Source organism: Cutibacterium acnes (assembly GCF_003030305.1).
GTDB lineage: Bacteria > Actinomycetota > Actinomycetes > Propionibacteriales > Propionibacteriaceae > Cutibacterium > Cutibacterium acnes.
The window spans coordinates 2,237,841-2,295,383 of sequence record NZ_CP023676.1; the positions used below are offsets into that span (position 1 = coordinate 2,237,841).

General features: G+C 60.8%; 53 protein-coding genes, 2 tRNA genes, 1 pseudogene and 1 riboswitch (2 of these 57 running past the window's edge). Of the genes and pseudogenes, 39 read left to right on the forward strand and 17 right to left on the reverse strand.

The genetic code is table 11. The features are described from left to right. On the forward strand, positions 1-13 hold the final stretch of the coding sequence (locus tag CPA42_RS11255) for a hypothetical protein (RefSeq protein ID WP_002516326.1). It extends 1,286 nt beyond the left edge of the window; 13 of the gene's 1,299 nt are visible here — the last part of the coding sequence; its start codon lies beyond the left edge, outside the window; the stop codon is at positions 11-13. 243 nt (positions 14-256) lie between these two features. Here CPA42_RS11255 and argS read toward each other — a convergent pair whose 3' ends face one another. Further along, positions 257-2,005 carry an arginine--tRNA ligase gene (argS, locus tag CPA42_RS11260; RefSeq protein WP_024513520.1) on the reverse strand — a complete coding sequence of 583 codons (1,749 nt, stop codon included), beginning with the start codon at positions 2,003-2,005 and terminating at the stop codon, positions 257-259. Between the two features lie 56 nt (positions 2,006-2,061). On the opposite strand from argS, the gene CPA42_RS11265 reads away from it, so the two are divergent. Beyond that, positions 2,062-2,883, forward strand: coding sequence for an aldo/keto reductase (locus CPA42_RS11265; protein ID WP_002516180.1), 822 nt, complete (start codon positions 2,062-2,064; stop codon positions 2,881-2,883). A gap of 66 nt (positions 2,884-2,949) precedes the next feature. Here the strand turns inward: CPA42_RS11265 and CPA42_RS11270 are convergent, their stop codons facing one another. Then, entirely contained in the window at positions 2,950-3,576 is a 627-nt protein-coding gene (locus CPA42_RS11270; protein WP_002516318.1) for a SanA/YdcF family protein, read from the reverse strand. 543 nt (positions 3,577-4,119) lie between these two features. Beyond that, the gene (gene pgi, locus CPA42_RS11275; protein ID WP_002516362.1) at positions 4,120-5,802 is read right to left on the reverse strand and encodes a glucose-6-phosphate isomerase; all 1,683 of its coding nucleotides are present in this window, start codon (positions 5,800-5,802) and stop codon (positions 4,120-4,122) included. Between the two features lie 247 nt (positions 5,803-6,049). Here pgi and CPA42_RS11280 point away from each other — a divergent pair, with 247 nt between their 5' ends. Beyond that, positions 6,050-6,967: a hypothetical protein gene (locus CPA42_RS11280; RefSeq protein WP_002522601.1), complete on the forward strand. Its 918-nt coding sequence runs from the start codon at positions 6,050-6,052 to the stop codon at positions 6,965-6,967. A gap of 41 nt (positions 6,968-7,008) precedes the next feature. Here CPA42_RS11280 and CPA42_RS11285 read toward each other — a convergent pair whose 3' ends face one another. After that, positions 7,009-7,674 carry a bifunctional 4-hydroxy-2-oxoglutarate aldolase/2-dehydro-3-deoxy-phosphogluconate aldolase gene (locus CPA42_RS11285; protein WP_002516229.1) on the reverse strand — a complete coding sequence of 222 codons (666 nt, stop codon included), beginning with the start codon at positions 7,672-7,674 and terminating at the stop codon, positions 7,009-7,011. 168 nt (positions 7,675-7,842) lie between these two features. On the opposite strand from CPA42_RS11285, the gene CPA42_RS11290 reads away from it, so the two are divergent. Together CPA42_RS11290 and CPA42_RS11295 are read left to right on the forward strand one after the other, a co-directional pair. Further along, entirely contained in the window at positions 7,843-8,373 is a 531-nt protein-coding gene (locus CPA42_RS11290) for a Dps family protein (protein WP_002516345.1), read from the forward strand. Positions 8,374-8,528: 155 nt separating this feature from the next. Then, positions 8,529-11,120 (forward strand): DEAD/DEAH box helicase, encoded by a 2,592-nt coding sequence (locus tag CPA42_RS11295; RefSeq protein ID WP_002516313.1) that lies wholly within the window; start codon positions 8,529-8,531, stop codon positions 11,118-11,120. Between the two features lie 14 nt (positions 11,121-11,134). On the opposite strand, the gene nrdG is transcribed toward CPA42_RS11295, so the two are convergent. Both nrdG and CPA42_RS11305 read right to left on the reverse strand, forming a co-directional pair. Then, positions 11,135-11,650 (reverse strand): anaerobic ribonucleoside-triphosphate reductase activating protein, encoded by a 516-nt coding sequence (nrdG, locus tag CPA42_RS11300; RefSeq protein ID WP_002516264.1) that lies wholly within the window; start codon positions 11,648-11,650, stop codon positions 11,135-11,137. Further along, positions 11,647-13,989 (reverse strand): anaerobic ribonucleoside triphosphate reductase, encoded by a 2,343-nt coding sequence (locus tag CPA42_RS11305; protein WP_002516369.1) that lies wholly within the window; start codon positions 13,987-13,989, stop codon positions 11,647-11,649. The genes nrdG and CPA42_RS11305 overlap by 4 nt, the downstream gene beginning before the upstream one ends. A 76-nt stretch (positions 13,990-14,065) precedes the next feature. Continuing rightward, a riboswitch (cobalamin riboswitch) is annotated at positions 14,066-14,259 on the reverse strand. Positions 14,260-14,444: 185 nt separating this feature from the next. Here CPA42_RS11305 and CPA42_RS11310 point away from each other — a divergent pair. Further along, a complete protein-coding gene (locus CPA42_RS11310) occupies positions 14,445-14,906 on the forward strand; it encodes a YbhB/YbcL family Raf kinase inhibitor-like protein (protein WP_002516260.1) in 462 nt (153 codons plus the stop codon). A gap of 232 nt (positions 14,907-15,138) precedes the next feature. Next, positions 15,139-16,203 carry a cutinase family protein gene (locus CPA42_RS11315; protein ID WP_002519525.1) on the forward strand — a complete coding sequence of 355 codons (1,065 nt, stop codon included), beginning with the start codon at positions 15,139-15,141 and terminating at the stop codon, positions 16,201-16,203. 5 nt (positions 16,204-16,208) lie between these two features. On the opposite strand, the gene CPA42_RS11320 is transcribed toward CPA42_RS11315, so the two are convergent. Continuing rightward, positions 16,209-16,907, reverse strand: coding sequence for a membrane protein (locus CPA42_RS11320; RefSeq protein WP_002514571.1), 699 nt, complete (start codon positions 16,905-16,907; stop codon positions 16,209-16,211). A gap of 139 nt (positions 16,908-17,046) precedes the next feature. On the opposite strand from CPA42_RS11320, the gene CPA42_RS11325 reads away from it, so the two are divergent. The 7 genes from CPA42_RS11325 (at position 17,047) to CPA42_RS11350 (ending at position 22,862) form a co-directional block, all read left to right on the forward strand. Continuing rightward, positions 17,047-17,129 (forward strand) — tRNA-Leu (locus CPA42_RS11325). Between the two features lie 279 nt (positions 17,130-17,408). Then, positions 17,409-18,002: a hypothetical protein gene (locus CPA42_RS11330; protein ID WP_002519526.1), complete on the forward strand. Its 594-nt coding sequence runs from the start codon at positions 17,409-17,411 to the stop codon at positions 18,000-18,002. Positions 18,003-18,280: 278 nt separating this feature from the next. Further along, positions 18,281-18,451: a hypothetical protein gene (locus CPA42_RS12970; protein ID WP_002516172.1), complete on the forward strand. Its 171-nt coding sequence runs from the start codon at positions 18,281-18,283 to the stop codon at positions 18,449-18,451. 57 nt (positions 18,452-18,508) lie between these two features. Then, complete coding sequence (locus CPA42_RS11335; protein WP_230618329.1) at positions 18,509-19,402, forward strand: alpha/beta hydrolase; 894 nt, start codon at positions 18,509-18,511, stop codon at positions 19,400-19,402. Positions 19,403-19,591: 189 nt separating this feature from the next. Then, positions 19,592-21,085, forward strand: coding sequence for a polysaccharide deacetylase family protein (locus tag CPA42_RS11340; protein ID WP_002516237.1), 1,494 nt, complete (start codon positions 19,592-19,594; stop codon positions 21,083-21,085). After that, entirely contained in the window at positions 21,082-21,942 is an 861-nt protein-coding gene (locus CPA42_RS11345; RefSeq protein WP_002516297.1) for a TIGR03943 family putative permease subunit, read from the forward strand. Before CPA42_RS11340 ends, CPA42_RS11345 begins: the two co-directional genes overlap by 4 nt. After that, positions 21,939-22,862: a permease gene (locus tag CPA42_RS11350; RefSeq protein ID WP_002516276.1), complete on the forward strand. Its 924-nt coding sequence runs from the start codon at positions 21,939-21,941 to the stop codon at positions 22,860-22,862. Before CPA42_RS11345 ends, CPA42_RS11350 begins: the two co-directional genes overlap by 4 nt. 233 nt (positions 22,863-23,095) lie before the next feature. On the opposite strand, the gene CPA42_RS11355 is transcribed toward CPA42_RS11350, so the two are convergent. Beyond that, on the reverse strand, positions 23,096-23,275 hold the full coding sequence (locus CPA42_RS11355; protein WP_002519528.1) for a hypothetical protein: 180 nt from the start codon (positions 23,273-23,275) through the stop codon (positions 23,096-23,098). Between CPA42_RS11355 and CPA42_RS11360 the strand changes: the two genes are divergently transcribed. Further along, positions 23,190-24,575 (forward strand): polysaccharide deacetylase family protein, encoded by a 1,386-nt coding sequence (locus CPA42_RS11360; protein ID WP_023031397.1) that lies wholly within the window; start codon positions 23,190-23,192, stop codon positions 24,573-24,575. The genes CPA42_RS11355 and CPA42_RS11360 overlap by 86 nt on opposite strands. A 34-nt stretch (positions 24,576-24,609) precedes the next feature. Here the strand turns inward: CPA42_RS11360 and murJ are convergent, their stop codons facing one another. Both murJ and CPA42_RS11370 read right to left on the reverse strand, forming a co-directional pair. Next, positions 24,610-26,487: a murein biosynthesis integral membrane protein MurJ gene (murJ, locus tag CPA42_RS11365; RefSeq protein ID WP_002519708.1), complete on the reverse strand. Its 1,878-nt coding sequence runs from the start codon at positions 26,485-26,487 to the stop codon at positions 24,610-24,612. Continuing rightward, positions 26,444-27,718 (reverse strand): aspartate kinase, encoded by a 1,275-nt coding sequence (locus CPA42_RS11370; protein WP_002514581.1) that lies wholly within the window; start codon positions 27,716-27,718, stop codon positions 26,444-26,446. The genes murJ and CPA42_RS11370 overlap by 44 nt, the downstream gene beginning before the upstream one ends. Before the next feature lie 187 nt (positions 27,719-27,905). Between CPA42_RS11370 and CPA42_RS11375 the strand changes: the two genes are divergently transcribed. From CPA42_RS11375 to CPA42_RS11415, 9 genes are all read left to right on the forward strand, one after another. Further along, entirely contained in the window at positions 27,906-30,428 is a 2,523-nt protein-coding gene (locus CPA42_RS11375) for a transglycosylase domain-containing protein (RefSeq protein ID WP_002516311.1), read from the forward strand. A gap of 1 nt (position 30,429) precedes the next feature. Then, positions 30,430-31,344, forward strand: a complete 915-nt coding sequence (locus CPA42_RS11380; RefSeq protein ID WP_002519532.1) for a metallophosphoesterase — start codon at positions 30,430-30,432, stop codon at positions 31,342-31,344. A 79-nt stretch (positions 31,345-31,423) separates the two neighbouring features. Next, a tRNA-Pro gene (locus tag CPA42_RS11385) sits at positions 31,424-31,500 on the forward strand. Positions 31,501-31,711: 211 nt separating this feature from the next. Next, positions 31,712-32,251 (forward strand): type 1 glutamine amidotransferase domain-containing protein, encoded by a 540-nt coding sequence (locus tag CPA42_RS11390; RefSeq protein ID WP_002516283.1) that lies wholly within the window; start codon positions 31,712-31,714, stop codon positions 32,249-32,251. Positions 32,252-32,550: 299 nt separating this feature from the next. Further along, a complete protein-coding gene (locus CPA42_RS11395) occupies positions 32,551-34,218 on the forward strand; it encodes a peptide ABC transporter substrate-binding protein (protein WP_002516197.1) in 1,668 nt (555 codons plus the stop codon). Between the two features lie 72 nt (positions 34,219-34,290). Continuing rightward, positions 34,291-35,214, forward strand: a complete 924-nt coding sequence (locus tag CPA42_RS11400) for an ABC transporter permease (protein WP_002516306.1) — start codon at positions 34,291-34,293, stop codon at positions 35,212-35,214. A gap of 46 nt (positions 35,215-35,260) precedes the next feature. Next, entirely contained in the window at positions 35,261-36,178 is a 918-nt protein-coding gene (locus CPA42_RS11405; protein ID WP_002519534.1) for an ABC transporter permease, read from the forward strand. Between the two features lie 45 nt (positions 36,179-36,223). Further along, on the forward strand, positions 36,224-37,225 hold the full coding sequence (locus CPA42_RS11410) for an ABC transporter ATP-binding protein (RefSeq protein ID WP_002516303.1): 1,002 nt from the start codon (positions 36,224-36,226) through the stop codon (positions 37,223-37,225). Then, positions 37,215-38,276, forward strand: coding sequence for an ABC transporter ATP-binding protein (locus tag CPA42_RS11415; RefSeq protein ID WP_002516371.1), 1,062 nt, complete (start codon positions 37,215-37,217; stop codon positions 38,274-38,276). The genes CPA42_RS11410 and CPA42_RS11415 overlap by 11 nt, the downstream gene beginning before the upstream one ends. A gap of 227 nt (positions 38,277-38,503) precedes the next feature. On the opposite strand, the gene CPA42_RS11420 is transcribed toward CPA42_RS11415, so the two are convergent. Next, positions 38,504-38,749 carry a type B 50S ribosomal protein L31 gene (locus CPA42_RS11420; protein ID WP_002516274.1) on the reverse strand — a complete coding sequence of 82 codons (246 nt, stop codon included), beginning with the start codon at positions 38,747-38,749 and terminating at the stop codon, positions 38,504-38,506. A gap of 96 nt (positions 38,750-38,845) precedes the next feature. Here CPA42_RS11420 and rpmB point away from each other — a divergent pair, with 96 nt between their 5' ends. The 5 genes from rpmB to CPA42_RS11445 all read left to right on the forward strand — a co-directional run bounded on the left by rpmB (position 38,846) and on the right by CPA42_RS11445 (position 40,175). After that, on the forward strand, positions 38,846-39,082 hold the full coding sequence (gene rpmB, locus CPA42_RS11425) for a 50S ribosomal protein L28 (RefSeq protein ID WP_002516344.1): 237 nt from the start codon (positions 38,846-38,848) through the stop codon (positions 39,080-39,082). Next, entirely contained in the window at positions 39,082-39,252 is a 171-nt protein-coding gene (gene rpmG / locus CPA42_RS11430) for a 50S ribosomal protein L33 (protein ID WP_002516218.1), read from the forward strand. Before rpmB ends, rpmG begins: the two co-directional genes overlap by 1 nt. Then, the gene (gene rpsN, locus CPA42_RS11435) at positions 39,252-39,557 is read left to right on the forward strand and encodes a 30S ribosomal protein S14 (RefSeq protein ID WP_002516294.1); all 306 of its coding nucleotides are present in this window, start codon (positions 39,252-39,254) and stop codon (positions 39,555-39,557) included. The genes rpmG and rpsN overlap by 1 nt, the downstream gene beginning before the upstream one ends. A gap of 4 nt (positions 39,558-39,561) precedes the next feature. Continuing rightward, a complete protein-coding gene (gene rpmF / locus CPA42_RS11440; RefSeq protein WP_002514596.1) occupies positions 39,562-39,732 on the forward strand; it encodes a 50S ribosomal protein L32 in 171 nt (56 codons plus the stop codon). Positions 39,733-39,809: 77 nt separating this feature from the next. After that, entirely contained in the window at positions 39,810-40,175 is a 366-nt protein-coding gene (locus CPA42_RS11445; protein WP_002519535.1) for an FKBP-type peptidyl-prolyl cis-trans isomerase, read from the forward strand. 12 nt (positions 40,176-40,187) lie between these two features. On the opposite strand, the gene CPA42_RS11450 is transcribed toward CPA42_RS11445, so the two are convergent. Then, entirely contained in the window at positions 40,188-42,059 is a 1,872-nt protein-coding gene (locus tag CPA42_RS11450) for a glycoside hydrolase family 3 protein (RefSeq protein ID WP_002519712.1), read from the reverse strand. Between the two features lie 236 nt (positions 42,060-42,295). On the opposite strand from CPA42_RS11450, the gene CPA42_RS11460 reads away from it, so the two are divergent. The 7 genes from CPA42_RS11460 to cas2e all read left to right on the forward strand — a co-directional run bounded on the left by CPA42_RS11460 (position 42,296) and on the right by cas2e (position 50,576). Next, positions 42,296-44,323 (forward strand): urocanate hydratase, encoded by a 2,028-nt coding sequence (locus CPA42_RS11460; protein ID WP_002525310.1) that lies wholly within the window; start codon positions 42,296-42,298, stop codon positions 44,321-44,323. Continuing rightward, positions 44,323-45,519: an allantoate amidohydrolase gene (locus CPA42_RS11465; protein ID WP_002516352.1), complete on the forward strand. Its 1,197-nt coding sequence runs from the start codon at positions 44,323-44,325 to the stop codon at positions 45,517-45,519. The genes CPA42_RS11460 and CPA42_RS11465 overlap by 1 nt, the downstream gene beginning before the upstream one ends. Beyond that, positions 45,516-46,856 (forward strand): formimidoylglutamate deiminase, encoded by a 1,341-nt coding sequence (locus tag CPA42_RS11470; RefSeq protein ID WP_002516248.1) that lies wholly within the window; start codon positions 45,516-45,518, stop codon positions 46,854-46,856. Before CPA42_RS11465 ends, CPA42_RS11470 begins: the two co-directional genes overlap by 4 nt. Continuing rightward, the gene (gene hutI / locus CPA42_RS11475) at positions 46,853-48,043 is read left to right on the forward strand and encodes an imidazolonepropionase (protein WP_002516336.1); all 1,191 of its coding nucleotides are present in this window, start codon (positions 46,853-46,855) and stop codon (positions 48,041-48,043) included. Before CPA42_RS11470 ends, hutI begins: the two co-directional genes overlap by 4 nt. Before the next feature lie 129 nt (positions 48,044-48,172). Beyond that, positions 48,173-49,714 carry a histidine ammonia-lyase gene (gene hutH / locus CPA42_RS11480; RefSeq protein WP_002519539.1) on the forward strand — a complete coding sequence of 514 codons (1,542 nt, stop codon included), beginning with the start codon at positions 48,173-48,175 and terminating at the stop codon, positions 49,712-49,714. A gap of 176 nt (positions 49,715-49,890) precedes the next feature. After that, a complete protein-coding gene (locus CPA42_RS11485; RefSeq protein WP_002519540.1) occupies positions 49,891-50,229 on the forward strand; it encodes a hypothetical protein in 339 nt (112 codons plus the stop codon). A gap of 2 nt (positions 50,230-50,231) precedes the next feature. After that, complete coding sequence (gene cas2e / locus CPA42_RS11490; RefSeq protein ID WP_002516265.1) at positions 50,232-50,576, forward strand: type I-E CRISPR-associated endoribonuclease Cas2e; 345 nt, start codon at positions 50,232-50,234, stop codon at positions 50,574-50,576. Between the two features lie 106 nt (positions 50,577-50,682). On the opposite strand, the pseudogene CPA42_RS13315 reads toward cas2e, so the two are convergent. The 3 genes and pseudogenes from CPA42_RS13315 to CPA42_RS11505 form a co-directional block, all read right to left on the reverse strand. Then, a pseudogene (locus CPA42_RS13315) lies at positions 50,683-51,416 on the reverse strand (NAD-dependent protein deacylase). A gap of 2 nt (positions 51,417-51,418) precedes the next feature. Beyond that, positions 51,419-52,138 (reverse strand): hypothetical protein, encoded by a 720-nt coding sequence (locus tag CPA42_RS11500; RefSeq protein ID WP_002516301.1) that lies wholly within the window; start codon positions 52,136-52,138, stop codon positions 51,419-51,421. A gap of 73 nt (positions 52,139-52,211) precedes the next feature. Then, entirely contained in the window at positions 52,212-53,459 is a 1,248-nt protein-coding gene (locus tag CPA42_RS11505) for an alpha/beta fold hydrolase (RefSeq protein WP_002516176.1), read from the reverse strand. A gap of 313 nt (positions 53,460-53,772) precedes the next feature. On the opposite strand from CPA42_RS11505, the gene CPA42_RS11510 reads away from it, so the two are divergent. Beyond that, a complete protein-coding gene (locus tag CPA42_RS11510) occupies positions 53,773-54,804 on the forward strand; it encodes a septal ring lytic transglycosylase RlpA family protein (protein ID WP_002516261.1) in 1,032 nt (343 codons plus the stop codon). A gap of 91 nt (positions 54,805-54,895) precedes the next feature. On the opposite strand, the gene CPA42_RS11515 is transcribed toward CPA42_RS11510, so the two are convergent. After that, positions 54,896-55,711: a hypothetical protein gene (locus tag CPA42_RS11515; RefSeq protein WP_002516219.1), complete on the reverse strand. Its 816-nt coding sequence runs from the start codon at positions 55,709-55,711 to the stop codon at positions 54,896-54,898. A 322-nt stretch (positions 55,712-56,033) separates the two neighbouring features. On the opposite strand from CPA42_RS11515, the gene CPA42_RS11520 reads away from it, so the two are divergent. Together CPA42_RS11520 and CPA42_RS11525 are read left to right on the forward strand one after the other, a co-directional pair. Then, positions 56,034-56,345 (forward strand): type II toxin-antitoxin system VapB family antitoxin, encoded by a 312-nt coding sequence (locus CPA42_RS11520; RefSeq protein WP_002516339.1) that lies wholly within the window; start codon positions 56,034-56,036, stop codon positions 56,343-56,345. Next, positions 56,323-56,886: a LytR C-terminal domain-containing protein gene (locus tag CPA42_RS11525; RefSeq protein WP_002518212.1), complete on the forward strand. Its 564-nt coding sequence runs from the start codon at positions 56,323-56,325 to the stop codon at positions 56,884-56,886. Before CPA42_RS11520 ends, CPA42_RS11525 begins: the two co-directional genes overlap by 23 nt. A gap of 30 nt (positions 56,887-56,916) precedes the next feature. Here CPA42_RS11525 and CPA42_RS11530 read toward each other — a convergent pair whose 3' ends face one another. Next, positions 56,917-57,543 carry the end of a potassium/proton antiporter gene (locus CPA42_RS11530; RefSeq protein WP_002516317.1) on the reverse strand. Its footprint extends 888 nt past the window's final position, so only the last 627 of its 1,515 coding nucleotides appear in the window; the start codon falls outside the window, past its right edge — the gene reads right to left on this strand; its stop codon occupies positions 56,917-56,919.

Consider the following 57,543-nt stretch of genomic DNA (forward strand, 5'->3'; position numbering starts at 1 on the left):
AACGGGATTCTGATCACCATCGGCGATAACCCCTTGGGGTGGTTTATCAGCCAATCACAATGGCCATGGCTCACAGTTCTTGTGGGCCATGGCCATTGTTTTTCAGCCACGAAATCGGCAACCAGGATCTGTAACAAGTAATCCCACCCACCACCTCTGGGTTTTCACCACACCGTGTACGGCACCGATATGGTCAAGATATCGTCGATCCCGGGGGGCAGCTCGGGTAGATCATTCCCGTTCTGGACTCGACGGGTCACATCCGATCTGGGGCATCAATACCCAGCAGGTCAAGGCCTCGGCCAAGCACCCGACGAGTAGCCGCGCACAAGGCCAGACGCGATCCGCGAACCTCGCCGGTACTACGCAACACCGGGCACTGCTCATAAAACACCGAGTAAGCGCCAGCCAATTCGTAGAGGTAAGTGCACAGCTTGTGCGGAGTTAGGTCGGTAGCAACAACCTCGACGATCTCTCCGAACCTCGACAACAACAGGGCCAACTGTTGCTCGGCTGGCTCGTCGAGGACGCTGATGCGACCCCAATCCATCGCATCCAGGTCGGCCTCGGGATCGACGTTCGGGTTGGCCTCAGCGGCCGCTTTGCGCAAGATCTGTGAGACGCGGGCGTGAGCGTACTGCAGATACGGGCCAGTGTCACCGGTGGTCTGCACCATCCGCTCAGCGTCAAAAACATAGTCCTTCTGCAAGCCGTTGGACAGGTCGTCGTATTTAATGGCAGCCAAGGCGATATTCGGAGCCGCGTGCGTCTCGGCCTCGTCGAGCAGATCCGACAACGACACTGTGCCACCCTCACGAGTCTTGAAAGGACGGCCATCAGGGCCAAGCACCATGCCGTAGCCGACGTGCTCGGCCTCGACGTCGTCAGGCAGGAACCCGGCCATTCGGGCCACCTGGAAAAGCACTTCAAAGTGATGGCTCTGGCGCACGTCGGTGACGTAAATAATGCGGTCGGCCTTGAGTTTGCCCACGCGACGACGAATCGCAGCGAGATCGGTGGCGTCATATCCGAAGCCACCGTCCCTCTTACGCACGATCATTGGGGCATCCTGCCCCTCGACGAAAACGCACAGTGCGCCGTTGTCCTCGACGGCCAGGCCGTCAGCCGCGAGCTCGTCCACAACCCGCGGCAGGTCGTCGTTGTAGCTGGACTCGCCGGCCACGTCCTCGTCCGTCAGCAGCACCGACAGACGGGCGTAGGTGGCGTTGAACCCCTCCAGGGAGATGTCAATGAGAGTACGCCAGATCCGCAGAGTCTCGGCGTCCCCACCCTGCAGTTTGACAACGCGACGGCGCGCACGGTCAGCAAACTGCGGGTCAGCATCGAAAGTCTTCTTGGAATCCTGGTAGAGCTGCTCGACACCGGACAGGTCGAAATCGTCGACGTCCATCCGTTTCTCGACGATGTACTCAATGAGCATGCCGAACTGGGTGCCCCAGTCACCGATGTGATTCTGTGGGATAACGGTGTGCCCTTGAGCGCTCAGGACACGGTTGAAGCAGTCGCCGATGATGGTGGAACGTAGGTGACCGACGTGCATCTGCTTGGCGACATTGGGGGCCGAATAGTCGATGACAACTCGCTCGGGTTTCTCAGCCTGGGCGATCCCGGCGTTGGGATCGGTGACGAGATCAGAGGCCACCCGAGCCAGAACGTCGGTACGCAGGCGCAGATTGATGAATCCGGGACCGGCGATCTCGGGGGTTTCGCACAGATCCTCGATATCTAGCTTGGCAACAATATCGGCGGCCACGTCGCGAGGTGGACGTTTCTCCTCCTTGGCCAGGCGCAGGGCGACGTTGGATTGGAAATGTCCGAACTGTGGCTTAGTGGCCGGGCGCAACTGCGGGTCAACTCCGATGGCGGACTCGATGCGGGCAGCAAGCTGAGAGGGAAGAGACGACATGGCGGCATTATCCCACGAGAGGGCCAGCTCGTCACAGTCGGAGGCGCCACAGGCCCCGTAGTGACGTTTTTGGAACAAACACCGCTGCAAAGACGTTTGCCTTAACGATAACGATGTTTCGACAGGGAGGATCTATGAGCGTTCCAACTATCACTCTCAACGACGGAGTTCCCATCCCCCAGCTCGGCTTCGGCACTTGGAAAGTTCCTGCCAACGAGGCCGAGAAGGCCGTCAGCGCCGCCCTGGAGGCAGGTTTCCGCCATATCGACACCGCAGCCATCTACGGCAACGAGGAGGGTGTGGGCCGTGCACTCGCCGACTCCGGTCTGGATCGCAAGGACCTTTTCGTCACCACCAAGCTGTGGAATGACTCCCATCATGCCGACGATGCTCGCAAGGCCATCGAGACCAGTCTGGCCAAGCTGGGCCTCGACCACGTCGACCTCTACCTCATCCATTGGCCAGCCCCGGTCAAGTACGGCGACGCCTACATCGAGGCGTGGAACGCCCTGCAGGACTTCAAGTCAGAGGGCCTGACGCGCTCCATCGGTGTGTCGAATTTCAAGACCGAGCATCTGGACGCCATCGAGGGGGCCGCTCCGAGCGTCGACCAAATCGAGATGCATCCCTCGTTCAACCAGGCGACCTTCCGAGCAGAGCTGGCTGAGCGCGGCATTAACCCGGAGGCCTGGAGCCCGCTGGGCCAGTCGAAGGATCTCGACAATCCCGTCCTCACCGATATTTCCAAGGCGACTGGAAAGACGCCCGCCCAGGTCGTCATTCGCTGGCACCTGCAGATCGGCAACATTGTTTTCCCGAAATCGGTCACCCCGTCGCGCATCGTCGAGAACTTCGATGTGTTCGATTTCGAGCTGTCTGACGAGCAGATCGCCGCAATTGATGGCCTGGATCACGGCAACAGGCTCGGTGGTGACCCTTCTACCGCCGACTTCTGATTCTGCGACAGTGACCGGTCATAGCTTGGCCCCGGCAACGCGGTTGTCGGGGCCAATCGTCTGTCCTTACGAGTTGAGCGCCTTGTGGACGCCATTGTCAGTCTGTCCCAAAGTCGGTTCTCGTCGACTGACGACATCCCAGATCATTTTAAGCCGAGACCCGAATTCGCGACCCCAGCCATACCACCACACGTTGTCGCGAGGCTGGGTGCGATCGGGGACCCCGACAGCGTCAAGCCCGGTCATCCGGCACGTCGCGACGGTACGAATCTCGTGGTAGTCCTGCGTCACCATGATGGCCCGGTCGACCCCGAAGATCCGTCGAGCCCGAACACAGGTGTCGTAGGTGTCGAGACCAGCGACGTCCTCGACGATCCTGGCCGCCGGAACTCCCTTGCTGACGAGGTACGTCTTCATCACCTTGGGCTCGTTGTAGTGAGTCTCTCGGTGGTCCCCCGACACCAAGATGACCTTGGCCTTGCCGCTGCGGTAGAGATCCGCGGCAACGTCGAGGCGTCCTCGCAGATAGGCCGACGGGGTACCCGAGGGCAGGACTTGGGCACCGAGGACAATGGCGACGTCGCGCGGTTCAGTGTCAGCGACGTCGTGAACCTTGCCATATGACAGTGCCCCAGCCAGCGCCCAAGGCCCCAACAGTGCAACAAAGGCAGCAATGCATGTCGACACGACCACAGTGCGAATTGGGTGTCGGCGGCACGAACTCACACTCCCACTGTATAACCCGTGTTTCGGCATCCAGCGACTGCAATGGCATGTGGTAGCACAAAGAGGTCACCACGGCACCACGCCGCCTATCCAAAACTTTGTCGCTATCCCTACCGCTTATCGCCTTTGCGGAGATTAACCACTAGGAGACCAATAATGACCACAAGAATAACGACCGCGACGATCAGGATCGAGATAATCCAAGACTCACTCGACATCAATAATACATCCACGCGCTAGACCTTCCCTTCAGCTAGCAACCCAGCAGTAATTTTCATAAACTATGACAACCCAGCTTGCCCTAGTCTATAAGCTAGGCTGTTGCGTTAAAGTCCTTTACAGAGAGATCCAGAAACCTTGATCCAGAAAACACACCAGCATAACTAGTAATTGTGCCACCAAACCTCACATGAGAAGGAGATAGCCTTTCATAGTGAGCACCAGAAATACTTCCTCCCCGAAATTGAAGGTATGGACGGTATCCCTGCCGCCAAACACCACCCGCAGTGATCACCGACGGTGCTCGCGATACCACGTCACTAGCGAGGCCGTCGACGGATCCTGAGCCTTCAGGGCGTCATCGTCACCGGACACAGCCGGGGCGATCTGCAGCGCAAGCTTTTTACCTAATTCGACACCCCACTGGTCAAAAGAGTCGATACCCCAGACGGCACCCTGCACAAAAGTGATGTGCTCGTAAAGGGCAATGAGCTCACCAAGCACCTTCGGGGATAGTTCGGGAGCCATGATTGACGTCGTCGGACGGTCTCCGGCAAAAACCCGAGCGGGAACAATGGCCTCATCAGTGCCCTCGGCACGCACCTCGTCGGCGGTCTTACCGAACGCCAACGCGGCGGTCTGGGCGAAGAAGTTGCTGAGGAACAGCTCGTGGACGTCGGTACCGCCATCCTTGGTCGGATGGGCTGGATTAGCCACCGCGATGAAATCGGCCGGAATGACGCGAGTGCCTTGGTGGATGAGCTGATAGAAGGCGTGCTGACCGTTGGTGCCTGGCTCACCCCAGAAAATCTCGCCGGTGTCGGTGGTCACTGCTGAACCATCCCAGCGCACCGACTTGCCATTCGACTCCATAGTCAGCTGCTGCAAATAAGCCGGGAAACGGTGCAAATACTGTGAATATGGAAGCACCGCATGGGAATGAGCATCCCAGAAATTGGTGTACCAGACGTTGAGTAGACCCATGAACAACGGCACATTGCGCTCCGGCTCGGCAGTGGCGAAGTGCTCGTCGACGGCGTGAAATCCGGCCAGGAAGTCCTCGAAACTCTTCGGCCCGATCGCGACGGCAAGCGACGTACCGACGGCGGAATCCACCGAGTATCGGCCACCCACCCAGCTCCAGAACCCAAAGGCGTTCACTGGGTCGATGCCGAACTCCTCGACCTTGTCCAAGGCCGTCGAGACGGCGACAAAGTGCTTAGCGACGGCGTCACGTCGAGCCTGCTCGGTGTCGGCAATCGCACCGGCAGCGACCAAGCCGTCAAGCAGCCACGCACGCACGCACCGGGCATTGGTCAGAGTCTCCAAAGTGGTGAAGGTCTTAGAGGCAATGATGACCAGGGTCGTCTCAGGGTCAAGATCGGCGGTCTTGACAGCGGCATCGGTCGGGTCAATGTTGGAGATGAAGCGGCACTCCAGACCGTCCTTGACGTAGGGCTTGAGGGCCTCATAGGCCATCACGGGGCCAAGATCGGAGCCGCCAATGCCCACGTTGATGACAGTGCGAATCGGCTTGCCGGTGACTCCCTTCCACTCACCCGAACGCACCTTATCCGCAAAGGCGTAAATCTTGTCGAGCACCTCGTGAACATCGGCAACGGGATCCTGACCGTCAACATGCAGCTCGTCAGTGCGGGGACGACGCAGCGCGGTATGGAGGACGGCGCGGTCCTCGGTGACGTTGATGTGCTCACCGGCATACATCGCGTCACGACGCTCGGTGACGCGCATCTGCGCAGCCAGTTCGAGGAGAGCGTCACGAATCTCGTCGGTAAGGAGGTTCTTCGATAAATCGACGTGCAAATCCGCGACGTCAAAGGTGTAGCGCTCAGCGCGGTGAGGGTCGGCGTCGAACAAACGGCGCAGTTTATGTGGCCCGTCAGCGAAGCGGGACTTTAGGCCGGAGAGTGTGCCCCATGCGGGGGTGGAGGTAGCGTCGATGGGAGTCTGCATAACCCTAAGCCTAGGAGATGGGGCAGTGCTCGTGCGTCACACCATCACGTCGCTTCGCCTATCATATTCGCGATCGACTAAAGGAGGACGCGTGAGCGCGAAGTATCGTCGGGCTCTGGCACTGACGTCGGTTCTCGTCATCTCGACGTCAATCCTGACCCCGCCGGTATGTCCTACCCCCACGCCTTGGTCGGTTTCAGCTGCCCATGCTGCGCCTCCGGGAGCCACGCCTCCTGGCAACCTGACGATGAACGCGTCCCTCGACCGGTCGGGCACCGTGCAGGTCAAAGGGGCATTACGAACCCACACCAAGCAACCGGTTTCAGGGGCCCTCATCAACCTGGCAGTAGATGGAAAGCCCCTTGCCGTCGGCGTGACACACGACAACGGATCGTGGTCTGGCACCTTCCGGTTGCCTCCCACTATGCAAGCTGGCGCCCACGAGTTGTCCGCCACCTTCGACGGCACCGAAGGGGTCGGGGCAGCCTCAGCAAGCGGCACTTTCTCAATCGCTGCCCAACCCACTGTCCTCACCGCAGCCGTGAAACCGACAACCGCCGCCCCGGGAGCATTACTCAATGTCAACGGGACAGTGACCCTTCCCACTCACCGTCGGGTCACCGACAGCCACGTAGCGATTCTGCTCGGTACTGACGGCCAGGCGGCATTAACGGCCCCCACCGACTCCCAGGGCAATTATCAAGCCGCGTTCCAGGTGCCGCTGGATGCCCCAAACGGCCCACTCACGGTCACGGTCAAATTGGTCGATTCCCGGTATGGAGTTTCGCAACAGGCGGTAACGGTGCAGGTGAAGTCAGCCAGCCCGACTCCTACTCCAACACTCACCCCCTCCCCTACGCCAACCAGCGTGACGCCCACCCCGTCGTCACCCAGCACCCCGGTCGCCACTCATGACAGTGAGGAATCCCCGGACGGCCGGATCCCTAAGACGTCGACTAGCCCTATTCCAACAGCGCGACGTAGCGTCGTGGACGCCTTCGGTGGGCGCAAACCGATTCTCATCCTCGCGGGAGTCATCGGGGTTCTGCTGCTCGGTGTCCTCCTCGGCTCCTTGACCCGCCGCCGCGGCGACAACGTCCATTCCAGCGACGAGGGGGATGGCAACTCCCTCTTCGACGAGTGGGATGGCCCTGACTCGCACTAAAGGCGTCACCCATTGACGCGTCACCCACTGACCACGTGCGATCAGGCGTCCGCGTCTGCAACAACCTGCAAGACCGAACGGCAGCGCTCACGCAGGGCCGAGACGATACCGTCCTCACAAGCATCCCCGACGAGGACGTCGTCAAGACAGACCGCAAGGGCACCTGCGGCTAGCCAGCGTCGCAGCGCATAGGAGCCAACGCCACCGCGCGGAATGAGGGCAGCCCCGGGAGCCATTCGGGTGAGGATATCGCCGTAGCTAGCCGAGCCCATGTCAGCCGGGGCAACTTGGACGGCGTCAGCACCAGCGCCCCAGGCAGCCCGTACCTCGTTAGGGGTCAGAGCGTCGGGGGCGGCGGGGATACCAGCCTGACGCAGAGCATCAAGAACCTCACGGTTTGCGGCCACCGGGAGGGCAAAAGAGACCTTATCGTCAACAAGCCCCTGAACGTCCTCGACAGTCATCACGCCATGGACACCAACGACGGCGCGGCGACGGTAAATCCTCAGCACAGCGCGACGACGCTCAGCATCAGCGACCGGGAGGGCAAAAACGCGCACCTTCTCCTGAATCATCGCTTCAACAGGAGCCATAAGGTCAGCTGCGGGAACGTCAGGAAGTACCGCGATGATCTTTCCCGCCACCACTTCGTCGGGAAAAGTCAGTCGATCATCAGTGCGGCCCAAATCGTCAACCTCTGCGCTCATAAGTCACATCATGCCCTATGAGGGGCATCTAGCCGACACAAAGAGCGACCAGCACTCGGCCGCCCACATTTTTCGTGTCTGGGATGGAATAACACACGTTCGGCCCGTGTTGCCCTATATGTACGCCGGTGGTCGGCTCTTGGCCACCCCGAACGAAGGAGATGTTGCATGGCTAACACCGTAAATGTTCCGAATCCTGCTGGACAGACGACTACTAAGCTCGAAAACGCTGAATCCGGTTTCAAGGCCTCCGAAACCCTTGCCGCGAACCTTCAAAAGGTTCTCGTTGACTTCATCGCCTTGGAGTTGGTCGGCAAACATGCCCACTGGAATATCGTCGGCCCCAACTTCCGTGACCTCCACCTCAACCTCGACGAGGTCGTCGAAATTGCCCGTGAGGGCGCTGACGAGATCGCTGAGCGTATGCGTGCCCTTCACGCCTCCCCAGACGGTCGTCCCGCAGTCGTAGCTGCGAGCACCACCCTGCCGGAATCCCCTCAGGGCGAGGTGCTGACCCACGACGCCATCAAGGTCGTCACCGCTTCAATCGAGTCCGTGACCGGCACTATGCGTGAGGTCCACGATCAGGTTGACGAAGAGGACCCCACCTCCGCTGACATCCTGCACGGCCTCATCCAGCAGCTTGAACAGCAGGCATGGTTCATCAGCGCTGAAACTCGCACTCCAACTGCTCACTGATTCACCAGTTCAGACGCAACCCATCGTTCACCATGCTGTGGGTCCCGAGATTATCTCGGGATCCACAGTGCGTATTCACCGACCGCCACACTCGTCGGAGGCCGCCACTACATTGGGCACAGCCCCTTCTGAATCGTCCGCCCCAAGGAGACACCGTGCGACTGGCCGAAGCCCTTGACGACATGGTTGACGGTCGTGCCCCCGTCACTACCGACCGCGGGGAACGTCAACCGGGCTGGGACTCTCCCGGTGCCCGCCCCCTCGACGCCGACATGGCGCTAGACCACATCGAGCGCGCCGTCGCCGCCGACGGCATCTCGATGTACGAGCACCAAGAAGAGGCAATACTGGAAATCCTGGCGGGGAATCACGTCATTGTCACTACCCCGACCGGATCCGGGAAATCCCTCATCGCTACCGCCGCCCACTTCGCGTGCGTCGCAGCCGGCGGGCGCTCCTACTACACCGCCCCCATCAAGGCTCTCGTCAGCGAGAAATTCTTCAGCCTGTGCGAGATCTTCGGAGCCGCCAACGTCGGCATGGTCACCGGGGATGCCTCGGTCAACGCAGACGCCCCCATCATCTGCTGCACCGCCGAGATCCTCGCTAACATCGCTCTGCGCGAGGGCCATCACGCCAGCATCGACCAGGTCGTCATGGATGAGTTCCACTTCGTCGGCGACCCCGACCGCGGCTGGGCCTGGCAAGTGCCACTGTCCGAGCTTCCCCAGGCCCAACAGATCATCATGAGCGCCACTCTCGGTGACGTCTCCGACCTCTCCGTCGGCCTGACGACCGCCACCGGGCGCCCCACCAGCGTCATCACCGGGGTCGTCCGCCCCGTCCCGCTGGAGTACTCGTGGTCTATGAAACCCGACCACGAAGCCATCGAGGAACTCGTGGCCGATCAGAAAGCCCCGGTTTACATCGTCCACCCCTCCCAGAAACAGGCCGTAGAACGTGCCCAATCCATGACGTCAATGAAGTTGGTGAGCACCGAAGAGCGACACGCCATCGCCGCTGAGATCGCCGGTTTCCGCTTCGCGAAGGGGTTCGGATCGACGGTGCGCAAGTTCATCACCGCCGGGATCGGCATCCACCATGCCGGAATGCTGCCGAAATACCGCCGCCTCATCGAAACTCTCGCCCAGCAGGGCAAACTCAAGGTCATCTGCGGCACCGACACCCTCGGCGTCGGGATCAACGTGCCAATTCGAACCGTCATGTTCACATCCCTGACGAAATTTGACGGCCGACGCACCCGCGTCCTCAAGTCCCGCGAGTTTCACCAGATCGCCGGGAGAGCTGGACGTGCCGGATTCGACACCGTCGGCTACGTCGTCGCGCAGGCACCCGAGCACGTCATCGCCAACCACAAAGCCCTTGCCAAGGCCGGTGACGACCCCAAGAAACGTCGCAAAGTACAGCGTCACAAGCCACCGGAAGGATTCGTCAACTACTCCGAGGAAAACTTCACTAAGCTCATCGAATCCACCCCGGAGACCCTCCATGCTCGCATGAGAATCACCGAGGCGATGCTGCTCAACCTGTTGCAGCGTGACGAGGACACCGCCCGGGCCGTCCAGCACCTTGTCGAGGCCGCCACCCCGGCCGTCGCTGAACGACGTCGTCTCTACCGCCGAGCAGTCCAAATTGGGCTGTCTTTGTTGCGCTCCGAGGTTGTCCATCGCCTCGAGGTACCCACACCTGGGGGCCGCCGATTTGCCATGAACGAGGCGCTGCAGGACGACTTTGCTCTCAACCAACCACTTTCGGCCTTCGCCAGCGAGGCCGTTGCGACCCTCGACCCGGATTCCCCCAGCCACGCCCTTGACGTCGTCAGTGTTATCGAGGCCACCCTCGATAATCCGATGACCGTCCTCATCGCCCAACAGCACGCCGCCCGCGGTGAGGCCATCGCGCACATGAAAGAGGACGGCTACGACTACGAGGACCGGATGGCCGCCGTCGAGGAGATCGAGTGGCCCCGCCCCCTTGAAGACACTCTGAACGCCCTGTTCGATATTTTCGCCCCGAGCCACCCGTGGGTCCCCGCCGACGCCCTGCAACCCAAGTCGGTGGTACGCGACATGTACGAACGCGCCATGACCTTTGGCGAGTTCTGTGCCCACTACAAGGTGCAACGCAGTGAGGGGCTCGTGCTGCGCTATCTCACCGACGCCTACCGGGCGCTGCGCCAGACAGTGCCCGAGTCCGAGCGCACCGACGAACTGAGTGACGTCATTTCGTGGCTCGGCGAGGTTGTCCGCTCCACCGATTCCTCCCTCATCGACGAATGGGAGGACCTCACCCATCCCCTCGACGAGGAACCCGAGGAGGTCCGCCCGGCGCGGACGTTCACGTCCAACCAACGAGCCTTCACCGTCATGGTGCGCAATGCGATGTTCCGCAAGGTGATCCTGGCTGCCGACGACGACTTCGAAGCTTTGGGAGCCCTCGAACCCGAACGGTCGGCCATGACGACCACCGCTTGGGAGGACACTCTGGGCACCTACTGGGACGAGCACGACGAGATCAACGATGGGCCTGACGCCCGCGCTCCCGGTCTGTTCATGATCGAAAACGAATCGAGACGACGCGACAGCCGGATATGGCTAGTTCGTCAGATCATCGACGACCCAGCCGGTAACCACGACTGGTCAATCACCGCGACCGTTGACCTTGACGAGTGCGACGAGGCCGACGACCTAGTGCTGCGTACCAGAGCGTTCGCCCGGCTGGACTGACGTTCGTCACCAAGTCACCGTAGGTTCCCCGCCCGGTCCGCCCATTCCACTGCCCGTCCACCTCGCAAGGTGGCAGGCATGTCGATCACTCGCTGATTACTGCTCCCCCGCCACGGCAGGGTGAGGGTGCGGTGGACCAGCTGGAAGGGACCGTCAACCAAGACGTCAATCTGGCCCAGCATGTCGGCCAATTCAGCATCACGACGTGCCTGTCTCATCAACGCCTCGACGGTGTACCCGGACCATGACCACACGTCCCACCCCATCTCATGAGCGGCGCGGGCCAACCTTGCACATGCACGAGGTTGACGGCTCGCCTCTCCCCCCGACAAGGTCAGCCCACTGGCCAACACCGACGAGTTCATAGCGGCGATGACCTCCTCAACGTCGACCTCCTGACCACCGCAGGGATCCCACGTCGCCGGGTTATGGCACCCAGGACACTGCAGCGGACACCCTTGGGTAAAGACCGTGAAACGGATGCCGGGGCCGTCAACGATCGACTCCGGCTCGATCCCAGCGATCCTCACCCGTGCTTAACGCGGTCTCTGACTTCGGCGCGCTTGGCGTCGTTGAAACGATCCAAAGTGCCCACCAGATATCCAGTGATGCGACGGATCCGGTCGAAGGGGCCCGATTCTTCAGCCCGACCGCATCCGGGACACTCGTCGTCGATAATTCCGGTGTAGCCGCACTGTGGATCCCGGTCGACGGGATGGTTGATAGAGCCGTATCCGATGCCACTGGCTGCCATGTGTCGCACGATCGCTGCGAAGGCGTCAACATTGCGGGCTGGATCCCCCGACAACTCCACGTAGGAAATATGGCCACCATTGGTGAAGGCGTGGTAGGGAGCCTCGATGGCGATCTTGTCTGCGGCACCGATGTGGTACCAGACCGGCACGTGGAAGCTGTTCGTGTAGTACTCGCGGTCGGTCACTCCCGGGATCGACCCGTAGCGCTGCCGATCCATTCGGACGAACCGCCCCGACAGTCCCTCAGCCGGGGTGGCCAGGGCCGAGAAGTTCAGGCCGGTGCGCTCGGCAGCCTCGTCCATACGTTCCCGCAGGTGACCAACGATCCGCAGGCCAAGCTGTTGCGCTTCTTCCGACTCACCGTGGTGGACTCCGATCAACGCCGTAAGCGTCTCGGCAAGCCCGATGAACCCCACCGAAAGAGTCCCGTGTTTCAGCACCTCGGCGACGGAGTCATCGGCACGCAGCTCCTCAGAGTCGATCCATACCCCTTGGCCCATGAGGAAGGGAAAATTGCGCACCAGCTTGTGAGATTGGATCTTGAGACGGTCGAGGAGCTGGTCAATGACCAGATCAATCATCCGGTCGTACGAAGCGAAGAAGGCATCGACGTCGTGATGGGCTTCGATGGCCAATCTGGGCAGGTTGATCGACGTGAACGACAGGTTTCCACGTCCCCAGGTCTGGGCCCGGGACGGGTCATGCACGTTCGACATCACCCGAGTGCGGCAACCCATGTACGCGATTTCCGTCTCGGGGTGGCCAGGCCGGTAGAACTCGGCGTTGAAGGGGGCATCCTGGAAGGAGAAGTTCGGGAACAGCCGCTTGGCGCTCACCCGGCACGCCAGCCGGAACAGGTCGTAGTTGGGATCGCCCGGGTTGAGGTTGACCCCTTTCTGTACCCGGAAGATCTGGATCGGGAAGATCGCGGTCTCCCCGCCACCCAGCCCCGCCTCGGTGGCCTCCAACAGGCAGCGCATTACCATCCGCGCCTCCGGGCGTGTGTCGGTACCGTAGTTGATCGACGAGAATGGCGTCTGCGCTCCGGCCCGCGAGTTCATGGTGTTGAGGTTGGCGATGAGGGCCTCCATCGCCTGGTAGGTCTGGCGTCGGGTCTCTTCGAGGGCCTGACGACGAATCCGCTCGGCAAGGCGATCAGTGTCGCGGACGAGTCCAGCAAACAGCCGCCCGACCTGCTCGCGCTCGGCAGCAAGACCAGTCTCGTCAGGTTCCAACGTCCATTCCGAGGCCGCTTCCCGCACCTCGTCAACCTTGTCCTCGTCGCCCCCAAGAACCTCAAAGATTCGTGCCAGACCGGTCTGGGCGGCGCGCCTAAAGGTCTTGGCGACACCCGGTGCCATGTCACGATCAAAATTTGGCACGGCCTGACCACCGTGCTGGTCATTCTGGTTGGACTGGATGGCAATGCAAGCCAAGGCTGCGTATGACCCGATGGACTGCGGGGCACGCAGCACACCGTGGCCGGTGGAGAACCCGTGCTCGAACAAGTCGGTGAGGTTAATCTGGCAGCAGGTAGTTGTCAGAGTAAGAAAATCGAGGTCGTGGATATGGATGTCACCGTCACGGTGGGCGGCGGCGTGGGCAGGGTCGAGTACCTCCAGCAAGTTGAACTGTTTGGCTGACTCGGTGCCATAGCGCAGCATCGACCCCATAGCGGAGTTGCCGTCAACGTTGGCGTTCTCCCGCTTGGCATCAGCCTCCTCTGCGGACGCGAAAGTGATCTCGCGCAGGGTGCGCATCAATGCTGACTGCTGGTCACGGGCGACGGTGCGGCGCTGTCGGTACAGGATGTATGCCTTGGCGACGTCGTCATGCCCCTGGTCCATGAGCGTCTTCTCGACGAGATCCTGGATGGTCTCAACGTCCGGGGTCTCCTCGCCCATCTCGCTCAGCCGAGACATGACCTCCAAGGCAACCTCAGATGCATGCAACTCGGAGGTACCCATCCCGCATGCCACGAAAGCCTTACGGACAGCCTCGACGATCTTCGTCGAGTCGAAGCGGATCACCCTGCCGTCACGTTTGCGAATGGACGTCGGTACTGCGCGTTGCTGACTAATGGTCTGGTCGTCTGGTTGAACGATCGTCGACATGCTCACTCCTCGAAGCAGCGCACAGGTGGAGCATGGATAGCCCCGGGTCGTCCCGCGCGCCCGTTGTCGTACCGGGTCGTTGACCCGGGTACTGGCAGGTATTCGGACTTCAGGGCCCTCCGTCGTTAGACGGGTTCCTACCGAGCGACGCTTCCCAGCCAGCTGGCCAGTGCGTGATGTCGCCGTCGTTCCCTGTTACCGCTGCGGGGCAGTTCCGGTTTCCCACCGGATTCCCTCTTGCCTCCCATCACCGCCACACGAAGGGTTATCCCCTACATCTGGTGCCTGACGATGGGAACCAGCACAAGATAAAGGGTATACGCATTGGTGGCACACCTGCACGCGACCCCCCGAGTTGCCACGAAACAGCGCAGAGTCTGGCCTTACAAACCGGTTTTCCATCCTTGTAGCGGCGGCTGGCATGATGGACACACGCTCAGGGAAAGGACACTCCCATGAAGATCACCAGCACATCCATCACCGAGGGTCAGCCAATCGAACTGGCCTACGCCCACGCCGACGCGGGCGGCAAGAACATCAGCCCCCAGCTCAGTTGGACACCCGGCCCAGAGGGCACCAAGTCGTACGCCATCACCATCTACGACCCTGACGCCCCCACCGGATCAGGTTTCTGGCACTGGATTCTCGCCGATATCCCGGCCGACGTCACCTCTCTTGGCGAGGGCGGCCCGCTGCCCGCTGGGGGACGGGAGTGGACCAACGATTACCAGGAGGAGGGCTACTCCGGCGCCTGTCCGCCTCCCGGCCCCGCTCACCGTTACATCCACACTGTCCATGCCATGCCGACTGAACACCTCGACATCCCCGACGAGGCGGCAAACGTCCAAGTGCGCTTCGCCATCCACACCACCGAGTTGGACTCGGCGTCAATCACCGGAACCTTCCAGCAGTCCTGAGCCATCCTGTACCGATGAGGCAGGTGTCGCGGGTGTCCGCGGCACCTGCTTGACTGACATCGTGAAGGTTCGGCAGGCACTTCTCATCGTCCTTGTCCTTTTCGGCCTGGTTTCGGTGCCCCTTTCTGCCAGCGCCGCACCGCCAAGCCCTACTCCGACGACCACCAGTACCGCGTACGTCAGTGAGACCCCGACCTCACGGCCATCGGTTGACGGGGGCCCGGGAGCGGGTATGGGCTGGGATTCGACCCCGGTGTCCTCCGACATGGCCGCGAGAATGGACTGTGCTTCGGTCATGTTTGTAGGCGTGCGAGGGTCGGGGGAGACCCCGCCGTACGGCGACACGATTACGTCAATCCGTGACGCCCTAGCGCAAAAGTGGCGAGGCAAGGGGACCGTTCGTCAGGTGTACCTGAACTACCCGGCCGCTGACCCCCACACCTTGCAGAACACCCCGATGAGCTCTCTGCTCTTCGACTCCACGATGCCATCAACCGAATATTTCGATTCAGCAGCTCTGGGAGCCAAAAAACTCATCGCCTTGCTTAATACCGAGAAAAAGCAGTGCCCTAAGGAATGGGTGGTTCTCGCTGGTTTTTCCCAGGGGTCACAAGCCATCACGCAGGCCCTTGCTCAGACCGACACCCCACAGCGTCTAGCAGGTGCCATCCTGGTCGGAAACCCCGACCATTACCCCGGCCAGAACGTCCAGGAGGTCAGTGGAGACGCCGACCAGTCAGCAATTGGTATGGCCGCCATCCTCTACTACCTACGTGAGCGCGCGAATGCCACCCCGGGCGCTAATCGTGACGCCCAGATGCGGGCCATCATCGAAGCCACGCTTAGTCTGAGCCAAAACTCCATCAACCAGAAAGCCCTCGATGCCGACATGTCGAAGGCCGGAGCTGCAATTCCAGCGGAGGCATACCCGGAAACGTATTCGGTGTGCATGAAGGGTGATCCGGTCTGCGATACCGCACCGGCCCTCACACGCATCCTCACCTTGCAGTCGACTTGGCAGGACGAACTCAATCAAGGCCGTCCGATTCACATGGGCTACACCCGCACAGTCATGGAAGGGGCGTTGGACCGCATTGCTCAGCGTACTAACGCCATCGGTGCCGCCGAGGCAAAGGGGACTCCCCTGCCTCACGGGTCGACGGTGGCGGTGACGACTCGCGACTGGGGACCGCTTCAGATCGGCGTGGCTGTGGGTGCAGGTGTTGCTGGGCTAGGGGCGGGCTGGCTCTTGGGACGTGCCGGTCGACGTCGTCAGCGTCGCCGCCGTTGGCACTAAACGGGTTAAATCTCGAAGAACCACTGCCCCGTGGCCACAACGCCAATGACATCGGCCAGCAGAAGAATACCGAAGGCTGCCAGAAGAGCTGAGATACCGCGGCGGACTGCCACCGCGTGACTTTCTCGAATACCCGTCACCATGCTGGCGACACGATCTGGTCCGCCAATGAGATACGCGATCACCAGGACAATCAGCAGACTATGGCTACAGGCGACCCAAATTAGCGATTCGACGACAGCCCAGCTCTGATGCGGAAGATGAGCAGCGTGTACCAGCATCGCCCAGAACGCTGGGTCGATGAGGGACGACAGTCCTACGAGAAGACCGCTGACAGCCAGAGCTCGAGGCGCCGTCGAGCGTGGCGCTGCAGAAGTATCCCCCCCGAAATCCTTCGTCGGCGCACCCGGACGCGATCGCCACGCCGCCCAGGCAACAAACACCACACCAAGGACGGTCACGAGGCACACCCACACCACGTGGGGGACGTGGAACCCATGGACGCCCAACCGAGTAAGCAGCGCTCCCAGACCAAGCACCCCGGCAATCCCAAAACCAGCGGAGGTCCCTACCGAGGTGACGAGGAGAGTCACGACCCCGCGCCGCCTGACCCCGAGCCCGAGTGCTGCCAACAGCACCAGGGACCCCAACGGATCGAATCCGGCGATACCGAGGGCGAAAGCCGCAGCGAGGAAAGACAGCACAGGGAAAGGCTACTCGGTAGCCATTTTTCGAATGGCATGAACTGCCCCCGCGTCGCGCAACAGAGAAGCTCCCTCAATTTCACTTCCATGCCATCTTCGTGCTACCATCTTTGGGTTGGGTTTGCCAGGTGAGCCCGATGCGCGAGTGGCGGAATGGCAGACGCGCTGGCTTCAGGTGCCAGTGTCCCTTGGGACGTGGAGGTTCAACTCCTCTCTCGCGCACAACGAATAAGAAGCCTCGGATCGAAGTCCGGTTCGAGGTTTTATTACGCTTGTATTTCATCACACGTGTAGTGCACTCGCTCCCGCATTCGTCAGCTGAGGGGGCTCTCGAGGCGTTTTAATCGGCTTTTTTGCCCACCATGGTGGCCGTTCGGCTTCCGTTAACAGACGAAAGTGCACCAACCTCGCTACGAAGTGGACCTGAGAGAACCCTTATTCCTACTTTATGTGGTGTCCGCCGGACAAAGCCGGCGCGAGCACCTCATCGGGTGCCGACTCATGGACAAGAGAGGACACACCATGATCAAGAACCGCCTCGTCGCCGCTGGAGCAGCAGCTGCCCTCGCAACTGGTACCGCCCTCATGGCTGTGCCGGCCCACGCTGCCACTCCGGCCCCTGCCCCCACCCCTGCCCCCTCTGCTCCTGCCAAGCCGGGCATCAACGTCTCGAAGCTGCCGATCCACATCGATTTCGACTGCCTCAAGAAAAATGCCCAGGAGCGTCACCAGATCGAGCTCAAGATCGCCAAGATCCTCGTCAAGGACGGCACCGCCAAGTCCAAGGCTGTGGCCGTTGATTCCGCCAAGGAGATCATCGATACCGTTCTCAAGGACCCGAGCCTGCTGGCCAAACCGGGTGCCCTCGTGACCAAGATCGTCAAGATCATTACCGACAATGCTCTCAAGGCTTTCGGCGACACCACCGCCCTCGGCGATCTCAAGCAGCTCGCTCAGGACATCGTCAACAACCTTAAGGCCGCCAAGGCTTGCTTCGTCATTAACATCCCGGGGCAGCCCCCGAAGATCCAGCATGTCGGCCATCTCGGCGACCTCCAGTCCGCCGCTTGGCTTCCGGCCAGCCAGGTCCGCTGAGTATCGCTAACTCTCACGGTAACGCCATAAACCGAGCGACCATGTGACTCATGTTGCCCGACATGAATGGGGCTGCGGGTTTTCCCGCAGCCCTTTGTCACGTCCCCGCTTCACATGCGTAGGTGCAGCACTTATGTGCACATGACACTGACTGACATGCACGTCTAACCAAGTTCGTATGCGTACACGTCCCCAAGCCATCAGATGAGCCTCCATTCATCTAGTGTCAAGGCTACGGCCATTAAGGCACAAACATCACATGCAAAGGAGCGTGGGACATGACCTTCACCAAGAAGCTGAGCGCACTGGCCATTGCGGGCACTATGGCTATTACCGGAGCCTCTATAGCGACAGTTCCGGCTGTGGCTGCTGACAAAGCTCCAGCCCCGGCCACTGCCACCGTCCAGTCGAAACTCATCACCGGGTACACCACCAGCACTGATCAGTAGGGCACCAAGCTCTTCTTCCGCAAGAACATCGTCCCCAACGCTAAGGGTGCCGTCGTCATCGTCCACGGCGCAGCTGAACACTCCGGCCGCTATGACTACCTGGCTAAGCGTCTCAACGACGCCGGCTACTCAACCTACCGCTTCGATCACCGCGGGCATGGTCGTAGCGCGCGCCCATACGTCGACAACGCCATCCCACGTGGCCACATCGACGATTGGAGCAACCTCGTCAACGACGTGCACCAGTTCGTGCAAATCGCCCACCAGGAAAACGCCGGCAAAAAGGTGTTCCTCTTCGGGCACTCCATGGGTAGTTTCGCCGTCCAATCCTACGGCGCTAAGTACCCGGGAACCGTTGCCGGCATCGTGAGCAACGGTGGTGGCATTGCCGTCAACCCATGGGGCCGCGACACCGAAGGGCCGGAGAAGGTCACCGCACACGACCTCACCGACGCCGAGAAGAACGCCGCACCCACGATCAGCCAACTCCTGCCGATGGATAAGCTCACCAGCTTTAACGGCATCCTGCTGACCCAAGCGGTGCGCCATCCCAAGGCCATCCACCTGCCCTCGACCGCCGCCGAGGCCTTCATCCAGTTCAAGAACCCGCTGGCGAACGGCGTTTGCACCGACCCGGCCGTCATCGAGGACTACAAGAAGGATCCCCTCAACAACAAGTACATAAGCCTCGGCATGGTCAAGCAGATGGGCGTCGCACAGGTGTACAACACCTTTAACGCTCCATCCTTTAGCGAGCCGACCCTTATCATGCACGGCGCCAACGACGGCATCGTCCCCTCGTACTTCGACGTCAACTGGTACAACGCCATTGGCTCTAAGGACAAGAAGATCATCGAGTGGGAAGGTCTGATGCACGAGACCATCAACGAGCCCGTCAAAGATCAGGTCGACGATACGATCATCAACTGGATTAACGCTCACAACAAGTGAGCACTACTCAATGATGTCCTCATAGCGGCTGAGCCCAGGTATTCCCTGGGCTCAGCCGGTGCCGTTATACGATCACTAGGTAAGTGATAAATCACCATCACGTGGCATTACAGCGCGGCTTGAGCATCGTCACCACGACCCGCTCGTCATTGCTTCGGTGAGCCACACATACGAGGTAAGGTCTCCTCCATGTTGCCGAAACCTAACCTTCCTCTGCGGGTCACAGCCGTCGCACTCACGACCTGCCTAGCGCTCAGCGCCTGCTCCTCCCATAGCGATGTGAAGAACCCCAGCCAGTCCGGCAGTTCCTCCACTGCTGGCGTATCAAACGCCACCTTGGCGAAGATTCCAGCCGCTCAGGCCGGGGCAACGGACATCACCTTCAATGCCGCCCCCGAGAAGGTCAAGGCCATCTTCCCGCGCTTCGCAAAGGCGCGGAACCTCAGCACCGCAGTAGAGGTCGTCAAAGGGCGCATGCTGCGCGATTCCTGGCAGCAAAACGCTTCTGACGTCAACGTCACCTCCCAGATCATTGCCTCCAATGACGCCGCATTGGGCGTGCTGGTGACCAACCAGACCACTATCGCCGGTAAGAAGCAGACGATTCCGGCCACCATCTGGTACTCGACCGCAGCCCAGCAGTCATACTCCTCTCCCGCCCTCGTCAAGCCCGACAAATGGGCTGACCTGACGACAGCGCTGCAGGATGCTGGCAAGGATCAGTCCCTCGACGGCGGAAAAATTGCCGCGGCCGTCAAGGCGAAATCGGCCCCGTATGGCAGCGGCCCCGCCCTCGGTTTTAGCCACAACGGTGACCTCTTGGCCAGCTTTGCCTCGGGAGTCGTCACCGATAAGGCCGTCACCCTCGTCGTTCCCAGCGACAAAACGAAGGGAATGCTCAGCAACTTCGGCACCCAGGCTCAGAAAGCCTCAACAAATCCCGGCACGTTCACTGGAACTACCTCCCAGCCCGTAGATGAGTCCCTCAAAGCCACGGACACGAGTGGTCGCCCACCAACAGCCGTCGGCCCGGACTGTCGGGTACTGCACTGCGTCGCAGTCACCTATGACGATGGCCCCAGCGCCATGACCCCAGAACTTCTCAACACCATCAAGAAGTTCAAGTTGTCGATCACCTTCTTCGAGATGGGCAACAGCATCATGGCCTTCCCAAATACGGCCCAGAAGGTGGCTGCCGCCGGCATGGAGATCGGCAACCACACAGTCACCCACCCGAATCTTCCGGCGAAGACCCCGGATCGCATCCGTCGTGAACTGGAGCACAACTCGCAGCTCATTAAGCAGTTCACCGGGGCCACTCCGCTGTTGTTCCGCCCACCCTATGGCGCTCACAACGACACTGTTGACAAGGTCGCCAAGGACAATGGCATGGCAATCATTCAGTGGCAGATTGACAGCGAAGACTGGAAGAACCGCAACCCTGAGATGACGTATAAGAACGTCATGACCGCGCTGCCGTACACCGCACCTATCGTCCTTGAACACGACATCCAGAAGGCATCAATCGACGCCGCCCCGCAGATCTATAAGGATCTTGAAGCAAAGGGCAAGACCATCGTCAGCGTCAGTGAACTGTCCCTCAACACCGGGGGTTACCAGGCCGGTCACGCTTACTGCAATGGAACGGTCAAGCCACAAAGCGGCTATAACTGCAAAGGATGAGGATCCGACCGGGGGCGCGCACGGCTGTAGAAGGTCTCACTCTGCTGGCCTGTGCTGCGCTGGGGTTCTACCTGCTGCTCAGTGGCCGCGTTCACCTGTTCGTCGGCACCATCATCACGACCCTGCTGTGGGTTGCGTGTCCGGTCCTGACGGTCATGGGCTTGTGGACCCTGGCCCACGCGGTTCGTCACCCGAATACCACAGGGCATCATCGTGCTCGGATCGGACTACTTATCGTTGCCCCTGTCGCCCTGGGATTATTCGTCCCGCTAGAGCCACTAACCCTGCTCGGAGCGGCGAGTTACCGTCCCGCAGTGCGGGGCACCTCGTCATCTCCGGCTCACTCGAGCTCGTGGAATAACGGTTTACCGGCGGCTCCTACGTCGATATCCCCGGTAGCTATCGACCCCAAGACCGGAAAAACCGTCGGCGGATACGACAACGGCGGCGACAACATCGGGTCTGACCGCAACGGCCCTATGGGTCCACCACCGGCCCAATGGCCCGCTCTCAAAGGCAATCCGGCTGAACTCACCATCTACGACTACGTGCAACGGGCTGATGATCCCCGCGGTATCGCCACGCTTAAAGGCAGAAAATTGACGATGATCGGCTTCGTCAGTGCCGCCCCAGAAGACCCAGCTCATGCCTGGGTGCTGGCCCGACTCAAAATGTGGTGCTGCGTGGCCGACGCACTGCCGTTCATGACGACGATGGTGGGAGCCTCGTCTCGTCCCACCGGCGGTTCGTGGATCCGCGTCACCGGCACGTACCTGCCTAGTTCCCCCAACGGCGACACTCGCTTCAGGGTGGAACGCATCGACCAGATCCCGGTACCGGAGAACCCGTATATATGAGCGAGCTGCCTCCCCAGGTAAATGCCTGGCTCGTGATCTTCATCGGTATCTGGCTACAGGCCGTACCCTTCCTGCTCTTGGGAACGATCATCTCATCGACCCTAACAGCCTTCCTCAAACCGCAAGCTCTGGCCCGTTTCCTGCCACGTCAAACTGCCTTGGCCGTAGTGGTCGCGGGGCTTGCCGGCATCGCCCTTCCCGCCTGCGAGTGCGCCTCGGTGCCCACCACCAAGTCCTTGGTCAGGGCAGGCGTACCGACAGCCGCAGCCCTCACCTTTATGGTGGCTTCCCCGGCCATCAATCCGGTCGTCATAGCAGCCACCGCGGTTGCCTACACCGTCAATCCTCGGATGGCTGTAGCGCGGTTCATCGCCGGATTGTTGGCCGCCGTCCTCATTGGTTTGGGGTGGATCTGGCTAGGGCGTCCTCTCCGCGGGGTTGATGACGGCTCCCCGGGATCTGCCTGCGAGGAGGCCTGCGGACTACATGACCACCAACCGCGCACCATGTCCGCAATGGCCGAGACCTTCCGCAGCGAGCTAACTCACGATTTCATCCAATCCTGCGGCTTCCTCGTCATTGGTGCGGCGATCGCTGCCACCGTCAAGGTCTGTGTTCCGATCGCCTGGATGCAGGCTTTGACGATCAACGTTGTAGTGGAGGCAGCAGTATTGAGCCTGCTAGCCGTCATCGTCGCCCTGTGCTCAGAAGCCGACGCCTTCATGGCTGTTTCTCTGACGAGTTTCTCCCCCACCGCCCAGCTGGCCTTCCTGGCGATCGGACCGATCGTTGACGTCAAGCTGATGGCTATGGAGGGCGGGGCCTTTGGTGCTGGGTTCCTTAAACGGTTCGTCCCGCTGGCAACGTGCTGCTGCTTCGTCTCAGCAATCCTCATTGGTGCTCTCATCTTTTCCTCATAGCCAACCTGCACTGATGACCACAACTGGCACGAACCAGTGACAGAGTGTGCCCCAATATCGCCAGTCATCTGAGAATTCGAAGAACTCTCCCAGAATATCGGCGACGCTCGGCGTTGTGACTCTTCCCTACTTGAGCAGAGCCTTAATCTATAAATCGTGAGTGCCTCCCCGCGTCGCTCGATTCGAGCCCTGGCCATCGCCTTGGTTGCCCTGCTCTCACTTGGAGCCTGCTCTCACGACGACGGGGACCCCAACGCCTCGCCCTCAGACATCCGGTCAACCATGAAATCCACCTCCGTGGCCAGCGACCATGTCTCAGGGGCGTCGATGACATCAACGTCCTTCCGCAAGCCGTCAGACATTTCCATCAAGGTCCCAACTATCACCACCGCCCGTAATCTCAGCCAGGCCATCGAGGTCGTCCGTGAGCGCACCCTACGCGGCGCTGCATGGGATTCGGCTACGAAGGTCACTATGACCGGCCATTTCATCTCCTCGACAACTGACCTACTTGGGGTCGAGTTGCAGGCTGAAGTGACGAAGGGCAAAACAACCTCTCAGTCCACAACGACGTTGTGGTACGACGCCACAATGAAACAAACCCTGTCAGCGAGCGCCCTCATCTCGTGGCCCGGTTGGCCAAAGTTCAGCCAGGAAGTTGTTAAATCTGCCCATGCCGATGGCCTCAACGGCAAGAAGGCTGAGGCGGCCCTCCAGCAACCGCAAGCCCCCTATGGCACCGGACCTGCACTGTCATTTGACTCCAAGGGGGACCTGCTTGTGAAGTTCCCGGCGGGAGCTATCGATAGCGTTCAACGTACTGTTCTCATCGATTCCAAGGCCGTCTCTCCGACGCTCAGTGGGCTCGGCCAGAAGGCCCTCGGCGCCTCACTACACCCGACGTCGTTCACCGGTACCCCGTCAACGGATGCGACATGGTTTACCAAACTCAAGACGAGCCCGAAACCAGCAGATTCTCCGAACACCAGGCCCCTCCCGGGCGACCCGGCCACCAAAACGAGCAGCACACCGACCCACCCCTCAACGGCAATTGGTGTCGACTGCATCGTCGAAAACTGTGTGGCCCTGACCTATGACGACGGACCCGCTGATACTACTGCGAAGGTCATTGATGGTTTCACTCACGCGAAAGCCGCCGCCACCTTCTTCCTGCTCGGGACCAACGTTGACAACCACCCAGACACCTCCACCTTGCTGGCCGGCTCCGGTTTCGAGGTTGGCAGTCACTCGGCCAGCAACCGAACTCTGACGACACTCGGGCCTCGGGGCCGCACAGCTGAGATCACCGATGCCGTCAATGCCCTAAGTAAGCTCACTGGACGACCGACGATGCTCTTCCGTCTGCCGTATGGTGCGCACAACGAGCAGATCGATGCCGCGATGGCCAAACAGAATCTGGCCATGGTCAACTGGACCGCCGATTCCAATGACTGGCAGAACCGTAACGCCGGCAAGATCACCAAGACGGTGACCGAGTACGCCACGACCTACACCCAGCCGATCATCGTGCTGCACGACACCTATTCGTCAACCGCCGACGCGACCAGCGGGATAATCGAAGCGCTCCGTCACAAGGGCATGACACTCGTCACCGTCTCTGAGTTGACCGTCAATACTGGTGGCCTCGAAACCGGCAAAGTTTACTGCCGTGGTACTGCCGTCAACCAGAATGGCTTCGGCTGTCACAACTGACACGATCTATCGGTCACAGATCGTCAGCCCTGCCTTAGCTCCGGCGCATCACCTTACGCAACATAGGATTCAGCAAGTCCAAGACCTCGACAATGCGCAATATCTTCGCCAGGACGAGGAATAGGGCAACGAACAGCACCCCGCCGATCAAGGTACCGCCAGCGTGACCGACCCACGCGCCATGACCCGCAGCGTCGATCCCATGAGCGACGAGGTATGTCGGAACCGCAGCAACGATCGAGGCCACAGCGAGCTTGGTCCACAGTCGGTTAACCTCTCCCATGCCAATACCGCCGAGCTGGCGAGAAGCCACCACCAGCCACGCCACCGCTCCAACAAGGTTGGCAATGGTCTGAGCAGCCGCCACGACGACAAGGGCATGCTGAGGCGGAAAGACGAACATCGTCACCAAGATGATGAGCTGGACGCCCGTAGTAACCGCCTGCATGATGAGGTTGAGCTTGCCGTCCTCGCGGGCGAAGCAGTAGCGCTGCTGCAGGGTAGCGATACCGAAGGGCAGCAGGCCCACCCCCATGACCGCCACGGCTCGTGCCAACGACCCGACCTGACCAGGTTCCAGCGAGAACACTGTCTGCACGCCGGGGCGGGCCAGCACGACCATCGCCAGCGAACATGGGATGATCGCTAGGGCTGGCATTTCCAATCCCTGACGCAGCAGCTTTTTCATGGCGGAATTGCTGCCGTCGGCATTAGCCCGGCTCATTCGTGGGAAGAGTGCAGTAAGAATTGACGTCGTGATGAAGCTCTGCGGCAGCATAAAGATCAGGAAGGCGTTGTCGTAGGCACTAATCGACGACGACACCTCCGGGTGCACCAGGCGTACGTGGGACAGCATCTTCTTCATGATGATGCCGGCGAACTGAGCGATGACCAGTGCGGTGAAGGTCCACACCGTGATACGCGCGGCAGCTCCCAGACCGTAGCCGCGGATTCCCCAGCGAGGACGCCACCGGAACCCGCCGCGATGCAACGGGATGATGAGGAACAAGCCCTGGATGATGATGCCCAAGGTCGTCGTTCCGGCCAATACCCACACCATCTCAGGGGTCCAGGTAGCGGGGTCAGGATGGGCTCCGAATTGCACCAGGAACCACACCAGTCCGGCAATCTGAATGACGTTCGCCAGCACCGGACTCCACATGAAAGCAGCAAATTGGTTGCGTGCGTTAAGTACCTGGCCGAGGATCGCGTAGAGACCGTAGAAGAAGATCTGCGGCATGCATATAAACCCGAAGAAAATGGTGAGGTGACGAGTCGCCCCACTCGATGAGAAATAGAGATCCAAGAGCCATGGCGAGGCCAACGTCGCCACAGTGGTAACGACGAGCACTGACGCGAACGACACCGTCAGCAATCGATCGACGAACTCTTGACCACCGTCTGGCTGCTTCATGGCCCTGGTGATCTGCGGAATAAGGATGGCATTGAGTACTCCCGCACTGAGCAGGATGAACACAACATTTGGCAGGGTGTTAGCGGCCTGGAAAGCGTCGAGGGTTAATGAAGTACCAGCCGCAATGACGGTGAGCAAGTATGTGCGGACGAATCCCAGAATCCTCGACACCATCGTGCCGGCAGCCATGACGATGCTGGCGCGACGCAACGACCCCTCAGCAGGAGCCTCGGGGGCAGCCGACGTTGCTGGGGAGGTGATGACCCCGGAGATAACCCGGGTGCGATCGAAGTCCTCGTCGGCGCCAAACCGCCTCAGGCTACGGCGAGAAACATCGGCACCGAAAGTGACGGCGTCAATGTCGAGGCTGTCATAAACGTCTACTGGCGGGGCAGCCTCCGGAAGACGGAGAAGGTCATAAACGTCGTCATCATGGGATTCAGGCATGGTCGCCTTAACGGCCGGTCCCGGCGTAGACGACGGCCTCGCCTTCAGCATCGAGCCCGAAGGCGGTATGAGCAACGCGAACGGCCTCGTCAACCTGATCGGCATCCACAACCACCGAGATGCGAATCTCGGAAGTCGAGATCATCTGCAAGTTAATGCCGCAGTCGGCCAAAGCACGGAAGAACGTCGAGGTGACCCCGGGGTGAGTCCTCATGCCCACGCCGACCACCGATACCTTGCCAATCTGGTCGTTGTACAGGATCTGCTCGTAGCCCAACTCGTCCTTGACGGCGGTCAGGGCGCGGACTGCCGTGGGTCCGTCATTCATCGGCAAGGTAAAGGAGAGGTCCGTACGCCCATTCATAACCCGCGAGGCATTCTGCACAATCATGTCGATATTGATGTCAGCGTGAGCGATGATCTCGAAGATCTGGGCAGCTCGACCCACCGCGTCAGGAAGACCGGCGATGGTGATCTTGGCCTCCGAGCGGTCATGGGCCACCCCGGAGATGATGGCCTCTTCCATGTCAGATCCCTTCGTGATGTCGGTAGGGTCCTTGACCCAGGTGCCGGGTTTGTCAGAGAACGAGGAACGTACGTGCACTGGCACGTCCTCACGGCGGGCGTATTCGACGCAACGCAGATGGAGGATTTTGGCACCGCAAGCGGCCATTTCGAGCATCTCCTCGTAGGAGATCTCAGGAATGCGTCGGGCACCCTTGACGATCCGTGGATCAGCAGTAAAGACACCGTCGACGTCAGAGTAGATCTCACAAAAATCAGCGCCCAGGGAGCTGGCCAGGGCGACCGCAGTGGTGTCAGACGCCCCCCGCCCTAGGGTGGTGACGTCCTTAGTTGTTTGGGAAACCCCCTGGAATCCCGCGACAATGACGAGGTCTCCGGCCTCCAAAGACTTCTCAATTCGCCCGGGGGTAATGTCAATAATGCGGGCATTGCCGTGGGCCGCGGTCGTAATAACTCCAGCCTGAGAACCGGTGTACGAGCGTGCCGGGATACCCACGTCAGACAGAGCCATCGCGAGCAGGGCAGCGGACTGCCGCTCACCCGTCGTCAGGAGCATGTCGAGTTCCCGGGGAGCGGGCTGTGGGGAAACCTCCAAGGCGAGGTCCATCAGGTCGTCAGTGGTGTCACCCATAGCCGAGATGACGACGACAATGTCATTGCCCGCCTGCTTTGTGGCGGCAATACGGCGCGCCACGCGCTTAATCGATGCGGCATCGGCCACTGAGGACCCGCCGAACTTCTGGACGACTCGCGTCATCAACCCTCCTGCCAGGTTCGGACACCAAAGTCTAACCGGCGACAGTACGGCGACCCCGCCGTACACGGGAGCGCCGCAGTCTATTGCGTGACGCCGTGACGCAAAGGCTGTCAGGCGCGATTGCCACGATAGTAGGAACAGGGAGTAAACCCAGGAAAGACTTGCCGCTGACCCAGGTAACTCGGGTATGTCTGAAGCCTCACGTATTCTTGGGTACATGCGCTCAGACAGGCACGGCAAGCTCTACCCCCTGGCCATGTTCGGAATCGTAAGTATCCTGACCGGACTGCTAATGGCTGGATTCGTTGTGCCCCTGGCGGCTTTAACCGGCGGAACGGCCAAGATGGTTGCCAGTAGCATGGAGGACCTACCTCCCGAATTGATGAGCACACCGCAGGCTCAAAAGTCCCACATTCTGATGGCCGATGGATCGGTACTAGCCACCTTCTACGACGAGAACCGCGAATACGTTCCGTTGTCAAAGATCTCCAAGCAGATGCAAACGGCCCAGGTCGCTATCGAGGACAACCGATTCTTCTCCCATGGTGCGATCGACCTCAAAGGCACCGCTCGCGCCCTAGCGACAAACATCGCCGGATTAGCCCGGCAGGGCGGATCAACTCTGACCCAGCAGTACGTCAAGCAGATCCGTATCGAGGCTGCCGTAGCTGCGGGCAATGAGGAGGGCGTGCAAGCCGCCCAGGAGCCGACGATCACCCGAAAGATACAAGAGTTGCGCTATGCGGTGGCTATGGAGAAGAAGCTCTCTAAGAAACAGATCCTGGAGCGCTACCTCAATATCGCCTATTTCGGTGACGGTGCCTACGGCGTCGAGTCTGCAGCTCATCACTACTTTGGGACCACAGCCGCCAACCTTGACCTCGCCCAGTCGGCGATGCTAGCTGGCCTGGTACAGAACCCGGTCGCCTACGACCCAGTAAACCACCCAGAGGCAGCCATGAACCGCCGCAATATCGTGCTGGCACGTATGGCCCAACTTAACCTCATCAGCGCTGACCAAGCTCGGAAGGCCGAGGCGACCGTCTTCGACAAGTCGAAGGTCTTTTATCCGAAAAACGGCTGCATCTCATCGAAGTACCCGTTCATCTGCGACTACGCGTATCGCAGCTTGTTGCAGATGCCGAGTCTGGGCAAGAACCCCGAGGAGCGGGCCAAGATGGTCAAGCGTGGTGGATTGACAATCCAGACGAGTATTGACCCAAAGGTTCAGGATGCCGCCCAGAACGCCGTCTCGAACGTCGTCGGGCCCAAGGACCCAGTTCTTGCCGGAACAGCCATCGTCCAGCCGGGCACCGGCTTGCTCATGGCGATGGCACAGTCTCGTCCCATCATGGGCGACAAGCCCGGGCAAACCTACTACAACTACATGGCACCGGCCTCAATGGGCGGAGCCACTGGTTTCCAGGCAGGGTCGACTTTCAAGGCCTTCACGACGGCTGCGGCCATTGCCAAGGGCATACCCATGAGCAAGCATTACACCGCATCCTCTCCCATGGACTTCACCGGCGAAAAGTTCACCAGCTGTAAGGGCACCTTTAAGTCGGGGCCGTTCCGGGTGCGCAACTCAACCGGACACTCGTGGAACATCGGCTTGCGTGAGGCGGCCGCGTGGTCGGTTAACACCTACTTTGTCCAGCTAGAGCAGGACGTCGGTATGTGCGGGGTCACCAAAATGGCTCAGGACAGTGGCGTGAAACTCTCTAGCGGTAAGGACATCGTCAAGACCTTCCAGAAGGTGCCATCGTTTACCCTCGGTACTGCTTATGTGTCCCCACTGTCCATGGCTTCGTCCTATGCGTCCTTCGCCTCACGTGGCATTCAGTGCGACCCCATTATTCTCACGTCGGTTAAGAATCGCGATGGTTCACCTCTTAAGGTCCCGACCGGCAATTGCAAGCGAGTCATGCCGCAGAAGGTTGCTGACGGCGTTAACTCGGTGCTTTCAGGTGTCATGGACGCCACGGGTATGCCCGCGAGGATTCCAGGTGGTTATCCGCAGGCCGGCAAGACAGGTACCACCGACGCCCATGAGGCTGCCTGGTTCGACGGGTATACCCCGCAGGCTGCCGGTGTAGCGATGATCGCTGCCGATGGTGGAAACTCCTACTTCCGTGGCGATAAGTCCCGCTCGATCAAGGGCATCCGGACCTCTACCGGGGTCTACCTCAACGGTTCTGGTGGTAGCGACGCCGGCAAGATCTACCGTGCGGCGATGGCCGGCGCCCTCCAAGGCAAGCCCAAGACAGAGTTCGTAGCTCCCACCGACGAGGTGCGCTACGGCAAGCTCATCAAGATTCCCAGCACTGACGGGATGACCTATCCCCAGGCCAAAGCTGCCATTCTTAAGGCGGGATTCCGCACCAAAGTGTGGCATGTATGGGACGACTCAGAGCCCGGTACCTACCTCGGCACGGATCCCGAGGGGTCAGCCCACGCCGGAGCCGCCGTCACCCTCAAAATATCGAAGGGCCCGAAGCCAGCCCCTAAACCGACCTACGCTCCTCCGCAGCCGCCACAAAACCAGCCAAACAACCCCGGCAATGAGCAGCCCGGTGGCCAGCAGAACAACCCACCCGGCGATAATACCGCGGGTAATAATGGCGGCACCGAGGGTAATAATGGCGGCGATTACGGGGGTAACACCGGAGGTGGTCAACAGAACCCGCCCGGAACGACGGGACCTCGCTGACATGAGAGCCGCCATGAAGACGGGCTTCACAGCGGTCGCTAGCGTTATTGGGGTCGGCGTTGCAGGTCTGGCCTACGGTGTAATCGAAGCGCATCGATTTGTGGTGCGTCACGTCGAGGTGCCGGTATTAAAGCCCGGCAGCTCACCGTTGCGCATACTGCATATGTCAGACTTACATCTGCTAGCCCGCCAGGAGACCAAGCGGCGGTTCATTCGTCAACTCGACGCTCTCAATCCTGACCTTGTCATCAACACCGGCGACAACTTTTGCTCGGCCGACTCGCTCCAGCCACTTCTCGACGACATGTCGGGGCTGCTACAGCGGCCTGGGACATTCGTCTTTGGGTCCAATGACTACCTGGTACCAAAGTTCAAGAACCCGTTCTCGTACCTCCTATGGGGACGCTCTCAGCAAGCCACCGAACCAGTGCCAGAGCTTCCCCATGAGGAACTTCGTCAGGCTTTCACCTCTGCGGGATGGCTCGACCTCAACGACAAGTCCGAAACGCTGGAGGTGGCCGGTCACCGGTTGACTTTGCGCGGTACTGACGACGCCCATCACGACCGCGACCATTACGAGGAGGTGGCTGGCCCACCTGACGGCGAGGCGGACCTCAATATCGGCGTCACCCATGCCCCGTATCTCAAGATTCTCGACGCCATGGTTAGCGATGGTATGGACATCGTTTTCGCGGGTCACACTCATGGCGGACAGGTATGCCTGCCCTTCACCGGAGCCATTATCACCAACTGTGATTTAGACACTGAACGCGCCAAAGGGCTGTCTCAGCACGGCCGCGGCGGACACACCGGGTGGCTGCACGTGTCGGCCGGATTGGGATGCTCCCCCTTCGCTCCGTACCGGACTTTCTGCCGGCCGGAGGCCACCCTGCTTACCCTCGTTCCCCGACCCTGACAGGGCCAGCTTGGCGCTTTCGACCAAGCTGGGTTAAAGTATGCGTCGGCCATTCCAATGGGAAAGATGACCGTGGTCGCGGGGTGTGGCGCAGTTTGGTAGCGCGCTTCGTTCGGGACGAAGAGGTCGCAGGTTCAAATCCTGTCACCCCGACCATCCATTCTTCAGTTGACAGATTTCGTCAGCTTTGGGGACTCACCCTGATCTTGTATCACCTCTCAAGGGGCCTATTCTGGCCGTGATCTCACACTGTGGGCCCTGCCGCGGCAACAGTGTGGTGGCCGGGGAGGCTCCACTGTGCCGAAATCGGAATATTTCAGCCTTTGGTCTTGTTCCACCACTGAAAGCGATTGAAGGAGGAACCACCGTGGCTGCACGCGCACTTATCGCCGTCACCGACTTCGGAGTCGAGGAGGCCGAGCTCGTCGAGCCCCTCAACGCCCTCAAGAAGGCCGGCATCGAGGTAACCGTCGCCTCCAACAGCGGCGAGTCCATTCAAACCGTCACCGGCGACAAGGATTGGGCGTCCAAGGTGAACGCTGATTCCAGGCTTGCCGACGCCAAGGCTTCCGATTACGACTTGCTCGTCATCCCCGGTGGCACCGTCAATGCGGATACCTTGCGTATTGACGAGGACGGACGCCGCCTGGTCAAGGAGTTCGCAACTGCTGGCAAGCCAGTCGGGGCTATCTGTCACGGACCGTGGGTACTGATTGACGCCGACGTTGCCAAAGGCAAGACGATGACCTCCTATATCTCCATTCGACCGGACCTTGAAAATGCCGGAGCTTCCTGGGTAGACAAGGAACTTTTCCGTTGCCCCGGCAACGGCTGGGTACTACTTACCTCGCGCAACCCCAACGATCTACCCGCCTTCGCTAAGGCTCTGGTCGACGAGATCTCCTGATTCACACAACTTCAGAAGAAAGGGACTCGCATCTGCAGGTGTGGGTCCCTTTGCGTATGTCCAAGGGCACGACGATCTGTGTTCCGAAACCCCTAAAGCCTGCGATGACGCGGTGGACTACCCCAGATATCTCCACATCGTGAGACTGACGTCCACCCAATCGAATAATTATACACATGTTTCAATATGGTCACGATCTTGTATCAGCCTTACGAAACGGCTGACGAATGACGCTTCGCGATGGCATGGTGTCCCGAAACCGTCGGTTGGATGCCGACGTGACGTGAGAAGGAGACACCATGCGTCACATGAGGCCACTCATTGCGCTGTCCCTCGCAGGTTTGATGACGCTGTCAGCCTGCGGCGAGGATGTCGCGGCCAAGGATGACTCGGCTGCCGGATCGTCAGCCGCCGGCGGCAGCAATAACAGCGCCCCGGCCAAAGACGGCGGATCAATCACCGTTCGCGGCTGTACCCCACAGAACCCGCTCATTCCGTCCAACACCAACGAGACCTGCGGCGGAAATGTCCTCGACGCCGTCACAGCCCGCCTTATCCATTACAACCCTGACACCGCCAAGCCGGAGATGGACATCGCCCAGTCCATCGAGACCAAGGACAACCAGAACTTCACCGTCAAGATCAAGCCGGGATACAAGTTCTCCGACGGCACCAAGGTCAAGGCTCAGAATTTCGTCGCCGGTTGGAACTGGGCCGCCTACGGCCCCAATGCCCAGCAGTCCGGCTACTTCTTCGAGCCGATCGAGGGGTACGCCGACGAACAGTGTGGTGACGAAGCTTGTAAAACCAAGCCCAAGGTCAAGACCATGAGCGGCCTCAAAGTCGTTGACGACCACACCTTCACCATCAAAACCACCGAAAAGGTCTCTAACCTCAAGGTACGTTTGGGCTACACCGCCTTCGCCCCACTGCCGGATGCCTTCCTCAAGGATCCGACCAACAAGAAGTGGGAGAAGATGCCAATCGGCGCCGGGCCATACAAGGTCACCGACAACACCGCCACCGCGATCACCGTCGCCAAGAATGAGAACTACGCCGGGGCGTACCAAGGCCACGTCGACAAGGTCACCTTCAAGATCTACAACGACGCCAGTCCGGCCTACAACGACACGGTCGCCAACAACCTCGACATCAACGACCTCGTCCCGACCGACCAGCTCACCAACGACCAGTGGAAGAGTGACCTGTCTGGCCGCTGGGCCATCCGTCAGTCGGGCATCAACCAGACACTGACCTACTCCGGCAAGGACAAGCAGCTGGCCAGCAACAAGGACCTAGTTAAGGCCCTTGGCATGGACATCGACCGCGAGACCATCACGAAGCAGATTTTCGCTGGCTCCCGAACCCCCGCTGATAGCTGGGTCTCCCCCGTCGTCGACGGGTACAAGAAAGACCAATGTGGCCAGATGTGCAAGTACGACAAGGACAAAGCCGTCGAGCTGTACAAGAAGTCCGGTGGGTACAAGGGCACCCTGACCATTGCGGTCAACGGTGATGGCGACCACAAGGCATGGTCTCAGGCGATCTGCAACGGCTGGAAGAACGACCTTGGCCTCAAGTGCCAGCTCAAGGTCACCCCGGACTTCAAGACCCTGCGCGACATGATCACCAAGCGCCAGCTCCAGGGCTTCTTCCGCACCGGATGGCAGATGGATTACCCCTCCATCGAGAACTTCTTGACCCCGATGTACGCCACCGGCGCCTCAAGCAACGACAACGACTACTCGAACAAGGCCTTCGACGCCAAGCTCGCAGACGCCCCTGCCGCTACCAACACTGGGGAAGCCAACAAGCTGTACCAGGAGGCCGAGAAGATGCTGGTGGAGGACCCACCCAACATCCCGCTGTGGACGACCTCGACCCCATTCGCGTGGTCAAACAAGGTCGCCAATGTCAAGCTCACTCCATTCGGCACGATTGATTTCCAGTCGGTCAGCGTGAAGTGATTCATCCGTGATGACGCACCCGTCGGTCTGCCGAATTAGTCTCGACGGACCGACGGTGGCGTGAGGAACACCATGTCCAGATACATCGTCAGACGCATCCTCCAGATGATTCCGGTGCTCATCGGGACGACGTTCATCATTTTCTGTTTGGTCTTTGCCTTGCCCGGTGACCCTACGGCCGGACGATGCGGTGAACGCCCTTGCCCGCCCTCCTACGTCGCGGCATTCCGGGCCGAATACAACCTCGACAAACCACTACTCGTCCAGTACGGCCTGTACTTGGAGAAACTGTTGCACGGAAACCTCGGCGTCGACTATTACGGCAACACCGTCGTCTCAGAGCTCGGTGCCCGCTACCCCGTGACGATCAAGCTGGCGATCATCGCCCTGCTCGTTGAGATCGTCATTGGCATCCTCGCCGGTGCGTGGGCGGGTGTGCGACGCGGCAAATTCATCGACTATTTCGTCCTGGTGTCCTCGCTCGTCGTCATTTCAATCCCGATCTTCGTCATCGGTTCGCTGGCACAGCTTGTCTTCGGTCTGCGGCTGGGCTGGTTCCCAGTGACAGCCGGGGACGGCTCATGGGGAGCACTCGTCCTGCCAGGACTCGTGCTGGGAGCGTTGTCAGTGGCCTACGTGGCCCGCCTGACAAGGTCGAACCTGCTGGAAAACCAGCGAGCCGACTACGTGCGCACCGCCAAGGCTAAGGGCATGTCGCCGTCACGGATCGTGACTGTGCACACCCTGCGCAACTCCCTCATCCCCGTGATCACCTTCATCGGGTATGACTTCGGTGCCCTTATGGGTGGTGCCATCGTCACCGAGCGCATCTTCAACATCAACGGGATCGGCAATTACGTCTACCGGTCGATCAACCAACGCGACGGTGTCTCGGTGGTCGGTGCGGTGACCTGCCTCGTGTTGGTATATCTGCTCGCAAACCTCCTCGTCGACCTGCTGTACGGGGTACTCGACCCGAGGATTAGCCATGACTGAATCACGTACGAACCTTTCCCCGCTCGGCTCTAGCGGTCCTGAGGCCATGGCCGATCCCACGCCCGGCGAGAACGATGTACTGGGCAACTCCAAGCCGCGCTCGGTGTGGAATGACGCCTGGGATTCCCTTGAACGCAACCCCCTGTTCTGGATATCGGTGACTCTTATCGTCGTCTTTCTGGTCATGGCGGCCGTCCCGGCTATCTTCACCTCGAAGGACCCCACCGACTGCAACCTGTCAGCGGCCCGGCACATCCCTTCGGCGGTACACTGGTTTGGTACCGATATCCAGGGGTGTGACGTGTACTCCCGGACGGTGTACGGGGCCAGATCGTCGATCCTTGTCGGCGTTCTCGCCACCTTGGGAACGACCATTCTCGGTGCCTTCATCGGTCTGGTTGCGGGCTTCCGCGGCGGCTGGCTCGACACCCTGCTGAGCCGAACCGGCGACGTTTTCTACGCCATCCCGCTGCTGCTCGGCGGCATCATCACCTTGTACACCTTTCCCAACGAGCCTGGCACCCCGTATCTCGTCATGGTGCTCAAAGTGGTGGGGGCGATCATCATCCTCGGTTGGCCGTCCATCGCACGACTTATGAGGTCGTCGGTGCTTCAGGTACTACCACACGACTACGTACAGGCAGCTCGCGCGCTCGGGGCGTCGTCGTGGCGAATCATCCGCTCGCACATCCTGCCCAATGCCGTCGCCCCGGTAATCGTAGTGGCCACCATCAATCTGGGTGCTTACATCGCCATCGAGGCGACACTGAGCTATCTGGGCATCGGCCTGCAAGAACCAGCCATCTCGTGGGGTGTGTCGATTTCTGACGCCTCCGGGTTGGGATACGTCCGGTCGGCACCGTTCATGCTGCTGTTCCCGTCACTATTCCTGTCTCTGGCGGTGCTGGCGTTCATCTTCCTTGGCGAGGCGGCACAGGACGCCTTCGACCCCAAACAGCACTGAGGTTTCGACATGGCACGAAAGACACTCACGCCCGCTCGTCTTCACATGGAACCGGTTGACGGGCTGCTCCTTAAAGTCGACGACCTGCACGTGGAGTTCCGCACCCGTGACGGGGTAGCCAAGGCCATCAACGGGACGAGCTTCACCTTGTCTGAACGCGAAACCCTCGCCATTCTCGGTGAATCAGGGTCGGGTAAATCGGTGACTGCACAGGCAATTATGGGCATCCTCGAATCCCCTCCAGCCCAGATCACTGGCGGGCGGATTGAGTACTGCGGGGTAGACCTGCTGACGGTGCCGGAAAAGAAACGTCGTCAGATCCGTGGCGAGCACATCTCGATGATCTTCCAGGACGCGTTGTCGTCGCTGAACCCGGTATTCCCGGTCGGATGGCAGATCGCCGAAATGTTCCGTGTTCACCGCGGTATGAACCGCTCTGATTCGATGTCCGAGGCGATCCGCCTCATGGAGAGGGTTCATATTCCCGCCGCCAAGGAGCGTGCCAACAACTACCCACACCAGTTCTCTGGCGGTATGCGTCAGCGCATCATGATTGCGATAGCGATCGCACTCAACCCGTGGGTGCTCATCGCCGACGAGCCGACGACGGCCCTCGACGTCACTGTTCAAGCCCAGATCATGACCCTGCTCAAAGAGCTCCAGGAGGAGTCCGGCATGGGGTTGATCCTCATCACCCATGATCTTGGGGTGGTAGCCGACGTGGCCGACGACATCGCGGTCATGTACTGCGGTCGGTTCGTCGAGCACGCTGACGTCCGCCGTCTCTACGACAACCCCGCCCACCCGTATACCGTCGGTCTGCTGGATTCCATCCCGCGCCTGGACCAAAAGGGACACGAGCTATACGCCATCGGCGGTCTGCCGCCATCCCTAACGAACCTGCCATCAGGGTGCTCCTTCCACCCGCGCTGCCGCTGGGCTACCGAGGAATGCCGCGTCGGCGGCGCTCCCCAGTTCGTCGAAGTCGAGCCCGGACGCTGGGCCGCCTGCCACCACACCGAGGAGGTCCTCCGTCGTGACCGTTAAGACCACAGCCGACAAAGCTAAACCCATTTTGTCGGTACGTGACCTCACCAAGCATTACCCGCTCAAATCCGGCGTGGTGCGCCATACCGTCGGCTACGTCAAGGCTGTCGACGGGGTCAGTTTCAACCTCTATCCTGGCGAGACACTCGGTGTCGTCGGAGAGTCTGGGTGCGGCAAGTCCACGCTGGGGCGTCTGCTGGTAAACCTCGAGCCGCCGACGTCGGGCACGATCACCTTCGAGGGACGCGACGTGACGAATCTCACGGGATCGGCGATGCGCAAACTGCGTCGTGACATTCAGATCGTCTTTCAAGACCCGTATACCTCGTTGGATCCGCGTATGACGGTGGGGGACATCGTCGGTGAAGCGTTCCGAATCCATCCTGACGCTGTACCGCGTCGCAAGCGAACCGAGCGGGTCAAAGAGTTGCTCGACCTCGTCGGGCTTAACCCGGAGCACATCAACCGCTACCCGCACGAGTTCTCCGGCGGCCAGCGCCAGCGCATCGGAATCGCCCGCGGCATTGCCCTGAATCCCAAGGTGCTGGTGTGCGATGAGCCGGTGTCAGCGCTGGATGTTTCGGTGCAGGCTCAGGTCGTCAACCTGCTACAGAAATTGCAGCGGGAACTGGGGATGGCGTACATCTTCATCGCCCACGACCTGTCGGTGGTGCGCCACATCTCCGATCGTGTGGCCGTCATGTACCTCGGGAGGATCATGGAGATTGGTGACGAGGAGCAGATCTACGAACGTTCCACTCACCCGTATACCCAGGCCCTGCTCTCGGCGGTGCCGGTGTCCGATCCCTCGGCGCGAGGTATGCGTCACCAGATCCTGCTACATGGCGATGTGCCCTCCCCGGCAAATCCGCCCTCCGGGTGTCGCTTTCACACCAGGTGCTGGCGGGCGCAACCGTTGTGCTCGGAAAAGGAGACCACCCTGACGATGCACGCCGACGGTCACGGCGAACATGCTTGCCGGTGTCACTTTGCCGAGATCTTCGAGAAGGCCTCGGACGACATCAGCCCCGTCTCTCGCAAGGAGAGCTGACATCGGTACCAACGCCTCACTGAGAACACAAGCACCCGCCACAGTCCACGTGGCGGGTGCTGCATCCAGGGACTGGACGATGCCAGGGATCAGTCGGCATGTCGATCGACAACGGCACACTCTTCATTGTCAATCGAGTCCAGGTCTTCCTGCGTCGTCACCACGTCAATAAATCACCCCCTCAGCCCGTCGTATCCAACGAGAGACGCGTATGCCATCCCGATGTCTCATTTCTTGCCGTAACGCCGGTTGAACTTCTCAACTCGTCCGGCGGTGTCGACAATCTTGGCCTTGCCTGTATAGAACGGGTGGCTGGCCGAGGTGATGTCGACGTCGATGACGGGGTAAGTATTGCCGTCCTGCCACTTGATCTCGGTGGAACTGGTGACCGTTGACCTCGTCAGAAAAGCCGTGTCCGCCGAGATGTCTCTGAAGACCACCGGGTGGTAGTCGGGGTGGATGCCTTGCTTCATCAGTGTCCCTCCAGCTGTGCGTACGACGAGTTCGCATCTCGTCGTCGTCAGTATATGATAATGATTCTCATATGCAACCCATGGTAGGAGATACCCATGTCACGACGCTGTCAGGTCCGCGGCACCAAGCCAGAATTCGGCAACAACGTCTCGCACTCCCAACGTCACATCAAACGCCGCTGGAACCCTAATATCCAAAAGAAGCGCTACTGGGTGCCCTCGTTGGGTAGAAAAGTCACCCTGACTCTGACCCCCAAAGCAATCAAGGAGATCGATCGCCGCGGCGTAGATATTGTCGTCGCCGAGATGCTCACACGAGGAGAGAAAATCTAATGGCCAAAAAGACCACACAGCTGCGCCCAATCATCAAGCTACGGTCGACAGCTGGAACCGGTTACACCTACGTCACCCGTAAAAACCGACGCAATACCCCGGATCGTCTCGTCCTCAAAAAATTCGATCCCATCGTGCGTCGTCACATTGAGTTCAAGGAGGCCCGCTAATGGCCAAAAAGTCCAAGATTGTCGCCCAGAAGAAACGTGAGAAGCTCGTAGCCCAATACGCCGAAAGGCGCGCCGAACTCAAGGCCATCATGAAGTGCCCAACTGCCTCATTGGACGAACGCATGGAGGCATCGCGTAAACTGTCTCGCCTGCCGCGCGATTCATCCCCCGTGCGGTTACGTAACCGTGACCAAGTCGACGGGCGTCCCCGCGGCTACGTTGGCAAGGCCGGTGTGTCCCGTGCCCGTTTCCGTGAGATGGCCCACCGCGGCGAACTCCCCGGAATCACGAAGTCAAGCTGGTGAAGCCATGGCAGTACCGAAGCGAAAGAAGTCCCGTTCGACCACGCGTCATAGGCGGGCCCAGTGGAAGACCACGCCAACACAGTTGGTTGAGATCCGCGTTGAGGGCAAGGTCCTGCGCGTCCCGCGAAATCTGGTCAAGGCCTACCACTCTGGGCTGATCGACGTCGAGGACTGAACCCTGGGAGCCTGGACGGTCCAGCATGACTGCTCAGGCTCATTACCAAAACGCGTCGATCCCGTAGGGTTGTCGTCATGAGCAAGCCCGAAGTGACCCTGCCCGATTCCGCCCCCGACGACCTCGTCGTTGAGGACATCACCATCGGCGACGGCCCTGAAGCGTCCGCTGGCAACCTCGTCGAAGTGCACTACGTCGGCGTGGCCTTAAGCAATGGTCGTGAGTTCGATTCTTCCTGGAACCGCGGTGAGCCGCTGACCTTCCAACTAGGGGCTGGCCAGGTGATCCCCGGGTGGGATGAAGGTGTCCAAGGTATGAAGGTCGGTGGACGACGCAAACTCGTCATCCCCCACCACCTTGCTTACGGTCCGCAAGGAATCTCCGGTGTGATCGCTGGCGGTGAGACGCTGGTCTTCGTCTGCGACCTTGTCAACGTCATCTGACGTGACCCCCGCTCAAGCAGTCTTCGCGCCCGGGCCCTCATAGGGTCCGGGCGTCGCGCGGTAGCTGAGCCCGAAACCGCGCGGAAAAGCTGTGCCTCCGTTCGGGTCGGGCACCCGTACCGGAAGTCGCCCCACCGGGTTTCGTCCAGCCATCATCGCGACAGCCGCAACCATGCTCACCTTGCGGTTGGAGTAGACAGCTAGTGCGGCATGCGGGCGATGAGTCATCGCCACGTCGTACGGGGTCCCTGTCATAATCTCCACGACCGGATTCCCGGTCCGCGCCAGAGCCTTAACCATGGCGTCCTGGGCATCTCCACGTTTCAACCCGTGCGTGACCACGATGACGGCATCAACACCGACAGTCACCGCTTTCTCGACATCGGCTGTCGTCGGTTCCTGTCCGGTTGACGGAACAAGAATCGGGGTGAATCCGGCCAAGCGCAACGGCTCGACGAGGTACTCCGGATTACCCCGACGTGTTCCGGTGACGAGCACCCGTGACGGCTTGAGCGGCAGAGTGCCGTCATTGACCAGCATCGTCACCGACCTGGCAGCGATGTCGTCAGCAACCTTGCGGCCAGATCGTACCTCACGATCGGCCGCCGCGAGGTCAACCGGCCTGCCCGTAATGCAGCGACGCCGCTTCCAAGAGAGGATGCGCAGCACCGATTCGTCGAGACGCCGCTCGCTAACCCGACCGTCCGCGATAGCCCTCCGCATCGCTGTGACGACGGCATCAGCGTCATGGGGGTTCAGCAAAATGTCGGATCCGGCTTCGAAAGCCTGCACCGCAACACGCCCCCGGATCGGTTTCATAAAGGCGTTGAACTCGGCACTCGCATGCCCCTCATCGGCCGCCGTGGGGTCATTGCCCTCGGCGTCGGCAGCAGCCTTGAGCCTGGTATACGTGCCCTTCTCGTCCTCGGTCATGACCGCAAGCTGGGCGCCCTCCATGTCCAGGGCGTCGGTGGTGATGATGCCGCGATACCCCATCTGTTCGCGCAGCAGGCCAGTAAGCACTTTCTTCGACAGGGTGGCCGGCATCGTCGGGTCCAAGGTCTTAACGATGATGTGGGCTGTCATGATCATGTCCACTTCCGCGCTGATCGCCATGCGGAAGGGCACCAGGTGACGCTCCAGGGTAGTGCGACCGTACTCCACGACCGGAAGACCAAGATGGGAGTCGATCTGGGTATCACCATGACCTGGGAAATGCTTGGCGGTGGCCGCAACCCCTCTGGATTGAATGCCGCGAATCTGCTCGACGCCGAGTACCCCGACGCGCACCGGATCGTCCCCCATGGACCTCACCCCGATTACGGGATTGGCTGGGTTAGTGTTGACGTCAACGTCCGGGGCGAAGTCCACGTTAATGCCCAGGGCAGCCAGCTCGCGACCGAGCACCGCGCCTTGGGCACGCGCAGCGCGCGGGTCATTGACAGCACCCAGCGCCATATTCCCTGGAAATTCGGTGGCCGGGGAGGTAATCCGCGCGACGATACCGCCCTCCTGATCGACAGCGATGGCCAACGGCGCCGTCGACGACGTCCTCGCCGCCTCTTGCAGGCCGTTGGAAAGGTGGGCGACGGCGGCCGGATTCGTGGGCGTCGAGATGTTACCGGACCAGTTGAAGTACAGCACCCCGCCAAGGTGGTACTTCTGCACGGCCTGGGCCGGAGTGCGGACGTCATCGCCAAAGGCCAGCTGATTCTTCCTCGCCATTGAAGCGTCGTCAGCGCTGGCACCGAAGACATGGGTCCATAGCACTTGACCGATCTTCTGGTCCAAGGTCATGGAGGCGAGCTGAGACCGGGTGTCATCCGCTGCCGCTCGCGACAGCGGAAGGGCTGATGCCGCAAAGGCTCCAGCCGCGGCGGCCATGACAGTGCGTCGTTTCACGGTACTTCTCCTCATGTTGTGTTCTCGTCTGGAGTTGTGCCAACGGCTGAGGCTGACCAGTCTAAGCAGGTCGGTTCGCATGACATCTCCACCCGTAGTGATACGGTCAATGGTGTCTCCCTGACGAGACAACCTCCGGCGATCACACCGACGCGATTCGCCCATGGCAATTGTGTGTGCGACCTCGCCAGGATCGTCACGCCACAACGACACCAAGAATGTATTGGGGGAAGCAAACGATGTACGACAACAGCAGCACTACCGCAGCTATGACGATCAAACTCGACGCCGAGTTCCCCCCTGACCCGGTTTTCGAACCCGGTATCCGTCGAGCCCCATCGCGTGGATTCCACCTCACCCCCGATCAGACCAAGATCGCGCTGCGCAATGCTCTGCGTTATCTACCCCCGGAGTTGCACGAGAAGGCTGTTCCGGAGTTCCTCGAGGAATTGCGTACGTATGGCCGCATCTACGCTTACCGGTGGCGTCCAGCCGGGCATATCAAGGGACGCCCAATCGACGATTACGAGGGTCGTTGTACCGAGGGCAAGGCCTTCCAGGTGCAGATTGACAATAACCTCGACTTCGACGTCGCCCTCTATCCCTACGAACTCGTCACCTATGGCGAGACCGGTAGCGTCTGCCAGAATTGGCTGCAGTACCGGCTCATCAAGAAATACCTCTCCCAGCTCACCGAGGACACCACCTTGGTCGTCATGAGCGGTCACCCGCTGGGGCTTTTCCCGTCGCGCCCAGAATCCCCGCGTGTCATCATCACCAACTCCCTCATGGTCGGCCATTTCGACAACCAGAAGGACTGGGAGATCTGTGAGGAGATGGGGGTGGCGAACTATGGACAGATGACCGCCGGCGGCTGGATGTATATTGGCCCGCAGGGCATCGTCCATGGCACCTTCAACACCATTCTCAACGCCGGAAGAATCCGGCTGGGAATTCCCGCTGACGGGGATCTCTCCGGGGTGCTTTTTGTCTCGTCAGGTCTCGGTGGCATGTCCGGGGCCCAGCCCAAGGCCGCCGAGATCGCCCACGCCGTCGGGATCATTGCCGAGGTCGACATGTCGCGCATCCAGACCCGACTGGATCAGGGTTGGGTGGGTCACGTCTCTGACGACCTTGACGAAGTTTTCGCGCTAGCCAAAAAACACATTGACGAACACACCCCAATCTCCATCGCCTACCACGGCAACATCGTCGATCTGTTGAAGTACGCCGTCGACAACAACATCAACATCCCGCTGCTATCGGACCAGACCTCCTGTCATGCCGCTTATGACGGCGGTTACTGCCCGCAGGGGCTGACCTTCGAGCAGCGCACCGAACTGTTGGCCCGCGATCGTGACGAATACGCCCGCCGCGTCAACGAATCCTTGCGCACGCACTACGAGCTCATCCGCACCCTCACCGACCGCGGCACCTATTTCTTCGATTACGGCAACGCCTTCATGGCCACCGTCTTTGAGTCCGGGGTGACCGAGATCGCCAAGGACGGGGACGCCCGCAACGGGTTCATCTGGCCGTCCTACGTTGAGGACATCATGGGCCCGGAACTCTTCGACTACGGCTACGGGCCGTTCCGGTGGGTGTGCCTGTCCGGCAAGCGCGAGGACCTCATTGCCACCGACCATGCCGCGATGGATTGCATCGACCCGAATCGCCGCGGCCAGGATCGCGATAACTACATCTGGATCCGTGACGCCGAGGCTAACAACCTGGTCGTGGGCACCCAGGCGCGCATCCTCTACCAAGATGCTCAAGGCCGTATGGACATCGCCTTGCGATTCAACAAGATGGTCCGCGATGGCGAGATCGGACCGGTCATGCTGGGACGTGATCACCACGATGTCTCCGGGACTGACTCTCCCTTCCGTGAGACCGCCAACATCAAGGACGGCTCTAACGTCATGGCTGATATGGCTACCCAGTGCTTCGCCGGCAATGCCGCCCGCGGCATGAGTCTGGTGACCCTACATAACGGCGGCGGAACCGGCATTGGTAACGCCATCAACGGCGGGTTCGGGCTCGTCCTGGACGGCTCTGAGCGGGTCGACAACGTCATTCGCAGTTCTCTGCTGTGGGATGTCATGTGCGGGGTGGCGCGACGCGGCTGGGCCCGCAACGCTCACTCCATCGAGACGGCCACCGAGTTCAACCACGAGCACAACGACGCCCAAATCACCCTGCCCTACCTGGTAGATGACGCCCTTATTGACGGATTGGTGAAGTGATGACGACCTGGACTGCTGCCAGTCTGCTGGCTGAAATCGCCGCGATTGGACGCAACGAGGACGGCTCTTATTCGCGGTTTTGCCTACGTCCCGAGGAGGTGGCGCTGCGGGAATGGTTCGTCGCAAAGGCCACCGAGTTGGGGCTGGCGATCGTCACGGACGCGAACGCTAACATCTGGGCGTGGTGGGGAACTCCGGGTCCCGACGCCGTCCTGACGGGGTCCCACCTGGATTCTGTGCCCGGCGGTGGAGCCTACGACGGGCCTCTCGGCGTCGTCTCGTCATTGGTGGCTGTGGCGAAGATGCAAGAAGCCGGGATCATGCCGGCGAAACCTTTCGCAGTCGTCGCCATGGCTGACGAAGAGGGCGCCCGGTTCGGAATGCCCTGTTTGGGGTCGCGGCTGGCGTCGGGCAAGCTCAGCAAAGCTGAGGCCCACACGCTCGTCGCTCGAGATGGGCAGTCCTTGCCGGACGCGTGGCGAGAGGCCGGCTTGAACCCCGATCTCATGGGTCCCGACGACGTTCTGCTTGAGGCATCCTGCTTTGTTGAATTGCACGTTGAGCAAGGGCGAGGTCTGGCGGATGTGGGACACCCGGTCGCAATTGCCACCGCGGTACGACCACATGGACGTTGGCGTGCCGAGTTCACCGGCCAGGGAAACCACGCCGGAACGACCCTCATACCCGATCGTCATGACCCGGTCGTCCCGATGGCGCAGACCATACTGGCAGCCCGGGAGGCAGCAGAACGCGAGGGTTGCGTGACGACGGTCGGGCGGATCAACGTCGAGCCAGGTGGTACCAACGTCATTGCCTCGGCCGCGACGATGTGGCTGGACTGCCGAGCCGAGGAATCACAGACCGTCACCAAAGTCGTCGAGGACATCCAGCAGGCCTCAGAAACTGCCGCTGACAAGCAGGGGTGCCAGGTTGTCTGGACCCGCGAGTCGTGGACCGATCGCACCGCATTCGACCTGCGCGCGCGGATGCTACAGATCCTCGGCGAGGACATCCCCCAGCTATCCACCGGGGCTGGCCATGACGCCGCAACGTTAGCGACGACGATGCCTACCGGGATGCTCTTCGTCCGCAATCCCACCGGGGCTTCTCACTGCCCCGCAGAATCAGCGAGTGACGCCGACTGCGAAGCCGGGGCCGAAGCGCTGCAAACCGTGCTAGAGGAGCTCGTCAAATGAGCACATGGTTTTTCCCGAGCGCCCTGGTAGAGGGGCGGATTGCGCACAACGTGCGCGTCCAAAGCCAGAACGGCGTCATCACTGCGGTGACGATAGGGGCCGAACCTCATCGACACACCTTCGATGGGGTCGCTGTGCCGGGATTCGCCAATACTCACTCCCATATTTTCCACCGCGGGCTGCGCGGGGCCGGGGAGGGCGAAGATTTCTGGTCCTGGCGCACCGAAATGTATCGACTAGCCAACCGTCTCGACCCAGACTCCTACTACCGACTGGCGCGAGCTGCCTTTGCTGAGATGGTGGCGGCCGGATACACCAGCGTAGGTGAGTTCCACTACGTCCATCACCAGCCTGACGGGACGCCCTATCGCGATCATGCGATGGAATTAGCCCTTGTCAACGCCGCCATTGAAGCCGGGATTCGCATCACTGTCCTCGACACCTGCTACCTGCACGCCGGACCGGGAGCGTCCCTTGGCGTAGACCAGAAGAGGTTTGGTGACGGTAGCGTCGAGGGGTGGTTGGAGCGTTGGCGCGCGCTGCGTGATGCTCTGCCCGACTCCCCCTTGGTGACGGTGGGCGCAGCTCTACATTCGGTGCGGGCCGTCAGCCCCGACGAGATGGCCACAGCTGTAAGTGGACTACCGGAACGTGTACCCATTCACATCCACGTCTCCGAGCAGCCCCGCGAGAACACCGAATGCTTGGCTGCACATGGCCTGACGCCGACAGCAGTGCTGGACCGAGCTGGGGTGCTCTCCGACCGCACTACCATCATCCATGCCACCCATCTGACCGGCGGCGACATCGCCATGATCGCGGCTTCGGATACCGTCGTCTCACTGTGTCCAACCACCGAGGCCGATCTGGGTGACGGCATCGCGCGGGTCAAGGACCTGCAGGATGCCGGGGTGCGCATGGCAATTGGGACTGACGAGGACGTCATTACCGACCCCTTTACCGAATTGCGGATGCTGGAATCCACTGCTCGCTTGGTCACCGGGACGCGCGGTGTCATTGGTTGTGAGGCGCTGTGGAAAATCGGTACACGAAACGGGGTTGAGAGTCTCCGTCCGGCAGCTGAGCCGCTTCCACGCCAGACTTCCACACCCGGGCCTGGATCCGCTGGGCTGGCCGCCGGGGACCCCGCCGATATTGTCGTCGTCGAGCCGTCATCAGCACGCCTGGCCGGGGTGGACCCGACGCGCTGGCCCCTAGTGGCAACAGCCAATGACGTAGCGGCCACTATCGTCGCTGGGGAGTGGAACCGGCTTGATGCCGCAGTCGCCGAGGACCTGCGCCACGTATTAGACGAACTGAGAGGCCGTGACTCGTGAGCATCGTCATCAATAACATCGGTCTGCTTGTTACCAACGATCCATCTGTCGGTACTGACGAGCTCGGACAAATCCGCAATGCAGCCGTCGTGATCTGCGGGGATCGGATCGCTTGGGTAGGTCCGTCAGCACAGGCTCCGGCGGCCGATCACCAGTCCGATATGGCCGGAGCCTGCGTCATACCAGGTTTCGTCGACTCTCACAGCCACCCGGTTTTCGCCGGTGACCGGAGCGATGAGTTCGACGCGCGGATGAACGGGCAGAGGTACGAGGCTGGCGGGATTTTGCGCACTGTTCGGCGCACTCGGGAGGCTCCCATGGGGTTCCTCGACGCCGTCATGACCGGGATCCTCGACGAAATGGCACGCAGCGGGACGACGACCGTTGAGGCCAAGACGGGGTACGGGCTCGATGTCGAGACGGAGGTCAAGCTGGCGCGTGTGGCCAGTTCTCACACTGACGAGGTCACCTTCTTGGGCGCTCACGTCGTCGCACCTGAGTGCCAGCCTGATGAGTATGTCCGTCTGGTGTGTGGCGAGATGCTGCACGCCGTGCGCCCCTATGTGCGCTGGATTGATGTGTTCTGCGAGACCGGCGCCTTCGACCCCGACCAGACTCTCGAGATCCTGCGCGCTGGCACGGATGCCGGGCTGGGCTTGCGCCTCCATGCAGCCCAGCTAGGCCCCTCCGAGGTCATCCCACAAGCTTGCGAGTTGGGTCTGGCAGCCGTCGATCACTGCACCTTCTTGTCCGATGAAGACATTGACGCTCTCAAGGCCACCGGAACTGTGGCGACCCTGCTTCCGGCCGCAGAGTTCAGCACCAAACAGCCCTACCCTGACGCCCGTCGCCTCTTTGACGCAGGTGTGACGGTCGCGTTGGCTACCGACTGTAATCCCGGCACCGCATTCACCTCGTCGATACCATTCTGCCTTGCCATCGCGGTACGCGAGATGGGTATGACGCCAGAGCAGGCCCTCTGGTCAGCGACTGCAGGCGGTGCCGCGGCACTTCACCGCGATGACGTGGGCGTGGTGAAACCTGGCGCCCGCGCCGATCTGGTGAGCTTGGCCGCCCCGTCGTGGCTGCACCTCATGTATCGCCCAGGTGTCCCCCTCATCGACCGGGTTTGCAAAGCGGGCCGGTTCCTTAGGCTGGACCAACCAAGGCTACGACTCGACGGCTGACATCAGAATCGTCGCTTACCCTCGGCCCGGCGCCGTTCGGCAGCGGATCGGCCACGTTGGTTGCATCGGAGACGACGGGCCCTGACCATCACAGACACAATCGCCACGACGACGTGGCTCCAAGAAAGGATGACCATGAACCCAACCACCGTTGACGCCGGTGCCCCGCTCACTCCCCGCGACGTCGTCGCAGTCGCTCGGCTGGGAGCCCAAGTGACCGTGGGAGAGGACGCGATAGAGCGGGTCAAACGGGCCTCTGACCTCGTCGAGAGCCTGGCCGACGACCCCACCCCTCATTACGGCATCTCCACCGGCTTCGGTGCGCTGGCCTCGACCCGGGTGCCGCGTGACTACCGCGTGGCTCTGCAGCATTCACTCATCCGTTCTCACGCCGCGTCGACCGGACCGCGGGTCGAGAGCGAGGTCATCCGCGCCATGATGACCCTGCGCCTCAAGACGATGGCATCTGGCCACACCGGCGTACGTCCGAAGGTCGTCACTGCCTACGCCGATCTGCTTAACTCCGGGCTCGTCCCAGTCGTGGGGGAATATGGGTCTCTTGGCTGTTCGGGCGACCTCGCCCCGCTAGCCCACTGTGCCCTCGTCCTGACCGGCGAAGGGACCGTCCTCACCCCTGACGGTGACGAAGTCGATGCGGCTACCGGCCTGGCCCAGGCCGGGCTGAAGCCTGTGTCCCTGCGCGAGAAGGAGGGGCTGGCCCTCATTAACGGCACTGACGGCATGCTCAGCCAGCTCATCATGGCCCTAGCTGACCTCGACGTTCTCGTTCCGACGGCTGATCTGGCGACCGCAATGACCGTCCAGGCGCTGTGCGGCATTGATCGGGTCTTCGCCCCTGACCTTCAGGCCCTGCGGCCCCATCCAGGCCAGGCCACCTCGGCCGCCAACATTCTCGCTTTGCTAGAAGGTTCTGACCTCATCCAGGCCGGTCGTGAAGGTGCCGCCAAGCGAGTCCAAGACGCCTACTCCTTGCGCTGTGCCCCACAGGTCCACGGCGCCGTCCGCGACACGATGGCCCATGCCCTGCAGGTAGCGAAGGTCGAGTTGGCCTCGGCTGTCGACAACCCAGTCATCACCGACGACATGAGGGTAGAGTCCAATGGCAACTTCCACGGCGCCCCCGTGGCGTATGTGCTTGACTTCTTGGCGATTGCTGCAGCCGACCTCGCGTCGATGAGTGAGCGCCGCACCGACCGCATGCTCGACCCGGCCCGCAACCGTGACCTACATCCCTTCCTGGCCGACGATCCCGGCGTCGACTCCGGGCATATGATCGCTCAGTACACTCAGGCCGGCATCGTCTCGGACATGAAGCGACTGGCCGTACCGGCCTCAGTGGACTCCATTCCAACCTCAGCCATGCAGGAAGACCACGTCTCGATGGGATGGTCGGCTGCCCGCAAACTGCGCCGCGCCATCGACGGTATGGGAGCAGTCATTGGTATCGAGATCCTGACCGCCGCCAAAGCCATCCAAATGCGCGGTTTGGAGCCCTCGAAGCTGGTGGCCGACGTCATCGAACGAATGCGCCAGACCATTCCTGGCCCCGGGCCAGACCGCTTCCTCGCCCCCGAAATCGACGAAGCCCACCGCCTGGTGGCCTCCGGCGAGCTCCTCGAGGTCGCCCGTCAGAGCGTGGAAGTGAGTTAACCACGCACGATTCGTGTACATGGCTCCGGTAGCCTGGGGCGTGCTCTGCCCATGCAGAGGTGAGCCAGTTGAGTTGCGTGTCGTCCGCATCTCGAGTGTCCTCCCCGCCGCTGCGGGGGTCGGCGGCGAGCTGTGATTCATCTACATCGAGCACTGCATTGTCAACCGGGATTCCAATGCCATCACGGCATCAAACCAGCGGGGGGACGGTACATGTCCCGGCGTCGATCATCGGAGCGCTGCTACTCGGCCCAGGAACCAATGTCACCCATCAGGCGATGGTACTCCTGACCGAGTCAGGTGCGGCGACTGGCGACATCGATGACCTTGCTGGGGTCACTCGACGAGCCATGCGCGATGCCTTCCACGAGTCGAAACTACTGACCAAGTGTGTGCAGGACATCCACGTCCTCCTGGACGCCCCCGGTGATCCTGACGAGGGATACGGCTGGGACATCGTCGACTTGTGGGACGACCGGGAAGGCGTAGTGGCCGGTGGAAGGTCCTGGGGCTAATCATGACCGTACTTGTCCTCACCGCATGTCCAGCGGATCTACGCGGACATCTCACCCGATGGCTGCTCGAGATCAGCCCAGGAGTTTTCGTCGGTCACGTTCCGGCTCGCGTCAGGGATGCACTGTGGGACAGGGTCATCGAGATGCGCCGGGATGGCCGCGCGATCTTGGTGTATACGGTTCGCGGTGAACAACACTTCGAGTTCCGGGTGCACCGCCATGACTGGGAAGTGGTCGACTTCGACGGGCTGAAGCTCATGCGGAGGCCAAACAATCGAGGTCAGACCTCAACACTCCGGCCAGGGTGGAGTTCAGCTGCGCGGCGCCGCAGAGCTTCGACACGTTAGACCGAGTACACTCGTATCTGGTAACTGCTCCTGCATCAGTCGTAGTCGGCTGGTGTATTCCCCGCCTATGCGGGGGTAGGCCGAAGCCACACACGAGGGCCACCCGTCAGGGCATCACGGCACGCTGAACCGCAGACAACGTCTTACCTAAGCCATCGTGGATGACAAGGTCGGCGGCCCGGTCGTAGCCGGTGGCCTCACGGTTAATAAAAACCAGGTGCCGGCCGCGGAAGAACCTCAACAAGGCTGCGGCCGGGTAAACGTTGAGCGAAGTGCCTCCAACGATAAGCAGATCGGCAGTACTGATCGCGGTAGTGGCGTTGTCGAGATCCTGGCTCCGCAGGGATTCCTCATAAAGAACGACCTCGGGACGCACCATCCCCCACACGAGCACCGCGGGACTCCAGGAGCGTCCATGATCACCGAAAGTGGATGGGCCCGCCCACAAGCCAGGCAGCGGTTGCGGTGCACCGACCCGTGCAACTCGATCACCTGACGAGACCCAGCTTCTTGGTGTAGACCGTCGATATTCTGGGTGATGATTGTTGAGACTTGCCCGGCTCGTTCCAGGGCAGCCAGGGCACGGTGACCAGCATTGGGCCTGGCCTGAGGATGGACGAGGTAGGTGCGGTAGAAGTCGAAGAACTCCGCGGGATGCTCAACTAAACAGCTGTGACTGAGCATGTACTCCGCGGGGAAGGGCAGGTCATGCTGAGTGGTGTAAAGCCCGCCAGCCGAGCTAAAGTCCGGAATACCTGATTCGGTGGACATTCCGGCGCCGCCGAAAAACACTGTCGACGTCGACTCCTCGATCCAATGCGCGAGCTGTTCCCCGGTCATTGTTAGGCTTGCCTCAGCAGGGTACGGACGAGGTCGGGCTCGCTAACCATGTCAAGGCTGGCAAAGACGTTGGAGACATCGACCTCAGGGCGCTGCCAGCCGATGGTCGCGGCATGGGCGGCCAGAGCGACACAGATCTCCTGACAGCCGTCAATGAGCCACTCGGGGTCGACGTCAGGATTGACGTGGCGGGAGAACTCGGCGGCGTCATGACGCTGGGCTGCGAGGATTGCCGACAAGCCGCTGCGCAATTGTTCGACGGCCTCCTCCCCCATGGTGGAGACGACAATCGGGTCAGCCAAGTCACGACGTACTCGCTCGACAAGCAGCCCAGGAACGTCGGCGGCGGTGAGGTTGTCGTGGTCAAAAAGCCAGTCTGGTAGATAAGCCTCCACCGCATCCTCGTCGACCTGCTCAACCCGCTTGGCGACGGCCTCTAGCAAGCTGACGCCGAGCATGACGGCACCCTCAAGCTGACATAGCGGGGTCAAGGCAATGGTGATCGCGGCTCGTCCGGACTCCAACGGATTGAGCTGCTCACCTCGCTCTTGCGCTCGCAGCTCCTCCTCGCTGGCGCGACGCAACACCTCGAAGGACTCTGCGGGCGGTATCTGCACGGTCTGCGGATCAGCCTCCACCTCGTCGGTCTCGGGGAGCGGGGCACCGACATCGTCGGGGTCACACCAAGTGGTAGGAGCCTGTGGAATGTCGTTCATGGTCATTCATCTTTCCTGTCGTAGGCCGAGGTTGATGGAGTATGCCGGATCGCCGCCGACCCCACCAGCCAACCCGATCTCACCTCACGATCTCACCCTTCGCGAGCTTAATGAGACGGTCAAGCACCGCCCCACCTGAGGCGTTCGACCCGTTATGCTCGTATTCGGTCGTCACCCAGGCGTGCATCTGCGGCAGCAGGGCTGCCGTCTCGAGAGAGAACTTGCGCGGCACATATGCATCGTCGTGGTACACCGCCGCAGCACACGGCACCTCAGCAGTCCGGAGCACGTCGGGGTCGTACAACTTTGGCCACGGATGATTCGCAATGAGGTCAGCTACCTCCTTCCAAGGCCGCAACTCCTGATCAGTGTCAAACCATTCCGGCATGACGTGTTCACCCGTCAGGAGGGTAGGGTCCTCCCGGAAGTCATCAGGTAGCGTCCGGGCAGCCGACCAATCGGTGACCACACCGTCGGCATAGGACGATTCATGAATGACGGCATATAGCGGGTTACGTCCGTCGTAGGGCAGCAGCTCGGCCAGGTCATGACGGAACGCCCGCGAAGTGTGCGGGTACTCCAGCAGGTAGTGCAGCTTTTCTGCCCCGCCCGAAGCGCCCAACACATGCCCCAGCGACCGCAGTCGTGATGGACACACGACGTCACCGCTCGGGGTGGCGATCTCGCCTTTCTTCGCCAACGCCGCCAACTCAGCGAACCGCACCCTGTCCCCGGGGAAGCGCTTGTAATACTCCAGCGACTTGGCACGCAGCTGCTCGTAGCAGGCTGCGTAGATATCGTCAGCGGATCGCCCGACCGCCGACAGACCACCAGTGAAGTACCCAGCCGACAACGACTCCGGGTAGGTAGACAAATACCTGAGCAACGTGAATCCACCGAAGGACTGGCCCAGAGCCGCCCACTTCTGGATCCCGAGGTGTCGACGAATATCCTCACAGTCCTCAACGATCTCGTCGGCACGAAGATGGGTGAGGTACTCGGCCTGACTAGGCGCATCCCCCACTGGCTCACTCACCGGAGACGACAATCCCGTGCCGCGCTGATCGAGCAAAACAAGCTGGTAGTCCTCCAACGCGCGCGACAGCCAACCGGGAAACCCGGGGTCACGCAAAGTCGGGCGGGGAGACTCACACCCCGGACCGCCTTGCAGGAAGACCAGGTAGGGCTTGTCGGTTCCGTTGGGGGTGGCCACCAGACGCGCGTACACCTCAATAGTGCGCAAATCGTCAGGATTGCTGCGATTCAGCGGGACCCTCAGACGAACGTCATCGGTCAGCAGGCCAGGAATGTTGCGGTTCCACGTCATGGGATCAGCCTATGAGGTCCCGACGCCCTCACGTCGGTTCTAGCGTTCGTTCCCTCTCCCAAGGCCATCGTCGTCACTATCGCGGAGTTGAAGGAGCGAGACCGTCCCTTCAGTATTTTCTCAGTTTTCTGCCCTAGTCCAGTCTTGCTCCACCTACCATCGCGCCTTGTCGCAAGGGCTCAGCGGCGTCTTCACTTGAAACTACCGCGTGACACCCACTCACCTATACTGAGCAAATTTTGAGAATCTCTCAGGAACACGTACAGTTCATCAAGCCCTTTAAACCTGCGGCAACGCTCGGAAGGAACATCACATGACCAACACCTCGACCAACGCCGGGACGACTCTCAAGCGCACCGTCGCTCTGGCCGCTGCGGCGAGTCTCGCCGTCATGGGCACCATCGCCGAGGAGGCTCACGCCGCCCCTGCCGGCAACCTTGGGGCTCATGCCGAGAAGGCTCCCACCCAGCACACCAAGAAGGCACCGGCTGAACAGGCCAAACGCGCCACGACGTACACCGCTCGGTTCGCGCTTACTCGCGTCCACCTCAACGTCCGTTCTGGACACAGCACTGAGTATCGACGCTACGGGCTCCTCCGTCCCGGCGACAAGCTCCTTATTATCGGCGAGGATGTCCGGGGCTGGACTCCTGTCAACTACCGCGGCAAGACTGCCTGGGTGGCCACCCGTTACATCACTAAGATGAACCGTCCGGTCGGTATCTACGCCCAGCGTGGCGATCACAATGCCCGCTCGAAGGCTGTCCAGCGCGACCTATCGACCCTCAACTACTTCCCGGCCAAGTGGGTCGGCTTGCCCTATGGCCCGATCACTACCAACGCCGTCAAGGTGTTCCAGAGGGCCAACGCTCTCAAGCAGACTGGCGTGACCGACGCCGTCACCCTGGGACTGCTCAAATCGAAGGCCGACTACCAGCGAGCCGCAGCGGCCGAGAAGAGCTCCACGTACAAGCACGCGGAGCATCACTCCGAGCACTCCTCGAGCACCTCCCGCTCGACTGCCCGTCCAGCGCGCAACACGTCCCCCGACGTTTCCACGAGTGGTATAGCTGGAAGCTGCCAGGCTTCCTTCTACGACGATTCCCAGACCGCCTCCGGTGAATCCTTCAGCTCGTCAGCCCTGACGGCTGCCTCCAAGACCTACTCTTTCGGCACTCGCCTCAAGGTCACTAACAAAGCCAATGGACAATCAGTCGTGGTGCGCGTCAACGACCGTGGACCCTACGTCTCTGGTCGCTGCCTAGACCTCTCCTCGGCCGCCTTCTCTCGGATCTCGTCGCTCAGCGCTGGCGTTGCCGACGTGACCTATGCGAAGGTCTCCTGACCGAATACCATCGCAGCAGATTGTGACAGCGTCGGCCCCCCGATCCCTGGTGGATCGGGGGGCCGACGCTAGTTTCAATACTTCTAAGGCATCAACCAGCCGGAGCCTCCGGGCCGTCGTTGAACCACCAGGTCGCTTGACCCGGAACCCCAGCCCTCTTAGCTTCCTCAGGCGCCTCAACCTTGTCGAAGTCGTGGATATTGCCCTCGGAATCCTCCCAGCACACCACCTCACGGCGCACCGGGATCTGCACGGTCACCAGGTCTGTGACGACGTAGCGACGCAGCTTGGCACCGGCAGGCAGCCCCACAGCCGGGGCGGAATCGACGGTGTGAGCTTCCTCGTCACCGTGATCGTCGCTGAGCACCTTGGGACGGTTCTCTTCGTCGTCATCGGTATCCTCAGCGTCAGAGCCGGCCTCGGAGACGACGATCGGGGTGACGACAGTGTCCTGACCAGCCTCGTCGGCATCAGGCTCAGAGTCGTCAACCACATCGGCCTCGACAATGTCAGACTCGCTGACGGCACCACGTCCGGGATGGGCAATGGCTATGTCGTCGTCATCGCTAATCTCCAAGCCAGAACGACGAGCAGGTTCCATGCCGTAATGCCCGTAAACCTCGGCCTCGCGGTCGCGCGAGAGATCGTCTTCCTCGGACGCCTCGGGAGCCGTTTCGATGAGGTTTCGACTAAACGGGACGTTGACCTGGCTAGTGGAGTATTCGGCGCCTCGCACCGGAATGAAGTACTCATGGCCCTGCGAAAGCACGGTCACAAAGGTCGCAGCTCCGGTGACCTCGTCGGCAAAGATCTGCTGGATCGTCCCGACCTTCTCGCCGTCCGGTCCGACGACTTCGGCGTCGAACAGTCCGGGGATGTCCTTGGGATCCATGGCACTGATGTCCATGTATCGACCTCTCGCTAGGGGGTTGGAACGTACGCGCATACGCGTACTCTTTATTCAGCTTGTCATACCGTGCTGTGCAACTGACGCAACGTCGCCGGGCGCGTCTCGAAGTAAGACGCACCCAACGGTGATCGAAGTGCTTTATCCGAGACCCGACATCAGCATGCGTTGATCGCACTGACCATCCTGTTTAAGGCTGTTTTGTTGGCTGCCAACCCGAACGTAGTGACACCCTCAGCATCCAGTGGGTGTATTTCTCAGCCTGTCGCATGCTCCCGTGGGCCCATCTGCCAGGATCACAAGGAGCTTGTAGGATCGTTCTGTGATCTTCAAACGTGTCGGTGACTCCCGTCCATACCCTAGCCACGGGTACACGCAGAAGAAATGGTCCCAATTGGCGCCCGTTCAGGTGCGTCTGGACCAGCTCGTCACGACAAAGAGCACCCTGAACTTGGCGAATCTCCTCGAAGATGACTCCACCTTTTATGGAGACCTCTTCGCCCACGTCGTAGCTTGGCATGGCGACCTCTACTTAGAGGACGGCCTGCATCGCGCTCTGCGTGCCGCACTGCAACAGCGTCAGACCCTGCACGCTCGTGTCCTTGACCTGAATGGCCGTCATGACTTTCGATGAACGTCGCCACTATCTGAGGATGGCGGGGACCCCGTTAACCCTGCTAGCCCTCGTCCTCCTCATCGCAGTGGCCATCCGCGCCGGATGGAAGGCCGTGAGTGCCCCCATCCCGCCGCCGCCTCTTATTCCCTGCGTCGATCAGGACGTCAACGGCGAACTGACGACCCAAGACATCACGGTTTCGGTGTACAACTCGGGACACACCCGTGGACTGGCCGGGAGCGTATCCAAGCAGCTCACCAACGTAGGGTTCGTCATCGACTCGGTGTCTAACCGTCAGCCGAGCGTCAAGAAAGTCACCATCATCGGTCAGGACGCCAAAAACCCCGAGGTGGGGCTAGTTGCCGGTTATTTCCCGGGGGCGGTCGTGAAGTCAGATCCCAAGCGCGTCGACCATGAGGTCGAGGTGGTACTCAGCGATCGCGACCCAAACTTCAAGACGACTGCGCCGAAGTCAGTGAAAGTCAACGGGTCGGTGTGTCTGCCATCTCCCTCACCGACTCCATCCATACTCGCGTCGCCGGGGGAACAGCCCTCCTAGGGCTTACCGGAACTCTTGCGCAGCGGCTCCTCAGTCAGCAGTCTGCACCCGCAGGCCGTGCCAGCGTGCCAAACGACCGCCCCGACTGATCTCGATAAGCCTCTCAGCGACGGTCCGACGCTTCCCCTGGGGCACGACGATTAGCAACTCGTCACCTTGTTCCAGCACTGTTCCGGCGTGCGGGGTAAAGGATCTGTCACCGCGAATGATAAGGGAAACGACGCAGTTGCGTGGAAGTCTCAGTTCGCGGATTGTCACCCCAGCCAGACGCGACCCTTTGGGCACGTCGGCCTGCAGTAAGTCAGCAGCGATCTCGTCGAGGGGCGCAACCTCGATGGAGACATCTTTAGCCATCTGGGGATCGACGACGCCGAGAATATCCGCGGCGGCAGGCAGAGTTGGGGCTTGGATGCAGGTGAAGACAACAACGAGAACCAGGATAACGTCGAAGAACTTGTCCGCACGATCCATATTCGACGCCATTGGGATGGTTGCCAGAATAATGGGCACGGCGCCGCGCAGGCCAGCCCACGACATGAAGAGCAGTTCGTTGCGTTCGAACCCGAACCATATCGTGCAGGCGGCCACAGCCACTGGGCGCGCAACGAGGGTGAGCAGCAGACCGGCAGCGATGCCTACCCCGACCGAACCCCAGGT

What these genes read in the sequence shown, in the direction of transcription:
- CPA42_RS11265 (WP_002516180.1), top strand. Translation starts at nt 2,062, where the DNA reads ATGAGCGTTCCAACTATCACTCTCAACGACGGAGTTCCCATCCCCCAG.
- pgi (WP_002516362.1), bottom strand. Translation starts at nt 5,802, where the DNA reads ATGCAGACTCCCATCGACGCTACCTCCACCCCCGCATGGGGCACACTC.
- CPA42_RS11280 (WP_002522601.1), top strand. Translation starts at nt 6,050, where the DNA reads ATGAACGCGTCCCTCGACCGGTCGGGCACCGTGCAGGTCAAAGGGGCA.
- CPA42_RS11285 (WP_002516229.1), bottom strand. Translation starts at nt 7,674, where the DNA reads ATGAGCGCAGAGGTTGACGATTTGGGCCGCACTGATGATCGACTGACT.
- CPA42_RS11290 (WP_002516345.1), top strand. Translation starts at nt 7,843, where the DNA reads ATGGCTAACACCGTAAATGTTCCGAATCCTGCTGGACAGACGACTACT.
- CPA42_RS11305 (WP_002516369.1), bottom strand. Translation starts at nt 13,989, where the DNA reads ATGTCGACGATCGTTCAACCAGACGACCAGACCATTAGTCAGCAACGC.
- CPA42_RS11310 (WP_002516260.1), top strand. Translation starts at nt 14,445, where the DNA reads ATGAAGATCACCAGCACATCCATCACCGAGGGTCAGCCAATCGAACTG.
- CPA42_RS11315 (WP_002519525.1), top strand. Translation starts at nt 15,139, where the DNA reads ATGGGCTGGGATTCGACCCCGGTGTCCTCCGACATGGCCGCGAGAATG.
- CPA42_RS11330 (WP_002519526.1), top strand. Translation starts at nt 17,409, where the DNA reads ATGGACAAGAGAGGACACACCATGATCAAGAACCGCCTCGTCGCCGCT.
- CPA42_RS12970 (WP_002516172.1), top strand. Translation starts at nt 18,281, where the DNA reads ATGACCTTCACCAAGAAGCTGAGCGCACTGGCCATTGCGGGCACTATG.
- CPA42_RS11340 (WP_002516237.1), top strand. Translation starts at nt 19,592, where the DNA reads ATGTTGCCGAAACCTAACCTTCCTCTGCGGGTCACAGCCGTCGCACTC.
- CPA42_RS11345 (WP_002516297.1), top strand. Translation starts at nt 21,082, where the DNA reads ATGAGGATCCGACCGGGGGCGCGCACGGCTGTAGAAGGTCTCACTCTG.
- CPA42_RS11350 (WP_002516276.1), top strand. Translation starts at nt 21,939, where the DNA reads ATGAGCGAGCTGCCTCCCCAGGTAAATGCCTGGCTCGTGATCTTCATC.
- CPA42_RS11360 (WP_023031397.1), top strand. Translation starts at nt 23,190, where the DNA reads ATGACATCAACGTCCTTCCGCAAGCCGTCAGACATTTCCATCAAGGTC.
- CPA42_RS11355 (WP_002519528.1), bottom strand. Translation starts at nt 23,275, where the DNA reads ATGGCCTGGCTGAGATTACGGGCGGTGGTGATAGTTGGGACCTTGATG.
- murJ (WP_002519708.1), bottom strand. Translation starts at nt 26,487, where the DNA reads ATGCTGAAGGCGAGGCCGTCGTCTACGCCGGGACCGGCCGTTAAGGCG.
- CPA42_RS11370 (WP_002514581.1), bottom strand. Translation starts at nt 27,718, where the DNA reads ATGACGCGAGTCGTCCAGAAGTTCGGCGGGTCCTCAGTGGCCGATGCC.
- CPA42_RS11375 (WP_002516311.1), top strand. Translation starts at nt 27,906, where the DNA reads ATGTCTGAAGCCTCACGTATTCTTGGGTACATGCGCTCAGACAGGCAC.
- CPA42_RS11380 (WP_002519532.1), top strand. Translation starts at nt 30,430, where the DNA reads ATGAGAGCCGCCATGAAGACGGGCTTCACAGCGGTCGCTAGCGTTATT.
- CPA42_RS11395 (WP_002516197.1), top strand. Translation starts at nt 32,551, where the DNA reads ATGCGTCACATGAGGCCACTCATTGCGCTGTCCCTCGCAGGTTTGATG.
- CPA42_RS11400 (WP_002516306.1), top strand. Translation starts at nt 34,291, where the DNA reads ATGTCCAGATACATCGTCAGACGCATCCTCCAGATGATTCCGGTGCTC.
- CPA42_RS11405 (WP_002519534.1), top strand. Translation starts at nt 35,261, where the DNA reads ATGGCCGATCCCACGCCCGGCGAGAACGATGTACTGGGCAACTCCAAG.
- CPA42_RS11410 (WP_002516303.1), top strand. Translation starts at nt 36,224, where the DNA reads ATGGAACCGGTTGACGGGCTGCTCCTTAAAGTCGACGACCTGCACGTG.
- CPA42_RS11420 (WP_002516274.1), bottom strand. Translation starts at nt 38,749, where the DNA reads ATGAAGCAAGGCATCCACCCCGACTACCACCCGGTGGTCTTCAGAGAC.
- rpmB (WP_002516344.1), top strand. Translation starts at nt 38,846, where the DNA reads ATGTCACGACGCTGTCAGGTCCGCGGCACCAAGCCAGAATTCGGCAAC.
- rpmG (WP_002516218.1), top strand. Translation starts at nt 39,082, where the DNA reads ATGGCCAAAAAGACCACACAGCTGCGCCCAATCATCAAGCTACGGTCG.
- rpsN (WP_002516294.1), top strand. Translation starts at nt 39,252, where the DNA reads ATGGCCAAAAAGTCCAAGATTGTCGCCCAGAAGAAACGTGAGAAGCTC.
- rpmF (WP_002514596.1), top strand. Translation starts at nt 39,562, where the DNA reads ATGGCAGTACCGAAGCGAAAGAAGTCCCGTTCGACCACGCGTCATAGG.
- CPA42_RS11445 (WP_002519535.1), top strand. Translation starts at nt 39,810, where the DNA reads ATGAGCAAGCCCGAAGTGACCCTGCCCGATTCCGCCCCCGACGACCTC.
- CPA42_RS11450 (WP_002519712.1), bottom strand. Translation starts at nt 42,059, where the DNA reads ATGGCCGCCGCGGCTGGAGCCTTTGCGGCATCAGCCCTTCCGCTGTCG.
- CPA42_RS11460 (WP_002525310.1), top strand. Translation starts at nt 42,296, where the DNA reads ATGTATTGGGGGAAGCAAACGATGTACGACAACAGCAGCACTACCGCA.
- CPA42_RS11465 (WP_002516352.1), top strand. Translation starts at nt 44,323, where the DNA reads ATGACGACCTGGACTGCTGCCAGTCTGCTGGCTGAAATCGCCGCGATT.
- CPA42_RS11470 (WP_002516248.1), top strand. Translation starts at nt 45,516, where the DNA reads ATGAGCACATGGTTTTTCCCGAGCGCCCTGGTAGAGGGGCGGATTGCG.
- hutH (WP_002519539.1), top strand. Translation starts at nt 48,173, where the DNA reads ATGACCATGAACCCAACCACCGTTGACGCCGGTGCCCCGCTCACTCCC.
- CPA42_RS11485 (WP_002519540.1), top strand. Translation starts at nt 49,891, where the DNA reads ATGCCATCACGGCATCAAACCAGCGGGGGGACGGTACATGTCCCGGCG.
- cas2e (WP_002516265.1), top strand. Translation starts at nt 50,232, where the DNA reads ATGACCGTACTTGTCCTCACCGCATGTCCAGCGGATCTACGCGGACAT.
- CPA42_RS11500 (WP_002516301.1), bottom strand. Translation starts at nt 52,138, where the DNA reads ATGACCATGAACGACATTCCACAGGCTCCTACCACTTGGTGTGACCCC.
- CPA42_RS11505 (WP_002516176.1), bottom strand. Translation starts at nt 53,459, where the DNA reads ATGACGTGGAACCGCAACATTCCTGGCCTGCTGACCGATGACGTTCGT.
- CPA42_RS11510 (WP_002516261.1), top strand. Translation starts at nt 53,773, where the DNA reads ATGACCAACACCTCGACCAACGCCGGGACGACTCTCAAGCGCACCGTC.
- CPA42_RS11515 (WP_002516219.1), bottom strand. Translation starts at nt 55,711, where the DNA reads ATGGACATCAGTGCCATGGATCCCAAGGACATCCCCGGACTGTTCGAC.
- CPA42_RS11525 (WP_002518212.1), top strand. Translation starts at nt 56,323, where the DNA reads ATGGCCGTCATGACTTTCGATGAACGTCGCCACTATCTGAGGATGGCG.